Raw genomic sequence first — 55,142 nt, 5'->3', positions numbered from 1 at the left:
CCACGTCCCGCCGTCGCGGTCGCCGGGCCGCGTGGCGGCGAGGTGGTCGCGCAGGGCGGTGAGCGCCGGGTGCGGGTTGTCGCCGCGCCAGAGGAGCGAGTGCGGGTAGACCGGCGTCGGGTCGTGCACCTCGATGCGTCGCAGGTCGTCGGCGAGGGGCCAGCTGAGGCGGGTCCGCGCGCCCACGAAGGTCGCGAGCGTCGGGGAGGCGGCGAGCGTGTCCAGGAGCGGCTCGGTGCCGAAGTCGGGTCCCGTCGCCTCGATGGTGATCCCGAACGCGGCGGCGAGCGCCTCGTAATAGGCGGCCCACTCCGTACCGGCGATGATGCCGGGCATCCAGATCCTGTGCCCGGCAAGCTGCGCCGGGGTCACCGCGCCGGCCGCCGCGAACGGATGGGCGGGACCGGCGAGGAGCTGCACGGGCTCGTCGTACACCCGGGCGGCCTCGACCCCCTCGGGCAACTGCCGTGCGGGCAGGGTGAGGGCGCGGAAGGACGCGTCGATCGTGCCCGAGCGGACGGCGGTCAGGGCCGCTTCGGCGTCGAAGAGCGTCACGACGTCGAGCTCGATGCCGGGATGCGCCCGCCGGAAGCCGCTCAGCAGCCCCGCGGGCGCGAGCCGCCGCCCGATCACGTCGACGCGCAGCGCCCGGCGGCCGGGCCGCACGGAGGCCGCGGCCCGCTCCTCGGCCCGCAGAAGCTCACGGGCGTGCGGCAGGAAAGCCTGCCCGTCGACGGTGAGCCGGGCCCCGCGCGCGGTCCGCGTGAACAGGCGCACCCCGAGGTCCTTCTCCAGGGTGGCGACGCGCTTGGAGACGGCCTGCTGGGTGATGGCGAGAGCGGCGGCGGCCGCCTGGAACTGTCCGGCGTCCGCGACGGCGACGAAGGTGCGCACGGCATGGAGATCCACGCCGGTCATCCTAGGAGGCGCGGCGGAGGTACAACCCGCGGTTGTGGCCGCCCGCGCGCCGCGGTTGTTTGACCTGCGGACCTGTCGCCGGTTTGGATGCCGCAGGTCGAGTCGGGGCTGTACGGGCGCAGGGGCGAGGGGTGGCACGGGGCATGGTGGCCAGGAGGTCGCTCGGGCGGCGGTTCGGATGGCTGTGGGCGGCCTACACCGTCAGTGCGTTCGGCACGCGGCTCGCGTTCGACGCGTTCCCCTTGATCGCGATCCTGGCTCTGGACGCCGGCCCGACGCAGGTGTCGGCCCTCGCGGCGGCGGGGTTCGCGGTGGGCGCCGTGGTGGCGGTGCCGCTCGGACCGTGGGTGGAGTTCCGCCGCAAGCGGGCGGTCATGATCGCGATGGACCTGGTCCGGTGCGCGGCCCTGCTCAGCGTTCCCGCCGCGTACGCCTTCGGCCTGCTGGGCTTCGGTCAGCTCCTGCTCGTGGCGGTCGTGGTCGGCGCGGCCGACATCGCGTTCACCGCGGCGAGCGGCGCGTGCCTCAAGGCACTCGTACGGCCGCAGGACCTACTCGTCGCGAACGGCCGCCTGGAGTCCACGAGTTGGACCGCCCTGATGCTCGGACCGCCGCTGGGCGGAGCCGCCATCGGGCTCTTCGGCCCGGTGATGACCGTGGTGGCCGACGCGATCAGCTATCTGCTCTCGGCCCTGGGGGTCCGCGCGATCGGCGGCAAGGAGGCGCACCCCGTGCGCACCGGGCCGCAAACCCGGTTCCGGGCGGGCGATCTGCTCGACGGCTGGCGCTACATCCTGGCGGGCCCGGCGCTGCGCCCGCTCTTCTTCAACACGGTTCTGAACAACGGCCTGATCATGGCGACGTCGCCGCTCCTCGTCGTCCTGATGGTCGGCGAACTCGGCTTCGCGCCCTGGCAGTACGGCCTGGCCTTCGCCGCGCCCTGCGTCGGCGGCCTGATCGGCTCGCGGCTCGCCGGGCCGCTCGTCGAACGGTTCGGGCGCCACCGGGTCCTGCGCACCGCGGGGACGCTGCGGGCGTGCTGGCTCATCGGCCTCGCCTTCATCGGCCCCGGAGTCGCCGGGCTCGTCCTGGTCATCGTCGTCGAGTTCGGCCTCATCACGTGCTCGGGCGTGTTCAACCCGGTGTTCGCCACCTACCGGCTCGACCACACCCCCGCGGACCGTGTCGCGCGCACCCTGTCCGCGTGGTCGGTCACCAGCAAGCTCAGCATCGCGGCCATGACCGGACTGTGGGGCCTGCTGGCGGCCGTCACGGGGCCGCGCACCGCGGTCGGGATCGCCGGGGTGCTCATCCTGGCCACCCCCTTGCTGCTCCCGCGGCGCGACCACGAGCCGCACGACGACGTGCGGGACGCCGCCGTCCAGAGCCACACCTGACGGCCCCACTCGGCAGCCACGTCCGACGCCCCGCGCCCGGCACCTCACATCTTGCGCATCCGGCCGATCTCCGCCGTCTGCTGCGCGATCACGTCGTTGGCCATCTCCTCGACCTGGATGTTGTTGCCCTCGGAGAGCGCGTCCGTGGCCATGGTGATCGCGCCGTTGTGGTGAGTGATCATCAGCTTCAGGAAGAGCTCGTCGAACGCCTTGCCCTCCGCGGCCCGCAACTGCTTCAGCTGCCCGTCCGTGGCCATGCCCGGCATCGTCCCGTGCTCGTGCCCCTGCTTCTTCGCGCCGCCGTGGTTCTTCAACCAGCCCTTCATGGCGCCGATCTCCGGGCGCTGCGCGGCCGCGATGCGGTCGGCCAGCCGCTTGACCTTCGTGGACTCGGCGCGCTTCGGGGCGAGTTCGGTCATCGTCAGGGCCTGGCCGTGGTGCGTGATCATCATCTGGGTGTAGGAGAAGTCCGCCGAGTTGGGGGTGTCGTCGTCGGTTCTCTTCTTGGCCGCGTCCTCGGCGGACATCGTCGCCGCCGTCTCGCCCGGCTTGCCGGGAGCGATCACCGACGGGCCCGGCGCGGCCTTCTTCGCCGATTGCGAACCGGCGTCGGAGCCTCCTGAATCGCAGGCGCCGAGCGCCAGAACGGCGGCCGTGAGGAACACGGCGACGACGGGCGTACGACGGTTGAGCACGGCTGCCTCCTGTGACGGGCGGGGGAGTTGAGGACCGTCCTAGCACGCTTACGCGCGTGAATGATCAAAAACTTTCATTACAGGTGCGTTGCCATCTGTTGATCTGTGCATGAGGAGCACGATACTGCGGGGTGTCGTGAACCGTTCAACTGCGAACGGCGACTAGGGAGGACGCAGTGACCCTGTTGAACAACCCCCGAACACGGCGCAGACGCTTCGGTGTCGGCGCGGCCGCGCTCGGTCTGGTTGCCGCGCTGTTCAGCGCGGCGCCCGCCGGCGCGACGCCCGACCCGGGTGACTCGCCCGCCGCGCCCAAGAGCGTGTCGAAGAGTGACGCCGCCGACGCGAAGGCGGCGATCAAGAGCGGTGAGATACCCGCGCCCGACGAGATCGTGCACTCGGACAACATCAAACATCTCGCCAACATCCCCAAGGACGCGCTGCCGGGGTTCAACACCGACCTGGCCTTCCAGGGGAAGTACGCCTTCGCGGGCAACTACGACGGCTTCCGCATCTATGACATCAGCAACCCGAAGAAGCCGCGGACCGTGTCCCAGGTCCTGTGCCCGGGCTCGCAGAACGACATCTCCGTCTCGGGGAACCTGCTCTTCCTCTCCACCGACTCCTCGCGCAGCGACAACTCCTGCAACAGCACCACGCAGCCCGCGACCGAGAAGTCCTCGTGGGAGGGCATGAAGGTCTTCGACATCAGCGACAAGGCCAACCCGAAGTACGTCTCCGCCGTCGAGACCGCCTGCGGCTCGCACACGCACACCCTGGTGCCGGAGAAGAGGAACGTCTACGTGTACGTCTCCTCGTACTCCCCGAGCGCGACGTTCCCGGACTGCCAGCCGCCGCACGACGGCATCTCCGTCATCAAGGTGCCCCGCAAGGCCCCGCAGAAGGCGGCGGTCGTCAACTTCCCCGTGCTCTTCCCGGGTGAAGGCCCCGACGGCGGCGGCAACCCGGGCGGGCCCACCAACCCGGGCGTCTCCAAGACCACCGGCTGCCACGACATCACCGTGCTGCCCTCCAAGGACCTCGCGGCCGGTGCCTGCATGGGCGACGGAATCCTGTTCTCCATCAAGGACCCGGCGCACCCGAAGGTCGTCGACCGCGTCCAGGACAACAAGAACTTCGCGTTCTGGCACTCGGCGACCTTCAACCAGAAGGCCAACAAGGTCGTCTTCACCGACGAGCTGGGCGGCGGTGGCGGCGCCACCTGCGACGAGGCCACGGGTCCTGAGCGCGGCGCCAACGGCATCTACGACATCACCGGCAAGGGCAACCACCGCAAGCTCGTCTTCAAGAGCTACTACAAGATCCCGCGCCACCAGGCCGCGACCGAGAACTGCGTGGCCCACAACGGCTCGCTGATCCCGGTCAAGGGCAAGGACCTGATGGTCCAGGCGTGGTACCAGGGCGGCGTCTCCGTCTGGGACTTCACCAACTCCTCGAAGCCGAAGGAGATCGGCTACTTCGAGCGTGGCCCCCTGTCCACGGACGCGATCCAGGTGGGCGGTTCCTGGTCGGCGTACTACTACAACGGCTACATCTACTCGAACGACATCGCCAAGGGCTTCGACGTCCTGAAGATCGACGACAAGCGGACGGATCCCGCCGAGCGGGTCCGCGTCCGTGAGCTCAACGTCCAGACCCAGCCGGACTACTTCGACTGAGTCGGCCGGGTCCGCACGGCCTGATCGTGGTCGGCTCGCACATGTGTCCCGCCGGGTGGCTCATCGCCCGGCGGGACGCCGAGTTCCCAGGCCAGCCCGTACCGCTGGAACAGTTCGGCCCGCAGCGCGCCCGCCGGCATCGGCGCCCCGGGAAGCAGCACCGCGAAGACCGCGCCCATCAGCAGGGCGCGCAGCAGCGGATAGTCGGTGTCCACGTCGGGTGACCCATGGCGTACGACGGTCTCGCGGAGCAGTTCGGCCAGGTGCTGCTGCTCCGGGCAGCGCACGAACCCGTCCGCCTGGAGGATCCCCGCCATGTGCGTGCGCATGAGGAGGGGCTGGTCCCGGGCCAGGCCCAGGATCGCGTCGATGGCGCGGGCCAGGAGTTCGTCCCCGTCCGCCGGCCGCGGCTCCCGTTCGAGGGCGGCCTGAAGCGTGCGGTGCATCAGGCGGTGCACCGCCGACTGCAGGAGCTGGCGCTTGCCGGGGAAGTAGTACGACACCAGACCGCGGGCCGAGCCCGCGCGGTCCGCGATGTCGCCGAGAGTCGTCGCCTTGTAGCCCCGCTCGCCGACTAGGTCGACCGTGGCCTCCAGGAGCCGCTCCCTGGAACGCCTTCGCAACTCTTCATTGACCGATGCGCTACGCGGGGACATCCTGTAACTCCTGCGTTGACTGGCTTCGAGCCAGTATACTCAGGACGTCTCGGACCAAGGCTCCCAGTGGGTCCTTCTTGGTCCGATGTGCCTGGGGCAGGCAACACCGCGGGGGAGTGTTGCCTGCTCACAGGTGCCGATCGGCCGAACCGTCCTTACAGTGGGCCGGGGGGCCGAGGAGGCGTACTGCGATGGATCAAGAGCAGATTCTGTCCCGGATCGCGTCGATGGTCGACGACGAGCGGACGCTGCGGGAGTCCCTGGCGTCCGGAGCGATCGACGAGACGACGGAGCGCGCGAGGCTCGGCGCGATCGAACGTGAACTGGACCGCTGCTGGGATCTGCTGCGCCAGCGGCGCGCGAAGGCGGAGTTCGGCGAGGACCCGGACGAGGCACGGGTGCGTCCCGCCGCCGAGGTCGAGGGCTACCGCTCCTGAGCCGCTGCCCGGCTCCGCCGCCGACTGCGGCTATGCCCTGTCGACGAGGCCGAGCACGGGGAGCAGTCCGCCCGGCCGCCGGTCCACGGGCAGCGGGTCCACGAAGTGCACCGCGCAGCCGAGCGTGGCGGCGCCCGCGTCCGCGTGCCGGTCGTCGCCGATCATCAGGGCGTGTGCCGGATCGACGCCGATGTCCTCGCAGGCGCGCGCGAACAGGCGGGGGTCCGGCTTCTGGACCTCGTGCTCGTACGACAGGGCGTACGCGTCGACGTACGTGGCCAGGCCGTGGGCGTGGAAGACGGGGCGCAGGTCCCAGCCGATGTTGCTGACCACCGCTACGCGAATGCCCCGCTCGCGCAGCCCCGTGAGCACCTCGGCGGCGTCGGGGTAGGGACGCCAGGCCTCCGGGTTCATGTGGCGTTCGTACAGGGCGCCGTGCAGGCGCGGATCGGGCAGCGGGACCTCGCGCGACATGGCCGTGAACGCGGCACGGTGCTCCGCGGCGGTGCGGTCGCGCTGGGCCCACAGCTCGGCAAGGCGCTCGGGAACGGCGGTGGGACGAGCCCCGCCCGGCAGCGCGCCCGCTCGCTCCAGGGCGCCCGCCAGGCGCTCGGACTCGGCTTCGGGGAGCGGCAGTCGGGCCTCCTGGAGCACCGCGCGCAGCCAGGCCCCGGTGGACTCGATGCGGAAGAGGGTCCCGGAGAAGTCGAAGAGCGCGCCCTTGATCGTCATGCCGGGAATCCTGCGGGAGCGGCGGACGGGGGGTCAAGTGGCACGTGGTCTCGTCACGTGGTCTCGTCAGGCGGTCTCGTCACGCGGTGCGGCGTCGCCCGCCCCCTCGCCCGGCTGTTCGCCCGGCCGGTGGGTGTACGTCGCGATCGCGAGGGCCACCATCAGCGCGCCGAGGAGCCAGCCGCCGACGACGTCCGAAGGCCAGTGCACGCCGTTCCAGATCCGGGTCACGCCGACCCCGACCACGGAGACCGCGGCGATCGTCACGCCCGTGCGCCACACGGCGGGCCCGACGCCGTACAGACGCAGCAGCCACAGGAGCAGCCCGCAGGCGACCGTCGCCGTCAGGGCGTGTCCCGAGGGGAAGGCCGCGAAGTGCGCGGAGTCCACCGGGTCGGGCCACGCCGGGCGCGGCTTGTCGACCGCGGCCTTGAGGCCCTGCTGCACCAGGGTGCCCACCGCGCAGGTGGCGGCGATCCAGAGCCCGAGCCGGTACGCCCCGCGGAAGGCGAGCCACACCACGGCCACGGCGCACAGCGCGCGCATCGTCCACGGGTCCCACACCCAGTCGGTGAGGACGCGGCTCGCCTGGGTGAGATCGTCGTGCGCCACGGCCCAGCGGTGCGTGGTGCGCGCGATGTCGCCGTCGAGGGTGCGCAGCGGGCCCCACTCCAGCTCGACCAGGAGGACGAGCAGGGCGGACGGCACACACAGGAGCGCGGCGGTGAGCGCCGCGCGGGACTTCCGCGGACGGTGCGGACTGGGCGGCGAGTCGAGAGGTGCGGCGGGGTGCATGGAGAGATCCTCGCCGACAAACGGCGCCGGAAACCATCCCGGTGCGCTCGCGCGGGGCGAGCGATGGCGCCTTGCCCTGCCGGCGACAGACCACTACGGGCCTCGGCCTCCGCCCCTGGCCCGCTGTCCCGGACGACTGGCCCGGTGTGCTTGCCCCGGTCGACTGGCCCGGCGTGCTTGCCCGGACAACTGACCCGGTGTGCTTGCCCCGGATGACTGGCCCGGTGTGCTGCACCGGACGACTGGCCCAGGCCCGCTTACCCGGACGACTAGCCCAGCGCGCGCAGCCCCGGCACGAACGTCACCAGGAGCGGTACCACCGGCACCATGGCCGCGGCCGCCGTCAGTCGCAGCCGCCGTCCCGCGGTGAGGCGTGGCCGTGCGGACAGCAGTCGGTGCACCCGCTGCGGCACGTGTGCCTGCGGGGTCGGGCAGGGGCCGAAGACGCCCCGGTCCTCGTTCAGCTCGACGAGCGCGAGGGCGATCGTCAGGCGGCCGAAGCGCCGCGATGCCACGTCGTCGGCGGCCAGCTCGACCAGGCGGTGCATCTCGCCCCGGAACGCGGCGAACACCGGCACCTGCGGGAAGCCCACGGCCAGCGCGCCCGAGCAGTGCAGGAGCCAGTCGTGCCGTGCCTGCGCGTGCCCCTGCTCATGGGCGAGCACGGCATCGAGCTGACGGCCCTTCAGGCGGCGCAACGCGGCCGTGGTGATGACCAGTTGGGGCGCAGAGCCCGGCAGCCACCAGGCGTCGGGCCGCTCGCCCTCCAGGACGACGAGACGGTCGGCGCCCGGCTCCTCGCCGGGCAACAGCGGTGCGCGCAGCAGGAGTTCGGTACGCCGCTTGCCGCGCCGCGCCCGCGCCCTGACGATCTCCCGGGTCAGCATCGCGGCCGTCCACACGCCGCCCAGGGCCAGCACCACGGCGGTCGCGGGGGCCCAGGCGCCTCCCGCCCCGAGTGCGTACGCGTCGACCACGTCGTGCGGCGCGGGGGCGAAGACATGACCGCGCACGGCCTGCCACGCGGCGGCGGCGCTCAGGGTCATCGAGAGGGCACAGCACATGAGCACACCCGCGACGACGCACTGCCACGCCCACAGCGCGACCACCGGTTCGCGCTCCGGCCAGTCGGCGCGTGCGAGCAGGCGCGGGGCGACGACGGCGGTGAGGGCGCCCAGCAGCAACAGCGCAACGGGGAGCAACATGCGTCAAGACTATGAGGGTGGCGCTCCCGGAGGGTATGGACTATCGCCTCAAGTGACGCACGACACGGCTGATCGCGGGATATCACCCCTTACGGCCTCGCGGCTGCCATGCCGCGTCAGGAGCGTCGTGCTCGTGCTCGCGCTCTACAGCGTCAGAAGCATCGCGATCATGGCGATCCCCATGGACAGGCGGCACGCCATCGCGAGCTCCGTGCGGTCGGCCCACCCCGTGATCGGGCCGCCGCCACCCCCTCCCTCCGCCGCCGCGAGCGTCGGGACGGGCAGGAGACGGGCCCCTGACCAGAGCACGTACCCGGCGAAGTAGAGCAGGAGCGCTCCGGTGAGTGCCGGCGTGCCCCCGCCGCCGTGGCCCGCGTGGGCGCCGGGCGTCGCTGCCATGGCCACCGCCATGTAGACCATGGCGCAGGCCCCGACCAGGTGATGCAGGTGATGCCGGTGGTGTCGGTCGTGCCGGTGGTGACGATGCCGGTGCCGTCGCGCCGCCCAGAGCGCCCGCAGCGCCGCCGCGCCGAACACGGCCGCGTACGCCAGCCAGACCCACCGCGGCGGTGCCAGTACGGCCGCCGGCAGGGCCATCAGCGCCATTCCGAAGCCCATGAGCGCCTCGCCGCCGGCCGCCCGGCGCTGTTCCTCGATCCTGCTGCGCATCCGCAGCAGACAGTAGGACCCGGTCGCCGCGCACAGCGCGACGAGCAGCCAGCCGGCCTGCGCCGGTCCGTGCACCGCGCACCTCCCCGATTGACGGTGTCGTCGGGTCGATGCCCCCGCACAGGGCCTCGTATGCGAGCGCACGGGTGTACGCGGGGAGCGCGAAGGGGAGCGGACGGGGCCACCGTGACGTAAATCGGTTCCGAGTAAAACACTTGCTAAGGTTCTGGGTATGAGCAGTGCACCTACGAGCAGTACGCCGCCACCTTCGCCCCGCCTTTCAGAACCCTCCGAAGCCCCCGAAGCCCCCGAAGCCCCCGAGCCCTCGGGCCCCTCCCGCATCCGCCGACTCCCGCTCGCTGGCGTACTGCGTCCGGGCAAGCCGTCCGACATCTGGTTCAAGCCCGCGTCGAGCGTGGTCGTCGCCACCGCGATACCGAATCTGACGCTCCTCGCGATCGGCCGCCTCGACCTCGTCATGTACACGATGGCCGGATCGTTCTGTGCGCTCTACGCCCACAACCTCCCCTACGCCGCGCGGGCCCGCGCCCTCGCCGGGGTCGTCGTCGGCATGCTGGCAAGCGTCGGGGTCGCCATGGTCGCCGCCTCGCTCACCACCTCGGCGGTGGTACTCGTGGCGGTCGGTGCGCTGCTCGCCGCCGCGCAGAAGACGCTCTGCGACGCCACCCGCATCGGCCCGCCGGGCCACCTCATCTTCACGTTCATCAGCTCCGCCACCCTGTTCGCGCCGCAGGCCATCGGGCAGGTCCCCGGCCACCTCGCCCTCACCCTGGGCGCCGGAGCCGTGGCCTGGCTCGTCGGCATGGCCCCGGCCCTGGTGCGCCCGCACGGCCCCGAGCGCCGGGCCACCGCACGGGCCCTGCACGCGGCTGCCGCCTACGCCGAGGCCGCGGGCCCCGGCCGGGAGCGCGCCAGGCCGGGAGCCGCCGCGGCCGTCCACGCGGCCTGGCAGTCACTGCTCGCCACCGGCGCCCGCACGGCTGCGCGCCGCGCCCTGGAGCGCCTGGTGATCCGCGCCGAGGAAGCCCTGTCGGCGCCGTCGGCCGCCGACCCCGCCCAGCTGCGCGCCCTCGCGGACGGCCTGCGCGGCACGGGCGCGGTGCCACGCCCCGGCGGCGTACGACGCGAGGCGGACGATGAACTCCTGGGAGTGGAAGCCGTGTTGGCGGCGGCCCCGGCCAGGCAGCCCCTGTGGCGGCGCCTCGGCCCCGGATCGCCGCTGCTGCCCATCGCCCTGCGCACGGCCGTCGGCTGCGCGCTCGCCGGGTACGCGTCGCTGGCGCTCGGCGTCGGCCGCCCCTACTGGGCCCTCGTCACGGCGGCCTCGCTCTACCAGGCCAACGTCACGCTCACCTGGAACAGGGGAGTGCAGCGCGTGGTCGGCAACCTCGTCGGGGTGCTCGCCTTCGCCGCGATCGTCCCGCTGGCCCACCTCAGCCAGGCCGCACTGATCGTCTGCTGCCTGGCCCTCGCCTTCGGGGCGGAGGCACTGATGGCCCGCAACTACTGGATGGGCAGTGTGTGCGTCACGCCGATGGCGCTTCTGGTCACCGAGTTCGCGCGGTTCCAGCAGCCCGGAGAGCTGATCCTCGACCGGGTCGTGGACACGTTCGTGGGGGCGCTGCTCGGCATCGTCGCGGCGATGGCCGTCACCAACCGGCGCGCCGCCGACCACATCGAGCTGGCCATCGACGCCACCGACCGGGCCCGCGCCCGCGCCGAGCAGGCACTGGCGGCCCCGCTCCCCACCCCCGGCACCCTGCGCCCGGCGCGCCGCGGCCTGACCGCCGCCCTGGTCGACCTGCGCACCGCCCATGACGCGGCGGCGGGCGAATGGTGGCAGCGCGCCCTGCCGGAGGAGCGGGTGATGGCCGCCGAACAGGCAGGACACCGTACGCTCGCGGCGACGGTACGCGGCACGGAGCGCGGCGAGCGCGTACGGGTGTGACGGGCCGGGCGACGCGGAAGGGCGAGGACAGGGGCGCATGAGGAACGGGAACGAACGGGACACGGCGGCGGACGCCGTGGCCCGTGCGGGGGACGATGGCGCGGGCGGTGGCGCGAGCGGTGGTGTGAGCGGTGCGACGGGCGCCACGAGCAGTGCCGCGGGTGCGACCGGCGGTGCTCCGAGCGTGCCGCGCGACACCGTCGCCGCCGTCGTACGGCAGTGGCAGGCCGTGCGGCCGGACATCGACACGGGGCCGATGGAGGTCATCGGCCGCATCAACCGCTGCGCGGCCCTGCTGCAACAGGCGGAGGACGCCCCGCTGCGCCGCGTCGGCCTGACCCGCCCCGAGTTCGACCTGCTGGGCGCGCTGCGCCGCACCGGCCACGAACTGACGCCCGGCGAACTGGCCCGCGAGACCTTCTCCTCGGGGGCCGCCGTCACCAAGCGCCTCAAGCAGCTCCAGGAGCGCGGCCTGGTCGACCGCCGTGCCGACACCCGTGACCGCCGCGTCTCACACGTCGGCCTGACCGAGGCGGGCCGCGACCTGGTCGACTCGGTCCTGCCCGACCAACTGGCCTACGAGACCGTGGTTCTCGCGGGTCTCGACGACGACGCCCAGGGTCAACTCAGCGACTTGCTCGGCGGGTTGCTCCGGCAGTTGGAGGGGAGACTCGGACTCTCGCCGGGATTCCGTCAGTGATCCTCGGCGGACGCCGCCAGCAACTCCCGTGTCTCGGGCTCCACATGTTCCGCGTAGTACTCGTGCAGCGCCGTGCGGCCCAGGCGGGCGGCGAGGGGTCCGTCGCCCGCGGTGATCGCCGCGAGGACCTCCCGGTGGTGGGCTATGGAGCGCTTCATCCAGGCCGTCGTGTCCGTGACGCCCGCGATCTTCTTCTCGATGACCTCGACCACCGCCCCGTGCACGGCGCGTGCGCACAGGCCCAGGAGCGAGTTGCCGCTGGCCTCGGCGATCGCGCGGTGGAAGAGCGCGTCCGCCTCGCTGAACGCGTGCAGGGCCGCCGGACCGCTGCCGCTGAGGGATTCCATGCGGGTGATCTGCTCGCGCATTCGGGCGAGATCGTCCGCGCCGTGCAGACGCGCCGCAAGGCGGTTGCTCTCGGCGTCAAGGACCATGCGGAACTGCACCAGTTCGCCGAGCGTGGACACACTGGAGCGGGTGAGGCGGCCCAGGGCCTGGCTGAGGTTGTCGGGGGAGACGCCGAGTACCTCCGCGCCCAGCGGGTCGCCGGGGCGTGAGCGGATCAGGCCCGCCGACTGAAGGACGCGCAGCGCCTCGCGAACCGTGGAGCGGCCCACGCCGAAGCGGTTGACCAGCTCGCGCTCGGCGGGCAGCCGGGAGCCCGGCGGCAGATCACCGCTGAGGATGCGCTCCTCGATCTGCTCCGCCACCCGCTGATAGGCGCGGACCGGTGTGACCGGCCGGAACAGGTCGGCGTCGTCGGCGGCCATCGGCCCGCCCCCTCCACGGTACGTAGCTGATACGCGATGTCGGCGCGCACGTCGACGCGGACATCGGCGCGGACATCGGCGCGGTAAATCCAAGATCTGGTGGTTGACCCGGCCATGAACGTGGAGGCAGAGTACGGGAACTCAACTGGTCTGACCAGTCGACTGGCCTTGTGGCCGACCGACTTGGAGGTTCCATGCACACCAGCTCAAGCGAGCCCACGGCCGACGAGGCCGCCGTCGTCGCCTTCACCCAGGACCTGGTCCGCCTCCGCACCGTCAACGCGGCCGGAGCCACCGAGGTCGAGCGGCCCGCGGCCGAACTCGTCGCCCGGCTCTTCACCGAGTTCGGCTGGACGTACGACGTGGTGGAGGTCGCGCCGGGGCGGCCCAACACCGTCGCCGTCATCGAGGGCGGGGGAGGCGACGGGCCGACGCTGATGTTCGAGGGGCACATCGACGTCGTCACGGAAGGGGACCCGGCGGACTGGAGCGTCGATCCCTACGGCGCCGAGATCCGGGACGGCAGGCTGTGGGGCCGCGGCTCCGCCGACATGAAGTCCGGTGTCGCGGCGATGATCTACGGGGTGCGCGCCCTTCAGCTCGCCGGCCCCTTCCCGGGCCGCGTCGTCCTCGGCGTGCTGTGCGACGAGGAAGGGCTGATGCTCGGCGCGAAGGCGTTCGCCGCCACCGCGCTGGCGCGTGAGGTGGACGGGGTGATCGTCTGCGAGCCCGAGGGGTACGAGGTGTGCACCTCCGCCCGTGGCGGCATCCGGCTCAGGCTCGACCTCGACGGGGTGATGGCGCATGGAGCCATGCCGCAGGAGGCCAAAAGCCCGATCGTCGCCGGGGCGCGCATCGTCGAGGCGCTCGGCCACGCGCAGGACTGGGCCCAGGAGCGCTACGGCACCCACCCGCACGCCGGGAGCGTGACGGTCACGCCGACCGTCCTGCTCGGCGGGGACCCGGACCAGCTGAACGTCATCCCCGCCCATGGGGTCGTCGGCATCGACGTACGCACGATCCCCGGTACCGATCACGCCGAACTCATCGAGCGCATAAGGGAGTTCGCCGTCGAGGCGGCCGGGAGCGTGGGGGTGGGCGTAGGGCTCACCGTCGTCGACGACCGGCCCGCCATCGAGATCGCGCAGGACCATCCGGTGGTCGCCGCGCTCGTCGAAGGACACCGTCAGGTGCACGGCGGCCCACCGCCGTTCGGGGCCGTGCCCGGCACCACGGACGGGACCATCCTCACCCGCGACGCGGGTCTGCCGACCGTCGTCTACGGGCCCGGCGGAAAGTGGATCGCGCACCAGAAGGACGAGTTCGTCGAGGTGCGGGAGATCGTCGAGTACACGCGGGTGTACGCCGCGGCGGCGCACTCGTTCCTGAACGGCGCCACCGGAGGTACGCGATGACCAGCCCCGACGCCAGCCCCGCTACCTGCCCCGAAGGGTTGCCCGTCGGAGACGGCTGGGTGAGCGTGCCCGCAAGCCAACCCGTCCGCTTCCCGTACGACGGCACGGAGATCGGCGCGGCGCCGGTCGGCGACCAGGAGCTCGCGGGGCGGGCGGTCGAGCATGCCGCGGCGGTGCGGGTGCGGGTGGGCAGGCTGACGGCCGGGGTGCGGCGCCAGGTGCTGACCGGGATCGCTGCGTCCCTGGCCGAAGCGGCGGCGGACCTCGTGGACCTGCTCGTCCTGGAGACCGGGAAGCCGCGGGTCGACTGCGGGGTCGAGATGCGGCGGGCCGTGGCCACCTGGCAGTCCGCCGCGGACGAGGTGGCCCATCTGCACGGGGAGACCGTGCCGCTGGACCTCCAGCCCTCCGGGGAAGGCCTCTTCGGCTTCTGGACGCGCAAGCCCGTCGGCGTCGTGGTCGGCATCGCGGGCTTCAACTACCCGGTCCTGCTCGCCTCCCACAAGATCGCACCGGCGCTCGCGGCGGGCTGCCCGGTGATCGTCAAGCCCGCTCCCGCGACACCGCTCGCCACCCTGCGGCTGGTCCATCTCGTACGGGAGCAGCTCGTGGCGGCGGGCGCCCCGGCCGGAGCGGTACAACTGGTCACGGGGGACGCGGAGGTCGGCCGTACGCTCACCACGCATCCGGAGGTCGCGGCGGTCTCCTTCACCGGGTCCGCGGCGGTCGGCCACCACATCGCGCGGGACGCGGCACCCCGCAAGGTCGTCCTCGAACTCGGCTCCAACGCGGCGCTCGTGGTGGCCGCGGACGCCGATCTCGACGCGGCGGCCGACGCGGTGGTGCGCGGCGGGTTCTACGCCTCGGGTCAGGCCTGCATCTCCGTACAGCGGGTCATCGTGGTGGATTCGGTGGCGCGGGAGTTCGAGAAGCGGCTCGTGGAGCGGCTGCCGGACGTGGTGGTCGGCGACCCCCGGGACCCGACGACCCGCGTCTCGGCGCTCATCGACGAGACGGCGACGCGGCGGGTCCTCGACTGGGTCGAGCGGGCGCGGGCCGCGGGAGCGCGCGTGGTGGCCGGGGGAGTCCGTGACACGGGCGGCAGGGGTGACACGGGTGGCGCAGACGGGCGGTGCATCGCCCCGACGCTGCTCGCGGAGGTCCCCGACGGCGAACCCGCCTGGGACGAGGAGATCTTCGGCCCGGTCGTCTGCCTGCGCACGGTGCCGGATCTGGACACCGCGTACGACCTCGTCAACGCGAGCCGCTACGGCCTGCACGCGGCCGTCTACACCCGCGGCCTGCGAGCCGCCCTGGAGGCCGTGGACCGCCTGGAGGCCGGCGGCGTCGTGGTGAACGAAGTCCCCGGCTACCGCAGCGACATCGCCCCGTACGGAGGCGTCAAGGACTCGGGCATCGGCCGCGAGGGCCCCAGGTTCGCGATCGAGGAACTGACGGTGACACGGATGGTGGTCATCAGGCCCTAGGCCGGAGCGGAGGCGGCCCCGACGCCCCCTCAACGACGATCACCCGACCCTGCACCTTGAACCCTGGACCCTGCCAGAGAGGCACCACCATGGACTACGGCAACCTGTTCCGGCTCGACGGCCGCCGCATCGCGGTCGTGGGCGGCGCCAGCGGCATCGGCCGTGAAGCAGCACGCGCGCTGGTCGCCCAAGGCGCGCACGTCATCGTCGCCGACCGGGACACGGAAGGGGCGGCAAGGACGGTGGCGCTGGCGGCGGGGGAGGGCGAGGCGGCAGCCCAGGGCTTCGGTGGCGCCACCGCCCAGCCCCTGGACGTTCTCGACCCGGACGCGGTGCGCGCCGCCGTCGCCGCGTGGGGGCCGCTCGACGGGCTCGTCGTCACCGTCGGGGCCAACGTACGCAAGCGCATCGCCGACTACAGCCTCGACGAGTTCGACCGGGTCATCGCGCTGAACCTGCGCTCCTATCTCACCCTCATCCAGGCCGTCGCCCCCGGCATGGCCGAGCGAGGCCGCGGAAGCGTGGTCGGGTTCGCCTCCATGCGCGCCTTCCAGGTGGAGCCGGGGCAGGGGCCGTACGCCGCGTCCAAGGCGGGCCTCGTCCAACTGCTGCGGACCGCCGCCGCGGAATGGGGGCCGCAGGGCGTCCGGTTCAACGCGGTCGCGCCCGGCGTCGTCCGTACTCCGCTCACCGATCAGATCGCCGCCGACCCCGCGTGGTTCGATGCCTACGCCCAGGCCTCCGCGCTCAAGCGGTGGGCCCGCGCCGACGAACTCGCCGGCGCCGTCGCCTATCTCGTGTCGGACGCGTCCACGTTCGTCACCGGCACCGTGCTGAGCGTCGACGGCGGCTGGACCGCGGTCGACGGCCGTTACGACCCCTCTGTGTGACCGTGTGATCCTCCCCGCCCCTCCCCAAGGAGCCCCCTCATGCCCCCCACAGCCGAAGACAGCGGCGAGCCGGGCCCACCGGACCCCGCGGCCCCTCCCCACTCGCCGCTCGAGGGCCTCCCCACCCTCCAGGGCGTGGCCCGCCCCTCCCTCTGGCTGCTTCTCGTCCCCGTCCTGCTCTACGGCCTGGCCCCGCTCGTCGCCAACCGCATCGAGCCGCGCATCCTCGGCATCCCCTTCCTCCTCTTCTGGGTCATCGCCTCCACGGTGATCAGCCCCCTGGTCATCTGGCTCGCCGCCCGGCTCGACCCGGCGTACCGCACCAACGCCGTCGAGCCCATCCCGGCGGACGACCTCGCGGGCGCCCCCGAAGGCACCGACACCGAGGGAGACCGCCGATGAGCGGCAACGCAGCCGTCGCCACCACCATCTTCGGGCTCGCGATGATCGCCACCATCGGGATCGGCGTCTGGAGCGCCCGCGGCCGGTCCAAGGGCCTCGCCGAGTGGTCCGTCTCCAGCCGCGGACTCGGCGTCCTGTTCATCTGGCTGCTCATGGCGGGCGAGACGTACACGAGCTTCTCGTTCCTCGGCACCGCGGGCTGGTCGTACTCCTTCGGCGCACCGATCCTCTACCTGGTCGCCTACCTGACCGTCGGCTTCGCCGTCGCCTACGTCGTCGGCCCCGCCCTGTGGACGTACGCGTCCCGGCACGGCCTCATCTCCATCGCGGACATCGCCGAATTCCGCTTCCGCTCCCGCCCGGTGGGGATCCTCGTCGCCGTCGTCGCGACCGTCTTCATCGTCCCCTACATCCAGGTGCAGATTCAGGGCATGGGCGTCGTCGTGAACGCGATGACGTACGGCAGCGTCGATCTCAAGGTCGCCGCCGTCATCTCCTTCGTCGTGGCCGAGGTGTTCATCCTCGTGTCGGGGCTGCGCGGTTCGGCGTGGGTGAGCGCGCTCAAGGACGTGCTGGTGATCATCGCCGTCGTGTTCCTCGCCGTGTACATCCCGATGCACTACCTCGGCGGGTTCAGCGACTTCATGCAGCGCATGGTGACCGAGAAGCCCGAGTGGCTCACCTTCCCCGGGCACGAGTCCGGCGGGCGCAACGCCATGTGGTTCCTGAGCACGGTCGTCCTCAACGCCGTGACGATCACCATCTTCCCGACCACCGTCGCCGGTTACCTCAGCGCAAAGAGCCCCAACGCCCTGCGCCGCAACGCGCTGCTCCTGCCCTGGTACCAGCTGCTCCTCTTCGTCCCGATGGTGGTCGGCGCCACGGCGCTGTTCGTGATGCCGACGCTTGGCAACCCCGACCTCGCCCTCTTCAGCCTCGTCACCGACTCCCTGCCCTCACCCGTCGTCGCGCTCATCGGCGTGGCGGGTGCCCTCTCGGCGATCGTGCCGATGAGCGTCTTCATGCTCTCCATCGGCACGCTGTGGGGCCGCACGATCCTCGGCGGCGGCAACGGCGCCGATCCGCGGGCGCGCCGCCGTGTGCGGGGGAAGTCCGGGGACGCCGACGACATGCGCACCAAGCGGCTCTCCCAACTGGTCTGCGTCGTCGCGGGGTTGATCGCCCTGGCGGGCAGCCTCTTCTATCCGAACACCCTCGTGGAGCTCTCCGTCCTGTCGTACGAGGGTCTGGCGCAGCTCGTGCCGGTCGTGCTCCTCGCCTTGTTCTGGCGGCGGTTGACCGCGCGGGCCGCCGTCGCCGGGATGCTCACCGGGCTCGTGGTGATGACCGTGCTGTGGGCCACCGACAACGACCCGTACCACGGCGTGAACGGCGGCATCATCGCGCTCGCCGCGAACCTCGTCGTACTGCTGGCGGTCGTGCGGCTGGCGCCGGGCCCCGGTCCGGCCGTACCGGGGGAGCGCTCGCCGGAAGCCGCCGTGAAGGAGCCCCGATGACGGACAGGGACGACAGGGGAGACGTCTTCGAGGTGCCGGGCCTTCAGGAGCCCGTCGAGATCCGGATCGACCGGTGGGGCGTCCCGCATCTGTACGCCGCCTCCCAGGACGACCTCTTCCTGGCCCAGGGATTCAACGCCGCGCGTGACCGCCTCTTCCAGCTGGACCTGTGGCGGCGCCGCGGACTCGGCCTGCTCGCGGAGGTGTTGGGGGAGCGGTACGCCGAGCACGACCGGGCGGCACGGCTGTTCCTCTACCGCGGGGACATGGCCGAGGAGTGGCGTACGTACGGGCAGGACGCGGAGCGGGTGACCACGGCGTTCGTCGACGGCATCAACGCGTACGTGTCGCTGTGCCGCTCGGACGCGGCCCAACTGCCACCCGAATTCACCCTGTTGAAGTACGAACCGGCCTACTGGCTCCCCTCCGACGTGGCCCGCATCCGCAGTCACGGCTTGCAGTACAACCTCCGTGACGAGGTCGCCCGCGCCCTCACCCTGCGGGATCACGGCCCCGACGTGGAGGACCTGCGCCGCCGCCGCGAGCCCGCCCCGCACCAACTGCGCGTCCCCGAGGGCCTCGACCTGTCCGTCATCCCTTCCGACGTCCTGCGCGTGTACGAGATGGCCACCACGCCCCCGTGGGCGGCCGGCGCGGCGCCCCGCCAGGGCCTGGACGGCTCCAACAACTGGGTCATCGGCCCGTCCCGCACGGCCACGGGGCGCCCCCTCCTGGCCAACGACCCGCACCGCGGGATCGCCCTGCCCGCACTGCGCTACCTCGCGCACCTCTCGGCGCCGGGCATCGACGTCATCGGAGCGGGCGAACCGGCCCTGCCCGGCATCTCCATCGGCCACAACGGCCACGTCGCCTTCGGCCTGACGATCTTCCCGATCGACCAGGAGGACCTGTACGTCTACCGCACGAACCCGGCGAATCCTCATGAGTACTGGTACCAGGACCACTGGGAGCCGATGACGCGCGTCACGGAGTCGATCCCGGTGCAGGGCGGCGACGCGGTCACGTCCGACCTGTGGTTCACGCGCCACGGCCCGGTGATCCGCGAACTACCGGCCAAGAACGCCGCGTTCGCGGTCCGCGCGGCCTGGCTCGGCCCCGGTATGGCCCCCTACCTGGGCAGCATGGACTACATGCGGGCGCCGGGCCCCGACGCGTTCGTGGCGGCGATGCGGCGCTGGGGAGCCCCCGGCGAGAACCAGGTCTACGCGTCCCCCGACGGCACGATCGGCTGGCGTCCCGCGGGCCGCGTCCCCGTCCGCCCCGGCTGGGACGGCACGCTCCCGGTACCGGGCGACGGCCGCTACGAATGGGACGGCTTCCTGGACGTGGAGGAACTCCCCTCGGTCCGCGACCCGGCCCAGGGCTGGTTCGCCACGGCCAACCAGCTGAACCTGCCGCCCGCGTACCCGAACGCGGAGAAGACGGTGACGTACGACTGGTACGCACCGACCCGCCACGACCGCATCACGGAGGAACTCGGCAGGCACGCGTCCTGGACGGTCGAGGACTGCGCAAGCCTCCAAACGGACTACGTGAGCCTGCCGGGCCGCCGGGTACAGGCGCTGCTCGCGAGGCTGGAGGCCCAAGCCGCGGGGTCGGACGCTCCGTCGCCCGCCGCTCTCTGCCTCCTCCGTGACTGGGACGCCCGCCTCACCGTCGACTCCCCGGCCGCCGCCCTCTTCGAGGTCTGGTACCGGCGGCATCTGCGGCCCGCCCTCCTGGCGCGGGCCCTCGACGGGATCGTGGGTGAGGGGGAGCAGGAGCGGGCGCTGGCGCGGGTTCTGCCCGCCGAGGACGCGGCGGCGGATGCCCGGGTCGACCTGGAGCTTCTCGGCGGTGATCCGGATCCCGCGCTGCTGCTCAGCACGCTCGCCGCGGCCGTCGGCGAGCTCAGCGGGCTGCTGGGGGACGATCCGGCCGGCTGGGCCTGGGGCGCACTCCACCACGCCCACCCGCACCACCCCATCGCCGCCCTGCTGGAAGGGCCCGCCCCGCAGTGGGCCTCCGTGGGCCCGGTGCCGCGCGGCGGCAGCGGGGACACCGTGGGGGCCGCCGCCTACGGGCCCGGGTTCCGGCAGACCGCGGGGGCCACCTTCCGGATCGTCGTGGACGTCGGCTCCTGGGACGACTCCGTGGCGATGAACTCGCCGGGACAGTCCGGCGTTCCCGGCAGCCCGCACTACGACGACCTGTTCGCGAGCTGGGCCGCCGACGAGTCCTTCCCGTTGCTCTACTCCCGCGACGCGGTGGAGCAGCACACCCGGCGGACGATCACGCTACGACCGTCCGCCGGAACACATCAGGGGGCGGCCGAACCGAAGGGCAGGTAGTCCACCTCGTATCCGAAGTAGCGGGGACCGGCCAGCGCGAGGCCGCCCGGAGTGATCCAGCGCGGATCGCAGCGGGCGGCGAACGCGCTGACGCGCAGTCCGTAGCGCAGGCCCTCCGTGGTCACCGGGTCACCGGTGTCGCTGTCCAGGACGCAGATCAGGTCGGGCGTGGTCGCCACGGTCACCCCGTCGCGCGTGGCGAGCAAGTGCTCGTTCTGGAAGCCGAGTTCGAGCACCCGGCCCGCGTCGCCCCGCGCCCCTTCGACACGGGCGCGACCGCGTGCGAAACCGCCCTGCGTGTGACGGCTGACGTCGACCACCTTGCCCGTGAGGAGGGGAATGCCGCCCAGCATGCCCCGCGCCGCCGCCACCGGATCGCCGTGCGCGATCCGCGCCTCGCGCACCACCGCGCCGAGCCGCGAGGCCAGCGTCAGCGTCGCGGGAACCAGGCCGTCGGCGAGCTGATCGCCGCGCAGCACCGTGTCCGCGCAGCTGATCTGGCAGCCGAGCTCCACGCACACCGCGCGCGCGATCCGCTCGGCCGCGTGGTTGTCGACCGCCTCGACGACGACCGCGTTGCCCTTGTCGTCGGCCAGCGCCATCGGCGAGTTGGTGATCCCGGCAAGACCGGGCAGCACCATCTGCGCCTCGGGAAACGCCCGCCCCATCGCGTCCCCGTCCACGAGCGGCAGCCCGGCCCGCGCGGCACACGCGATCGGCAGCATCGAGTTGACCCCGCCGACCTCAAGCGCGGTGAGGTGCGTGGCCCGGCGCCCGATGTGCTTCTCCAGGGCGCGCAACGCCACCAGATCCTCCCGGCCGTTGGGCACCCGCTCCAGAAGGACGGTGGGCGCGCCCATGCCGGAGATGGGGACGACGGTCGCGCCGGCGTCGACCTCGTCGATGTCCACGACCCGCACCGGACCGTGCGCGCGGATCGCCTCGCGGGCGAGCAGCATGCCGATGTAGGGGTCACCGCCCCCGCCCGTGCCGAGGATGCCCGCGCCCCGGGCGATGTCGTCGAGGTTGTCGAGGGTGATCTCACGCATCGGAGATCGCCCCGGCCCCGGACCCCGTGACCTGGGGCAGTCGCCCCAGGTCGAGCTCGCCCACCGCCTTGACGCGGATGCGTGTCGCACCGCCGGGCAGATAGGCGAGCGGCACCTCCTCGATGTCGACTATGCGTACGCTGCCGGGACGTGCCCCGGCATCCAGCGCACGCCCCACGGCGTCCTCGCGGGCCCCGGCGAGCACCGCGTCCCTGCGCCCTTCGGGGACGTGGAAGACCCGGTCGACCTCGCCGCCGACCTGCGCGATCGCCGCGCCCACCGCGTTGGCCACGTCGAAGTGCCACGGCCTGCGCACATCGGCGAAGCCGGGCAGTTCGTCGGGGACCAGGACGGAGCCGCCGCCGACGGCGACCACCGGCAGCACCGCCGCGGACGTCCGCATCCGGTCGACGCCCTCGGCGAGCCGCTCGGCGACGCGGTCAAGGGCGCGCTCGGTGAACTCCCGCTCCAGATGCGCGACATGGGAGCTGTCCCCGATGTCGGCCCGGCCCGCGGCCACCGCGAGATCCGTAGCCGTCAGGCGCGTGCCGCCGAAGACGAGAGCCTCCTCCGTGAGCCGGTAGCCGACCGACCGCGGCCCTGCCTCACCGTCTGGCGACACCCAGGAGCCACCGCCGATACCGAGCGAAAGGACGTCTGGGATACGCAAGTTGGTGCGGATCCCGGCGGCCTGGCTCTCGCCCGCCGCCTCGCGCGGAAAGCCCCCGGCGAGGACGCCGATGTCGGCCGTCGTGCCGCCCACGTCGACGACCGCGCAGTCCCGGAGCCCGGAGAGGAACGCCGCGCCCCGCATCGAGTTGGTCGGCCCCGACGAGAAGGTGGCCACCGGGCAGGTGCGCGCGAAGTCGGGGTCCATCAGCGTCCCGTCGTTCTGCGACAGGAAGAACGGCGCCGTGATCGACATCTCCGCCAGCGCCTTGCCGAACGACTCGACGACGACCGTGGCCAGATCCCGGAGCGAGGCGTTGATGACCGTGGCGTTCTCGCGCGCGAGCAGTCCGACCCGGCCGAGCTCGTGCGAGAGCGAGAAGTGCACGCCCTCGCCGAGCTCGGCCCGCAGGATCTCGGCGGCGAGCCGCTCGTCCGCGTCCGCGACGGGCGAGAACACGGACGAGACGGCGACCGAGGTCAGCCCGCGCGCGGCGATGTCGGCGGCCGTGCGCTTCAGCTCCTCCGGGTCGAGGGGCGAGAGCGGCCGGCCGTCGAACTCCCGCCCGCCGTGGCAGAGATAGCCGTGCCCGCCGACGGCGGCCCGCTGCCGCGCGGGCCAGTCCGCCAGGGGCGGCAGGGCGGCGGTGGCGGGTAAGCCCAGACGTACGGTCGCCACGGGGGTGAGCCGGGCGCCCTCGACGAGCGCGTTGAGGAAGTGCGTGGTGCCGATCATCACGGCGGTGACGGATTCGACGGGCGGAGCGAGAGCGCGGATCGCGGCGGTGACCCCGGAGGTGATGTCGGGCGTGGTCGGTGACTTGACGGCCGCGAGCACGCGGTCGTCGTGTCCGAGGAGGGCTGCGTCGGTGTTGGTCCCACCGACATCGATGCCGATACGCATGGTGGTGGAGCCCTTCGTGTGGCGACAGGTGGGTGATGCGTAGTACGGACATGAAGCACGCCGTGATCAACCAGGTGGCGGGACGGCGGGGTTCTGGGGCGTCCGTCGGCGCATCTGACGGCGGCATCGACCTTCAGACGACGGACACGGCCTTGCGGAGCCGTCCATTTCGGCCCTTTCCCCTCCCGCGGCGAGGACTACAGCAAGAAGCCGGCACTCGCTCCGTCCGAGCACCGGCTTCTGTACGAACTCGCTGTGCGGCCCTGCCGGACCTGCGGCTCTAGGGGAACTGCGGCTTCTCGGGGGCCATCGAACGCCCCGCGACCTCCGCCGTCACCCGCGCGTGGATCTCCTCGGGCGAGAGATAGACGTCCGTCAGCTCGAAGTCCTTGAGCGTGGCGGGCCGTTGGGACTGGAACCCGGTCCGTACGAAGTCGTCGCCCGCGAGGGCGTTGAGCCCCCAGTTCGCGGCCGTGCGGAAACGCGCGGTGACGGTACGCAGCGCCCCCAAGTGGTAGCCACGCGCGACGATTTGGGCCGGAAGACCGGTCAGTTGCACGCCCATCGGCTTCGACACGGCCTGAATGCCGCCGAGGTCGACGACCAGGCCCATGTCCTTGTGCCGGTAGGGGGTCAGCGGCGCGCCCCGCAGCGCCGCGGTGACGTTCTTCGCGGCGGCCCAGCCCTGCCGCATCGCGTGCTGAGCGGTCGGCGGGCAGGTCGCGTCGCCGCCCTTGACGAGGTCGGGGACGGCCGCCGCGTCGCCGAGCGCGAACACGCCGTCCAGGCCCGGCACCGTCAGCTCCGGGGCGACGACCAGGCGGCCCCGGTTGGTCTCGGCGCCCAGCGTGGCGATGAGCGGGCTCGGCGCGACACCGGCGGTCCAGATGAGGGTGTGGCAGGGCAGCGTGCGCCCGTCGGTCAGCGTGACGGTGTCCTCGGTGGCCTTGTCGACCGTGACCCCCAGCGACACGTGGATCCCGCGCCGCCGCACTATGGCGAGCGCCTTCTCGCCGAGCCGGTCGCCCAGCTCAGGCATCAACTTCGGTGCCACGTCCACCAGATGCCACTTGATCTGCGACGCGTCGAGCCCCGGGTAGCGCTTGACGGCGGCGCTCGTCAGACGGTGCAGATAGGCCGCCGTCTCCGTTCCCGCGTACCCGCCGCCGACGACCACGAACTGCAGCCGGGCCTCCCGCTCGGCCCGGTCCGAGCTCGCCGCGGCCAGGTCGAGCTGCGAGATCACGTGGTCGCGGATCCAGGCGGCCTCGGCCAGCGTCTTCACGCCCACGGCGTAGCGGTCGACACCGGGGATGTCGAACTGCCGGGTCACACTGCCCGGGGTCAGGACGAGGTAGTCGTAGCGCTCCACGACCTCCTCGCCGTTGATCTTCCGTACGATCACGGCCTTCGCGTGCGGGTCCACCCCGATGGCACCGCCCGGCACGATCGCGGTACGGCGCAGCATGCGGCGCAGCGGCACCGCGACCGACTGCGGGGTCAGCACGCCCGACGCGACATGGGGGAGCAGGGGCAGGTAGAGCTGATGGTCCTGCGGGCTGACGAGCCGCAGTTCGGCGTCCTGCGCCTTGAGCGTCCGCTCCAGCTTGTGCGCGCACTCCATACCGGCGAAACCGCCGCCGATGATCAGAATCCGGGGACGTTGCATAAGAGATCGCTCCAGGGTTGGGCGAGGGGTCCGGTCAATCCTCCGACGAGGGGCGGGCCCGCGCACGTCGGGTGCGCCGGCCGGGGTCCCGGGTACCCCCGAACCGCCGGACGACTACTCCCGAACCACCGGATGACCACTTCTGGACCCTCGGACCCTGGACTCTCGGACCCTCGGACCCCGGACCAGCCTCAAGCTTCAGGCCTGCGGCTTCAGATGCCGGGCCGATACCGCAGGGGATGGTCCGCCGGCACCTCGACGATGACGATCTTGACGCCGTCCGGGTCCGCGATCCACATCTCGATGAGACCCCACGGCTCCTTCACCGGCTCCCGCACCACCTCCACGCCCCGCGCCACGAGGTCCGCGTGCGCCTCCCGCGCGTCCGCCACCTGGAGCCACAGCTGAAGGCCGGGCGCGGGCGGGGTCTGCGCGCGGCCGGAGACCTCGAGGAAGCCGCCGCCCAGGAAGTAGACCGTGCCGCGCTCGGGTCCCGTACCGAACTCGCGGTGGATCGAGAGGCCCAGCGCCTCGCCGTAGAACGACCGTGAGCGCTCGGGGTCGGTGGGTCGGAGAAGGGTCCTGCTGCTCAGTACATGCACCATGCAGCCGCACCTTAGTGGGGGGATAGGCTCGACGGTGCCCTGCCCACGCCGCGCCCGACAGCGGTGGGCCAGAGAGATCGGAGAACCCGTCCCATGGACACCGCCCCGCGCCCCGGCACGAGCGACCTCACCTTCCGCGACGCCACCGAAGCGGACGTCGACGCGCTCGTCTCGCTCATCGAGTCGGCGTACCGCGGTGACGCAAGCCGGGCGGGCTGGACCACGGAGGCGGACATCCTCCAGGGGCAGCGGACCGACCCGCAGGGTGTCGTCGACGTCATCGAGTCGCCCGCGAGCAAGCTGCTCGCCGTCGAGCGCGGCGGCGAGATCGTCGCCTGCTGCCAGCTCGAACACCGCGGCGAGCACGCCTACTTCGGGATGTTCGCGGTCAGCCCGGCGCTCCAGGGCGCCGGCCTCGGCAAGGTGATCATGGCGGAGGCCGAGCGGACCGCCCACGAGGCGTGGGGCGTGGGGGAGATGCACATGACCGTGATCTCCGTACGCGACGACCTCATCGCCTGGTACGAGCGGCGCGGCTACCGCCGTACGGGAAAGACGACTCCCTTCCCGTACGGCGACGAGCGGTTCGGCATTCCGCAGCGGGACGACCTGGAGTTCGAGCTGCTGGTCAAGCCCCTCGCCTGACGGCGGACGCGCGCCGGGTCAGGCCGTGAAGCGGCCCGTCCGCTTGATCTCCGGATAGTCCGTGGTCGCGCCGTCGAGCTGCAGCGCGCGCACGAGCCGCAGATCGTCCTGCGAGTTCACGACCCAGCCGATGATCCGCAGGTCGGCCTTCTTGGCGCGCTGGACGATCTCAAGGGTCAGGCGCCTGATGTTCAGGACGAGGGTCGTGGCGCCGACCGCCGTGGCGCGCTCCACGACGTCGGTGCCGAAGCGGCTCGCGACAAGGGCGGTGCGCACGCCGGGGACCAGGCGCGCGATCTCGGCGATCGCCTCGTCGTGGAAGGAGATCACCTCGACGCGGCCGACCAGATCCCGGCGGTGTATCACCTCGGCGAGGGCGCGGGCGGCGGCCACGTCCTTGATCTCGGCCTGGAGCGGCGCCCGCACGGCGTCCAGGACCTCTTCGAAGACGGGGATGCGCTCGCCGCGACCCGCGTCGAGCTCCCGCAGCTCGGCCAGGGTCTTCTCGGCGATCGGTCCCTTGCCGTCGGTCGTACGGGCCACGTCGGCATCGTGCATGACGACGAGGGCGCCGTCCTTGCTCAGATGCAGATCGAGCTCGATGAGATCGAGGCCCGCGGCTTGCGCGGCGATGAAGGACCGAAGGGTGTTCTCGGGTTCGACACCCATGACCCCGCGGTGACCGATGGTGAGGAAGTTCAAGGTTCACTCGCTTCCGTCGACGGCGGCTCGGTGGGCCACGCGGCGAGGACAGGGGGTGCCACGCGGCAAGGTCGCAGCCTAACGGCCCGCCTCCGCGAAGGAACCGCCCGTACGACGGTGCCACGAGGAATCGGAGTCGTCCGCTCTGCTCCCCACGATGCCGAGGAGGAGCCCGGTGATGACGGCGGCGACAAGGACGGCACGGGTGGTCACAGGTGCATTGCTCCATACGGCGGGGTCGGCTGACCCCGCCCGTCCTACCGGCTGGGGGCCCCGCGCCGCGAGCCACGTCACCCGTGGGTGGGCGAGTCCTCGGGGAGTTGACCGGGGCGCGTGGAATTGGCCGATTCCGTGCGCCCGGCGGACGTCGGCGCCGCCATTTCCGTGAGAGCGGCCATCTCCGTGAGGTCGGCGAGCATCGCCTCCGCCAGTTCGATCTCCGCCTCTAGGCGCCGTCCGCTCCAGCGCAGCGCGATCTGCGGGTGCGTCCACGCCTGCTCGCCGGCCGCGCGGGCGAGCGCGTCATGGACCTCCTTCAGCTCGCCGCGCGTATGCGCGATGTGCTCGCACACCAGGGCCCGCAGATGGCCGGGCGCCGCGAGGTGCCCGAGCCAGACCCGCAGGAGCAGCGGATGCTTCAGGACGGGCGGACCCGCGTCATCGGCTCCCCCCGCCCATCCGACGAGCGCGGCACGGCCCTCGGCGGTGATGGCGTACGACCGCTTCGCGCGGGGCTCCTCGGGGCCCGAGCGCCGGGACGTGGCGTACCCCAGCGCTTCGAGGCGGCGCAGTTCGGCGTAGATCTGGCTGATGGCGGGCGACCAGTAGAAGTGCCGGAGCGAGGCGTCCGCCCACTTCTTCAGTTCGTACCCGGTGCGCTCCCCGGGGAAGGAGAGCAGGCCGAGCACGGCCCACGCGGTCGGCGGCAGCTCGGAGGGCCGCTGCGGTGGGGCCTGTGGGGTGGGGCGGGGGGCTGCCATATGACTGATTGAAGTGAACGTCACACCGACCGCGCAAGATGTGTGCGGTGCGAAGGGCGTGCGGGGGTATAGGGCCTTCATGAGTGATCTTCCGAGGCCGCACATCCGCAGACTGTTCGGCGCCACGGACCGGCTCGCGTTCCACCGCGTGGCGGCCCGCTCCTGGCCGGCGGCGCAGCCCGTCCTGCCACGGCTCAGCCGGAGCGCCGACCACGGGCTGCTGTGGTTCGGCATCGCGGCGGGGATGTGGGCGTTCGGCGGTGCGCGGGGCAGGCGTGCGGCGGTGCGCGGCGTCGCCTCGCTCGCGCTGGCGTCGGCCACGGTCAACACCCTGGGCAAGAGCGCGGTGCGCCGCTCACGGCCGGTCCTCGACGCGGTGCCGGTGATACGGCACCTTTCCCACCAGCCGATCACCAGCTCCTTCCCCTCGGGGCACGCGGCGTCGGCGGCGGCCTTCGCCACGGGCGTGGCGCTGGAGGCGAAGGGGCTCGGCGCCGCCGTGGCCCCGGTCGCGGCGTCGGTGGCCTTCTCCCGCGTCTACACCGGTGTGCACTACCCCAGCGACGTCCTGGTCGGCGCGGCCCTGGGCGTGGGCGCCGCCTACGCGGTGCGCGGCATGGTGCCCTCCAGGGCGCAGATGCCGCCGCCCGCGCGGCCCCGCACGGACGCGCCCGCGCTGCCGGACGGCGAGGGCCTGATCGTGGTGGTGAACCCCTCCTCCGGGGCCCAGCCGCAACTCATGGACCCCGTCCGGCAGTTGAAGACGGCCCTGCCCCGTGCCGAGGTGATTCTGTACGAGGAGGAAGCGGGCCCGCTGCCCAAGGTCCTGGAGGAAGCGGCCAGGGACGCAGCCCGGCGCGGCGGAGTCTTCGGCGTGTGCGGCGGAGACGGCACGGTGAACGCCGCCGTGACACCCGCCCTGCGCTTCGACGTGCCGCTGATGGTGCTGCCGGGCGGTACGTTCAACCACTTCGCCGCGGACCTGGGCGTCGACACGGTCACGGACGCCTGCATCGCCCTCGTCGAGGGCAGTGCCGTACGGGCGGACGTCGGCCGGATCAAGCCCCTGACCGGGACCGCACCCGAGGGCGGGACGCACGCCGACCCGGTCTACTTCCTGAACACCTTCAGCCTCGGCGCCTACCCCGACCTCGTCCGCATCAGGGAGGAGTGGTCCCCGAAGATCGGCGGTCCGCCCGCGTCGCTGCTCGGCGTCGCCCAGATCCTGCACACCGGGCGACCGCTGCGCGCGGTGGTGAACGGCAAGGCCCGCTCGATGTGGCTGCTCTTCGCGGGCAACGGCGCCTACCGCAGCGCCGGCATCGCCCCGGTGCGCAGGCACGACCTGGCCGACGGGGTGCTCGACGTCCGTATCGCGCACGGCGGGCACTTCGCGCGCACCCGCCTCCTCGTCGCGGCGCTGGCCGGCCAACTGGCCAAGACCCGTGTGTACGCGTCCGCCAAGGCCCAGCGCCTGGTCATCTCCGGCCTGCCGGAGGGCACCCAGATGGCGTACGACGGTGAACTCGCCCCCGCGCCCGCCGCGCTGCTCCTGGACAAGCTCCCCGAAGCGCTCACCGTGTACCGCCCCAGCTCCGACTGACCGCGGCGCGGGCGCGGGCCGGGGCGCCGCGGGCATTACGCCATGCGGCGCATTCGGCGTGCGCGCCCGGCCCGTCGCCAGTGTGCTGGCAGTCATGGGCTACGACATAGACAGCCCGCGTGAAGCGGGCACCACACGACGTGACGTACTGAGCGTCGCCGCGGTCCTCATGGCCGGCGGCGCCTTCACCGTGGCGGGACCCGCGCCGCACGCCGCCGCCGAATCGGACGGCGGCTGCGGCGCCGGAGGCTACGACGAAGAGTTCGAGGAGGCCCTCGCCGAGGCGGACGAGGCGATCCCCGACGACCGCGCCCTCGCCCCCGAAGGGCCTCCCGGCAGGTACGCCCTGCCGCTCCGCAGACGCTTCCGCGTCACCGCCCGGTACGGAGTACGGGGCAACTGGGTCGCCGGGCACCACACCGGCATCGACCTCGCCGTCCCCCAGGGCACCCCGGTGCACGCCGTCGGCGCGGGCACCGTGGTCCTTGCGCGCTGGTCGGGCGCGTACGGCAAGGCGGTGACGGTGCGGCTGCGGGACGGGCACTACGCCGTCTACGGGCACCTCTCCCGCATCTCGGTGCGCCAGGGGGCCCGCATCGGCACCGGCGACCGGCTCGGCAGCAGCGGGGCCACGGGACGCGCCACCGGACCCCACCTCCACCTGGAGATCCGGGCCAGGCGCGGCTACGGCTCCGACGTCAATCCGGTCGCCTACCTCGCGAGGCGCGGCGCCCGGCTGTTGTGAGGCGTAGCGACCCTCCAGGACCCGGTGACGCAAAACTTACTGTCGAGTAAGGTCGGCCTCCTCATCCCCGCCCGAGGAGGCCGCATGTCGCTGGTGCCCCGTTCCCCCCTGCTCCTGGCCGGTCTGCTGGCCGGGGCGGGGGTCGCCCACCTCGCCGCCCCGAAGCCGTTCGACGCCACCGTGCCGCGTGTCCTGCCGGGATCACCCCGCACCTGGACGTACGCGAGCGCCGCGGTCGAGTTCGCGCTGGCGGCGGGCGTGGCGCTGCCCCGCACCCGGCGCACCGCGGCGCTGGCCACGGCGGCCTTCTTCGTGGGCGTGTTCCCCGCCAACGTGCAGATGGCCGTGGACTGGCGCCACCGCCCCGCCCCGCTCAGGGCCGCGGCGATCGGCCGCCTCCCGCTCCAGGTCCCGCTCGTGCTGTGGGCCAGGAACGTGGCGGGGAACGCCACCAGGCCCTAGCCCACGCTGCTGCGGCCCGCGACCGCGGCGGAGGTCGTCGAGGTGTGGGCCAGGCGCGCGATCCGGGTGGGCACGTCGACCGTGTACGTGTCCACCGTCATGGCCCGCCCGGAGACCTTCAGGACCATGAACCCCACGTCGGAGAAGTTCTGCCAGGCGGCGGGGTGCCCGAAGTGGGCCCTTCCGTCACCGGACTTGGCGGCGGCCCCGCAGACGATCTGCCGGGTGCCCGCCGTGCGGGGTGTGGGCTCAAGGACCTGGAGGGTGTGGTCGTGCCCCGACAGGATCAGGTCGGCCCGGCCGCACACCACCTGCTCGTACAGCTCTTTGAGGTGGATCCCGCTCGTGTAGTGGCCGATGACGAATCCGTCGTACGAACCGGCGCTGCCGTGCTTCCCGTTGTTCAGGTAGGGGTGGTGGCCAAGAACCACCTTCCAGCGCGCCCGGGACGCGGCGAGCGCGGCGTCCAGCCACTGCCGCTGGGCGCGCATGTAGGGGCCGTCCCACCGGTAGTGGGGCGAGGTCTGGGCGACGGTCGAGGCGACGGGGTTGGTGTCCAGGGCGAAGAACTCCACCACGGGGTCGCCCGTGCTGCCCGGGTCCTCGGCGGACGGCAGCGTGACGTTGTAGTAGCGGCTCGGCATGTACCAGCGCGGCGACGAGGACGCGTAGGAGACCTCGCGGTCCCCGCGCGAGGGGTCGCCGCCGCTGCCCGGGATCAGGCCCGAACAGTCGTGGTTGCCGAGGACCATGAGCCAGGGGACGTCGATGCCGGTGTTGGGTGTCTCGAACTTCGTGCGGAACTCGGAGTCGTGGTCGGACTCGGGCCCGTTCTCGTAGATGTTGTCGCCCAGGCCGACCGCCAGCGCGATCCCCTCGTCGCGGCACACCCGCCGGGCGGCCTCGGTCACGGCCAGCTGCTCCTCACCGCCGGTGCCCGCGTCGCCGGTGACCAGGACGGCGAACTCCCCTTTCTGGTTCGGCACGTGGGGGAACGGGAACTTCGCCGCTGCCTGCGCCGCCGAGGCCTGCCGCGCCCCGAACGGCAGGGCGGCGAGCGCGGCTCCGGCCGCGGCGCCACCGAGCAGCGTGCGCCGGTGCAGCGTGCGGCCCCGCGGCCCCCAGGTGGCGGCGAGGTCCCGGGCGAGCGGCGGGTCGGCTTGCAGCCACTGCTTCTCGGTCAAGTCCGCCCGGGGCGGTATCAGTTCGTCATCGCACATCCGAGCGTTCTCCCATACCGGCGCGGACAGGGGAAGACGATCAGGCGAATTGCCGGTGGAGCTCTTTCGTCCCCGTCACGGCGGGCGCCGTATCGTCACCGGCGTGGCCCGGCCGACGGTGGCCGGGTCCCGCTCGCCATGGCCAAGGAGGCCGCCCCGCATGCACGATGAGCCCCGCCCCGCGTCCCCCCTCGCCGGAACGAAGGTCGTCGACCTCTCCAAGATCCTCGCGGGACCGTACGTCACCATGTCCCTCGCCGACCTGGGCGCGGACGTCATCAAGGTCGAGCACCCCCAGGGCGGCGACCCCACCCGCGCCTGGGGCCCGCCCTTCAACGGCCCCGACGCCACTTACTACTTGGCGGCCAACCGCAACAAGCGCTCGGTGACCCTCGACCTCAAGTCCCCCGAGGGCCAGGAGGCCGTCCACCGGATGCTCGCCGACGCCGACGTCGGGGTGGAGAACTTCCGCCCCGGCAGCTCCCTGGCCGACGTCTTCGACCACCGCGCCCTCAGCGAGCGCTACCCGCGCCTGGTCGTGCTGCACATCTCGGCGTTCGGCGACACGGGTCCGCTGCGCGACGAGCCCGGCTACGACATGGTCGCCCAGGCGAGCGCGGGCCTGATGTCCCTCACGGGCGAGCCCGACGGGCCGCCCGTCAAGGCCGGTTACGCGATGGGCGACCTGGGCGCCGCCCTCTTCGGTCTCGTCGGCGTCACCTCGGCCCTCGTCGAGCGCGAGCGCACGGGACGCGGCCAGTACGTGACGACCTCCCTGTACGAGTCCCAGCTCGCCCTGCACATCAACTGGGCCACCGGCTACTTCGCCACCGGGGAACGGCCCACCCGGCTGGGTTCAGGCCACCCCAGCCTCGTCCCTTACCAGGCCTACGCCGCCTCGGACGGGCACTTCGTGATCGCCGTCGGCAGCGACGGCCTCTTCCGCCGCCTGAGCGAGACCCTCGGCCACCCCGAGTGGGCCGACGACCCGCGCTTCGCCACCAACCGCGCCCGCGTCACCCACCGGGTGGCCCTCAACGCCAAGCTGGAAGCGGTCCTCGTCGACGACACCGTGGCCCACTGGTGCGCGCTGCTGGGACCGCGAGGCGTCCCCGTCGCCGCCATCCGCGCCCTCGACGAGGTCTACGACTGCCCGCAGACCGAGGCCCTCGGCATGGTCCAGAAGGTCGACCACCCCGAAGTGGGCCCGCTCCAGCAGGTCGCCTTCCCCGTCAGCTTCCGCGGCGTGCGCCCCGTCGTACGCACCGCCCCGCCCACGCTCGGCCTGCACAGCAGGGACGTACTCGCCGAACTCGGCTACGACGAGGCGGACATCGACCGCCTGCTGGACCACCCGTCGCACGCCGCACACCGTCCCCACGCGCAAGGAACCTGAAGGCGGCGCCCTCAGGTGCTGAGCTTGCGCAACGCGGCGCCCACCAGCGTCCGGACGCCCGGCAGCAGCACCGAGAGGTCCGGGGCGAACAGGGGGCTGTGGTTGCCCGGCACCGCGGTGATCTTCTCGCCGAGCTCCTGACCGGCCGCGGCCTGCCAGTCGTCCTGCGGCGTCGAGGGCACGAACCAGAAGTCGTAGGGCACTCCGGTGGGCACGAGGAGGGAGAAGTCCTCGCTGCCCATCGCGGGCCCGAAGTCGAACACGCTGCCCGCGCCGAAGAGTTCGCGGTGCACGGCCGCGATCTCCGCGTCGAGCGCCGCGTCGTTGACCGTGGCGGGGAACCCGACGCTCCGCGTCACCTCGGGCGGCGTGGGGCACCCGGCGGCCTGGCACTCGCCTTCGACGATGCGGCGGACGGCGGCCAGGACCCGCTCGCGCACCTTCTCGTCCTGCGTACGGAGGTTGAGGCCGAGCCGGGCCTCCGAGGGGATGATGTTGGGCCGCTGGCCCGCGTGGAACTGACCCGTGGTGAGCACCACTGCTTCGGAGGCGGACACCTCACGGGACACGATGCTCTGCAGCCGCGTGACGATGTAGGCGGCGGTCAGCACCGGGTCGACGGTGGCCTCGGGGCGCGAACCGTGGCCACCGACCCCGTGCACCACGATGTGCAGGTCGTCGGCGGCCGACATGATCAGCCCCGGGGTGTGGGCGACGAAGCCCGCGGGACCAGGGGCGACATGCTGGCCGAAGACCGCGTCGGGGCGGGGAAAGCGTTCCTGCAGCCCGTCGGTGACCATGGCCCTCGCGCCACCGCCCGCTTCCTCGGCGGGCTGCCCGATCACCACGAGGGTGCCCGACCAGGTCTCCCGCCCTGCCGCGAGCGCATCGGCGGCGAAGGCCAGCCAGGTCACGTGCATGTCGTGGCCGCAGGCGTGCATGACGCCGTCGACGGTGGAGGCGTACGCGAGCCCCGTGGTCTCGGTGACCGGCAGCGCGTCCATGTCGCCGCGCAGCCACACCACGGGCCCGTCACCGTTCTCCAGGACGCCCACGACGCCCGTGCCGCCCACGCCGGTGGTCACCGCGTACCCGGCACTCCGCAGCCGGTCGGCCAGGAGCCCTGCCGTGCGGTGCTCCTTGAAGGAGAGCTCTGGGTGGCGATGCAGGTCCTGGTAGAGACTCTCGATGTCACCCGTCCTCAGCCCTGACGTCACGTCCAGGGCCAGGTCCGCTGCGGTGGCTGCCATGGGTATGCGGCTCCTTCCGATCGGGGTACGCGTTCACCCTCGCACAGGCCGTGCGGCCCGGCAGTGGCCGTCCCGGAAGGTGCCTCAACCGGCAAAGTGCGAAAATTGCCCCATACCACTCAGAGGAGTGTGGTCAGCGTGTCCCGGAACCGCCGCCTGATCCTGGCCTCGCCCTCCGAGGTCTGGAACCTGCTGTCCGACGGCCGGCGGTACGGGGAGTGGGTGACGGGAACCCAGGAGGTCCTGTCCGCCGACCCGCACTGGCCCGCGGTGGGCGCCCGCCTGCGGGTGCGCGTAGGCGTCGGCAGGCTATCCCTGGACGACACGGTCACCGTCCGCATCAGCGAACCACGCAGCCGCCTGCAGCTGGAGGCGAAGGCAGGCCCCTTCGGCGCGGCCCGCATCGCCATGACCTTGATCCCCTGGGCCGAACACACCCTCTTCCTCCTCGAATGGCACCCCCTGCGAGGCCCCGGCACCCGGATGCACGGACTGCCCGTGGACTACGCGGTCGCGGTCCGCAACGGCATGATGCTGACGAAGCTGGCCCGGATCGCGGTGGAGGAGCACGGCCGCAACGTCTGAGACACCTCCGAGGGGCTACCTCGACGGCAGGGACTTCCAGAAGTCGTAGCGGTGGTTCTTGGCGAAGTCCACCGGGTGGATGCCGCCGGGGCCCGAGGCGAGGGCCTGGGTGTTCGGTTCGGTGGGGGTGGTGGGCTTCCAGGGTGCCTTGCCGGTGCGGGCGAAGTCCGTCCAGATGCGGATCATCGCGTCGGACAGGCCCCGCTGGGCGGGGTCGAGCTTCTCGTAGTCGTCCATCTCGAAGAGGTACGGCAGCTCGAACACGTGTCCCGCGCCGGCCGGGAAACCGGGCTTCGGGTACGCCGGGTCCGCGTACCAGGGGGTCTTCGTCTCGGCGAACTCGTAGGAGTACGTGGGGGAGTGGGCCGCGAGCGCGCGGCCGGTGTCGACGGCGGGCCCGGCGAAGTGGGCGTCGGTCAGGGCGGCGGCGAGCGCCAGCGCGGGGGTGTCGTCATAGGCGCTGACGGGGTAGCGATCGGCGATGGCCGCGGCCTTCTCCTTACCGAACTCGTCCTCCAGGCGGGTTCGGTAGTCGGTCGCGTCGATCGTCGCGTTCGGATCGCCGGTGGTCTGCTTCTTGGCGAGCTCCATGCCGTAGACCATCGCCCGCTCCTCGTCGCGGTTGATGCCCTGGAGGACCGGGACCTTGTTGAACTTGCCGGTGGCGAACGCCTCCTTGGGGGTGCGCGGCAGCAACTCGCCGCCGTAGACGGGGGTGTAGCGCGGGCCCTGCCCGAAGGGATGGATCAGATGCTTGACGGGCGCCTTGCGCCAGTCCTGCACGCCGGGCTGCTTCCCGATGTCGGCCGCCGTCCCCTCGCCCTGCCGCAGCGCGGCCTCCCGGCCGGTCCTGCCGTCGGTGCCCGCGCAGGGGCCGCTCTGTGAGACGACCCGGTCGAAGAGGCCCGCGGAGGAGGGGGCGACCATGTGGGCGCAGGTGCTGTAGGAGCCCGCGGACTCGCCGGCGAGGGTGACGTTGCCGGGGTCGCCGCCGAAGGCGGAGGCGTTGTGCCGCACCCAGCGCAGGGCGGCCTGCTGGTCGAGGAAGCCGTAGTTGCCGGACTCGCCGCGCCGGGCGCCCTTCTCCAGGTCGGGATGGGCGAGGTAACCCAGCGCCCCGAGGCGGTAGTTGACGGTCACGACGATCATATCGCCCTGCGCGGCGAGCCGCTGGGCCCCGTACATGGCGCCCTCGCCGTCGGTGTGGTCACCGCCGTGCAGGAAGACCATGACGGGACGGGGCTTGGCGGGGTTGACGCGCGGGGTGGTGACGTTGAGGAAGAGGCAGTCCTCGTCGTCGGACGCGGGCCCCGCGGGTGCGACGAGACCGGCCTGCGGGCAGGCGGAGCGCGGCCGGTCGGCGTCCTTGGTCCCCCGCCACTTCTTGGCGGGCGCGGTGGGCGCCCAGCGCCGCTCGCCCGTGGGCGGGGCGGCGTAGGGGATGCCTTCGAAGGTGCGCACGGTGTCGGTGACCGTGCCGCGTACGGCGCCCTTGTCGGTCCGCACCACGGAGGGGCCGGAGTCGCCGCGGGCGGCGCCGGTGGCGGCGGCGGTGGCCGGGCCGGCCAGGGATGCGACGGCTCCGGTGGCGAGAGCGGCGGCGATGGCTGCGTGTGCTGTTCGCTTCAACATGTAGACGAGCGTATGGATTGGGTGATCCGGCGAGCAGCCGGGCAGCCACCCGTCGCGGGCTGGTGCCAGCGCCACCCCCACCTTCGTAGGGAGATGGGTGGGCCGAACGGCTCAGAGGGCGAAGACCCGCCGGGCGTTGCCGGACAGGAACAGCTCGGTGGCCTCCTCGTCCAGGTCCAGTTCGGCAAGGTGCTCCAGCGCCTTGGCCGGGGTGATCATGGGGTAGTTCGAGCCGAACAGCACCTTCCCGCGGCCCCGGCCGCGCAGGTGGTCGACGAGTTCGCGCGGGTAGCGGCGCGTGGTGTAGGCGCTGGTGTCGATGAAGACGTTGGCGTGCTTGTCGGCCACCGCGATCATCTCCGTGGTCCACGGATAGCCGATGTGCCCGCACACGATGGTCAGTTCGGGGAAGTCGAGCGCGACCTGGTCGATGTACGGGATGGGCCGCCCGGTCTCGGAGGGCCGCAGCGGGCCGGTGTGCCCGACCTGGGTGCAGAACGGAATGCCCAGCTCGACGCAGGCGGCGTACAAGGGGTAGTAGAGCCGGTCGGTGGGCGGCAGTTGCCACAGCCACGGCACGACCCGCAGGGCCACGAAGCCGAGTTCCTCCACCGCGCGGCGCAGCTCCCGCACGGCCCGGACCGGCCGGGTGAGGTCGACGCCCGCGACCCCGCGCAGCCGCCCCTGGGACCGGGCGACGAACTCGGCCACCTCGTCATTGCTGATCAGCGGCCCCTGCGGCCCGTACCAGGCCGCCGACAGGCCGATCTCGACGTCGGCGGCGGCCATCGCGGCCACGGTGACCTCGACCGGCAGCTGCTCGTCGAGCGACTCCATGCCCGTCCACCGGCGCAGCGACTCGAACATCTCGTGGTTGGAGTGCCGGAGCGTGGGGTGCTGCATCCACGCGTCGATGATCGCCACTTGCTGCCTGCCCTCTCTCGGAGTGGACGCCGGCGTCAGCGGACGACGTCGAAGACATTCTTCTGCAGACCGTTGGCGTATGCCTCGTGTTCGACGAGCCGCAGCTTCTGGGCGTCCTTGTCCGTCTCGCTGAACAGCCGCTTGCCCGCGCCGAGCAGCAGCGGGAAGACGAGCAGGTGGTAGCGGTCGATGAGCCCGGCGTCGGAGAGGCTCCGGTTCAGGGCGGCGCTGCCGTGCATGATGATCGGTCCGCCCTCGGTCTTCTTCAGCGCGGCCACCTCGTCCAGAGAGCGCAGGATCGTGGTCTCGCCCCAGTCCGACACCAGGTCGCCCTCGGTGAGGCTGGTGGAGACGACGTACTTGGGCATCACCTTGTAGTCCGCGAACTCCTCCATGCCCGGCCAGACGGCGCTGAACGCCTCGTAGCTGACCCGGCCCAGCATCATCGCCGCGGCCTCCTGCTGCTCGCGGCCCTTGATCTCGAACGCCTCGGGGAGGAACTCCACGTCCTTGAAGGTCCAGCCGGAGTTCCGGTAGCCGGGCTCGCCGCCCGGGGCCTCCACGACGCCGTCGAGCGAAACGAAAGCGGTGCTGATCAGCGTACGCATCTCAAGATCTCCTGGCTGGTTGGCTGGTTGGCTGGTTGGTTCGTTGGGTCTCGGCTGTGGCCTTGGTGCCGTTTCATCTTCGCGGGGTTACTGACCGCGGCGCGTGCGGAAACTCATCGGCGGCGGTCAGGAGGGACTCCGCGACGGACGTGCGGGCGTACAGGACGGAGCGGCCCGCTCGGTGGGCGCTGACCAGGCCCGCGGCCCGCAGCGCCGTCAGGTTCTGGGAGACGCCGGCCGGGGAGAGGCCCGTGCGGGCGGCCAGTTCGGTGGTGGAGGCCGGACTTTCCAGCTCGGTCAGAAGCAGGGTCCGGGTGCGGCCGAGGACGGCGGCCAGGGCGCCCGTCCCGGTGGCGGGGCGCGCCGCCCACATGGTGCCGATCCCGCGTGCGGGGTAGGCGAGTTGCGGCGGGTCCGGCGGGGTCACCCGGGTGAACGGCTCCGGTCCGGTGAAGACCGAAGGGATGAGCAGGAGCCCCTGGCCCGCTGTCACGCGGGTGAGGTCCTTGGGCCTGCGCAGGAGCCGCAGCGTCTCGTCATCCCAGCGCACCGAGGCGTGCAGGCCGCCCAGGAGGTGCGCCGCGCCGCGCTCGGCGACCTGCCGGGCGCGGTGGGCGACATCGGCGTCCAGGACGGCCCGGATGCGGGCCCAGTAAGGGGCGAGCGCCAGCTCCCAGTAGGCCTGGATCTCCTCCGCGACCCGGGGGAGGCGCGCGTGCGGCTGAGCGTGCAGAGCGCGTGACCGGGGGCCGAGGCCGCCCTGCTGGAGCTCGAGGCGATCGAGGTCGTGGCGTACCCGGTCGGCAGGGGTGGCCACGATGCCGTCGAGCTCGGCGGCCAGGGCCGGGGCGGGTCCGGAGGGCGTCGGGTTGAGGAAGTCAGGGACGTAGCCGGACGGCGGGACCAGCTCGGCGAGCCATCCCCGGTCGAGCCCGACGGCTGCGAGGCGCGGCCGTACCTGCTCGATCCAGGGCCGGTGCACGGGATGCGCGACGGCCGAGGTCAGCAGCCGCACGCTGGGGCCGACCTCCCACATGGGCGAGACGGCGAAGCGCATCTGCGCCAGATCTCTGGCCGAGAACGACAGCCCCGCCACGACGCACCCTCCCGGCCGGGATTCGCTCATACCTGAATCAATGGCAGTGATCCTACGGCGTACACATCATTCCGGCATGACGACAGACATGACGACAGACATGACTTCAGGCATGACTTCAGGCATGACGACAGAGACGATCACCGCTGCCGCGTCCGGCACTTGGCTCCTCGGCGACCTGCCGGTCAACCGGATCGGCCTCGGCGCGATGCGACTGCCGCAGACCGGCGAAGCACTCGTCCCCCATGCCGTCCCCCGCGACCGCGACCAGGCGATCGGGGTCCTGCGCCGCGCGATCGAGCTCGGCGTGAACCACGTCGACACCGCCGCGTTCTACTTCTCGCCCCTGCGCTCCGCCAACGAACTGATCAACCGAGCCCTGGCCCCGTACCCCCACGACCTGGTCATCACCACCAAGGTCGGCCCCGGCCGGGACCCCTCGGGCCAATGGCAGCCGCACGCGGCCCCCGAGCAGCTGCGTGGCCAGGTGGAGGAGAACCTGCGTCAGCTCGGCCGCGACCACCTGGACGTGGTGAACCTGCGCATCGTCGGGACGGACTCGATCGCCGAACGCTTCGGCGCCCTGGCCGAGTTGCGCGCCGCCGGGCTCATCCGGCACCTGGGCCTGTCGAACGTCACCCCCGCGCAGCTCACCGAGGCGCGGGCCATCGCGCCGGTGGTGTGCGTACAGAATCTGTACGGTATCGGGGTGCGGCCCGACCAGGACGCGTTCGTCGCGTCCTGCCGTCAACAGGGCGTCGCCTTCGTGCCGTTCTACGCGATCGCCGGCGCGGGCCGCCAGGCCGGGGCGAGCGGCAGCGACCACCCGCAGATCGTGGAGATCGCCCGGACGCACGGGGTGAGCCCCGCCCAGATCCGGATCGCCTGGACACTGGGGCGCGGCCCGCACGTGCTCGCCATCCCGGGCACGGGCGACCCCGACCACCTCGCGGCGAACGTGGCCGCCGGCGCACTCGGGCTCACCGATGAGGATCTGACCCTGCTCGACACCCTGCACCATGCGGGCAGTTGACGAGACGCCCGGCATCCGACGAGGTCAACCGGCGGCCACGCCCGCGCGGCCGGACTCCGGAGGGGCATGGTCATCTCGGGGATCGGAAAGGCGTTGTCCGCTCCTGCCTGCTCGTTCTACTCTGACGCCGAGGCCCGCCCCCAGCCCCCGGAACGGCCCGACCGCACACCGCTCACGCTCCGCGTCGAGCGGTGGACATGTCGGTGACCCAGGCCGCCGGTTCCGTACCTCCTTGCAGCGGACGCACGGAAACCGGCCCGTCCCGCCGACCGGTGCATCAGGGGCCTCTCCCGCGGCTTCCGAGCGTCGGCCGGTGTGGACACCTGCTCCTGGGCGGCAGGGGGAGCCTGCCCCCAGGAGCGCCGCGGCCGCCGCCGCCGAATTCGGCGGCGGCCGCAGGCTCCGGCAGCACCGTCCACTGTCCGGAGCAACCCCCTCCATACCCGACTTCCCTGGCCCGACACCCCTGAGACCGCACCTATCGCGGCCGGTCCCGGGGCCCGTGCGACGGACGGATCGCCTTCCCGCTGCCACTTGTGGGGTGAGCAGCGGATACGGTGCTCTGGTGATTGATGGGGAGGGGACGGTGCCAGGGACCGCGCTGCTGATTGCGGCCGCGCCGGTCGGCAAGGCCCGTATGGTGGATGCGGCCTCCGTGCTGCCCGTACTCGCGGCGGTCACACCGGCGGTGCTCGCCGGGACCGCGACCGCGAGTGTCGTGGAGCTCGCGGACCCGCTCGACCCGCAGACCGTGCTCACCCGGCTGCGGGCCGCGGCGATGGCGCCGGGTCCCTTGACGGTGTACCTGGTCGGGCAGTTGCAGCTCGACCGCCGCCAGCAGCTGCAACATGTCGCCCTCGCGCGGACCACCGCGGCGACGGTGCGCTACACCGGATTCCCCTGGCACTGGATCGGCCAGGAGCTGCGGTTGCGCCCGCCGGGCAGCACGACCGTCATCGCCGATCTGCATGCCGACGCGGACAGTTGGCAGCAACTGGCCCAGCGTCCGCTGGACGTGGGGGCGGGCGTGGCGCTGTACGGGCGGATCGCCCCGGCGCCCGGTCGCCGTGCCGCCGTCGCGGTGCCCACGTACATGAAGGCGCTGGCGACGGTCCTGCGCAGCGGACACCGGCCGCCGCTGCCGGACCTGCATCAACACGTCGTGGCCCAGGCGCTGGAGGAGGGCGCGATCGACATCGTGCTGGCCGCCGACCCTGCTGCCGCTCTCCACGCGGACACCTTCGGGGGCATGCGCGACGGGGTGCTCGTGCCCGCCCAGCAGGGCGCGCATCAGGCCGCCCGGCATCAAGTCCCCACCCCCGGCTCACCGCCTTCGTCGGCGCCTCGGACCGCCGGCGCGGACCCGCACGCGGCGATCACCAAGGCCGTGGAGGCGGGACGGCACGGCGAGGCCGCGGCCATGGCGGCGGCGTGGGAGCAGGAGGCGCTGCGTACGCACGGGCCGTCCTCGCCCGAGGTGGTGCACTGGATGGAGGTCCGCGGGCATCTGGCGATCTTCGCCAAGGAGCCGGTCCGCAGCTGCGAGATCTGGCTCGCCGTGGTCTCCACCAGACTCACGGCAGGCCAAGCCCCGGACGGCCCCGATGTCGAGGCGGCGGCGGACCTGGCCCACCACCAGTGGGAGCAGGTCCGCGACCCGGACACCGTGCGCGAACTCGGCCCGGCCATGGTCGCGTTGCGGCGCCGCGTGCCGGGCCGCCAGCGCGGCACGGTGCATCTCGTACAGCAGCGGCTCGTGCAGTTCCACACGCAGGTCGGCTGAGGGCCGGCCCCGAGGGACCGGCCCTGCGCGCACGTCGCGTACGACGCTGACCTCGCGTACGACTACGAAGCCGTGGCCGCATCCTCGTCGTGGCCCGGTGCGCCGAACCACTGCGTCAGCGGGCCGAGCAGGTCCCGCTGATCCTCACCGGCCCACACCACGTGGCCGTCCGGCCGCAACAGCACGGCGGGCACGTCCAGTTCCTCGCTGACGTCGACGACGTGATCGATCCGGTCGGCCCACCCGGCGACCGAAAGGCGCCCGGTCTGGTCGAGCAGCAGCCCGCGGCCTTCGTGCATCAGCTCGTAGAGACGGCTCTGCTTGAGTGCCACGTCCCGCATCCGCAGGCCGAGCATTTCGTGGCCGTCGCCGAGGTCGTAGCGGACGTCGACCGCGGTGATCATGCCGGTCACGTACCGGTTGACCTCCTCGAAGTCCATCAGCCTGGAGAACAGCTCCCGCAGCGCCGTCGGTCCCCGGTCGGTGCCGAGCAGCGTGATCTGCGCGCGGGTGTTGTCCAGGACGCGGGCGCCCACCGGGTGCCGTTCGGCTTCGTAGGTGTCGAGGAGCCCTTCCGGCGCCCAGCCGTCGACCGCCGCGGCCAGCTTCCAGCCGAGGTTGAACGCGTCCTGCACACCGAGGTTGAGCCCCTGCCCGCCGGTCGGCGGGTGGATGTGCGCGGCGTCACCGGCGAGGAACACCCTGCCGACCCGGTAGCGCTCGGCCTGCCGGGTGGCGTCGCCGAACCGGGAGAGCCAGCGCGGCGAGTGCACACCGAAGTCGGTGCCCGCGACCGCCTGGAGCCGTTGCTTGAAGTCGTCGAGGGTCGGCTCGGTCGCACGGTCCTCGGCCACCCCGTCGGCGGGCACGACGACGCGGCACACCCCGTCCTCGCCGAGGGTGACACCGAAGCGCAGCTGTGTCTTGCGGACCTCCGCGACGACGGCGGCGAGGGTCGCGGGATCCTCGGTCACCTCCATCTCGCCGAGGAGCGTCTCGACGGTCGCGGGCTCGCCGGGGAAGTCGACGCCGAGCAGTTTGCGTACGGCACTGCGTCCGCCGTCGCACCCGACGAGGTAGCGCGAGCGCAGGAGTTGCCCGTCCGCCAGCTCGACGCTCACCCCGTCCTCGTCCTGGCTCACGCCGACGACTTCGTGGCCGCGCCGGATCTCGGTGCCGAGCTCGACGGCACGCTCGTTCAGGAGCCGCTCGGTGACCGGCTGCGGGGTGGCGACGCCGTACGGGTGAGCCGTGTCCAGCCGGTCGGGCCACGGCTTCATGATGCCGCCGAAGAGACCGCCGACCTGGAACTTGTCATTGACCGCGAGGAACCGGTCGAGAAGCCCGCGCTGGTCCATCACCTCGACGCTGCGCGCGTGCAGGCCCTGCCCGCGGGACTGCGGGGTCGGCTCCGCCAACTTCTCCAGCACGACCGTGTGCACCCCGTGCAGACGCAGCTCGCTCGCGAGCATCAAGCCGGTCGGTCCGCCACCGACCACGATGACATCAATCATTGGGACCCCCCTGCACGAAGTGCAACGCAATGCCGTCGACGACCCGCTGGAACGGCGGCAACGTCATATCCACTTCGTGACTCTCTTTTCCGTGGTTTCTGACCTTCGAGCGACGATTGTGCGACATGACCTGGGCCTTGCCGCAAGGCCCCCACTGAGCTATATGTTGAGAGTGGCAAGGAGTGGGTATTCCTCTTGCTCGTCAGTGGGGGTCACCGGCTGTCATGGGTGGCCAAGCACATTGACCACCCGGCCATTGGGGTCCCGTACGAAGAACCGGCGTACTCCCCATTCCTCGTTCCGCAAGGAATGCACGATCTCCGCGCCGCTCTCGCACACCGTTGCGTAGACCGCGTCCACGTCGTCCACTTCCACGCTCATGTCGGGCACGACGGGCGCGGTCAGGTCGTGGCTCATGAAGGTGACCTGGGCCGTGGGGTTGGAGGGGGAGCCGAGTGTCATGACCCAGCCCAGATTCATGACCTCCTCGAACCCCAGGAGGCCGTAGAAGTCCCGGCTCTCCTCCATGGAGTCCGATCGGATGTCGGGCATGGCCCTGCGGATGGACATGGGTGGCTCCTGTCGGCAGCTGGGATCGCACGTGCCCTTGATTCTCTGTCGGAGTCACCCTTGGGAGCAGCCGGACACGGAACTCCGACGGCGGGGGAGGCGTTGACGGAACGACGCGTGGAACGCGCGCGGACGAGCGAACTGGTAGCAGAGGTGGCACGGATGGCGATGTGGGACCGGATCAAGGACCAGGCCAAGGGACTGCAGCAGTCCCAGGGGACGCGGAGCTCCGGCGGTCACGGACGGTCGGGGTCGGGGTCCTCAGGGGGGTCGAAGGCCCAGCTCGTGGGCGTGCTCAAGACCCAGCTCGCCTCCCTCAAGACGGAGCTCAAGAGCGGTGCGTACCGCGACGCGAGCATGGCCATGTGCGCCCTGGTCGCTGCGGCCGACGGCTCGGTCGACCCGGCCGAGCGGCAGCACGTGGAGTCGCTGATCCTGCAGAACGACGTCTTGAAGAACTTCCCGCCCGAGCAGCTCCGGACGCGGTTCAACAAGCACGCGGACCAGCTGACGGTCAACTTCCAGCAGGGCAAGACCGAGGCCATGCAGGAGATCGCCAAGGCGGCGAAGAAGCCCATGGAGGCCAAGGCGGTCGTGCAGACCGGCTTCGTCGTCGCCGGCGCGGACGGGTACATCGCCCCGGCCGAGGAGCAGGTCCTGCGGGAGGCGTGCGCGGCGCTCGGTGTCTCGCCGCAGGAGTTCGGCCTCTGATCACAGGCGCACACCGACCCACTGGCCGGGGCCCGCACCTCATGGTGCGGGCCCCGGCTCCGTTCTGACGGCGGACGCAAGAGCCCGCGTGGAACCCCTTGCGACTTCAGCACCTGACGACTAGTCATATGGCTAATCGGCATACGGGCGACCGCGCCGCAGCGGCTCAACCCCCTGGAGGGCACGTGCAGTTCTCCGTCATCTTCGAAGCTCAGCTCGCCGACCCCACCGTCGAACGCGAGCACCAGCTCATCCGTGACAGCGTCGAACAGGCGGTCCTGGCCGAGGAGATGGGCTTCGACCGCGTCTGGGCGGTCGAGCACCACTCCCTCAAGTGGTACGCCCACATGAGCGCGCCCGAGATCTTCCTGACCTGGGTCGCCGCGCGCACCAGCACCATCCGCATCGGGCACGGCGTCGTCTGCATGCCGTTCCGGTTCAACCACCCGGCACGGGTCGCCGAGCGCGCCGCCATGCTCGACCTGCTGTCCGGCGGGCGGCTCGACCTCGGGGCGGGGCGCGGCGGGACGCTCCAGGAGACCTCACTCTGCGGCGTCGACAAGGAACGTACGACGCAGGAGGTCGAGGAGGCGCTCCAGATCATCGGGAAGGCCTGGCAGAGCGAGGAGCTGGAGCACCATGGCGCGCTGCTCGACATCGACCCGCACCCGATCCTGCCCCGGCCCCGCCAGACCCCGCACCCCCCGCTCTTCCTCGCCTGCAGCAGGACCGAGACCCTGACGCAGGCCGCCGAACTCGGCATCGGCGCACTGGTGATGGGCTTCGCGGGGCCGGAGTCGATCGCCGGGATGCGCACCGCGTACGACGCCGCGATCGCGGGCCGCGGTGCTACCCGCTTCGTGTCCAGCGTCGTCAACGACCACTTCTCCGTGCTCTGTCCGACCATCGTGCTCGACGACCGGGACGCGGCCCGGCGCGTGGGCATCCGCGGGCAGCGGTTCTTCGCGCAGTCCATCGGGCACTGGTACGGCGGCGCGGGCATCCCCGACGAGGCCGTGGTCGAGGGGGCCGACGAGGCGGCCGCGATGCGCGAGGCCGCCGAGCAGGTCGTCGCGCGGCTGCACGAGCACGACATCCCCGTGCGGCCCACCTCCACGGCCACCTTCAACGCCGATCACGCCTACGGCACGGCCGACGACGCCATCGCCTACGTGGAGCGGCTCCGCGACGCAGGGGCCGACGAGATCATGTGCCTCATCCAGATGGGCACCGTCCCGCAGGAGGCCTGCATGGAGACCCTGCGGCAGTGGGGCGAGAAGGTCATCCCGTACTTCCGCGCCCAGGAGGCGGGATGACGGCGGCCGACGAGACGTACGGAGACCGGCTCGCCCCGGAGGCGCGCCCGCTCGTCGACGCCCTCAGCGCCGCCTTCCCCGACCTCGGCGGCGCCGTCACCGACGCGGCCGAGGCCCGCCGCATCCTCGCGGCGGCCCCCTCCCCGGGCACGGCGGGAGAGGCCGTGGGAGGGGTTGTGGGAGGGGCCGAGGACCGGGTCGTCCCCGGCCCCGCAGGAGCTCCCGACCTGCCGGTGCGGATCTACCGGCCCGAGGGGGCCGACCGGCTCGACGGAACCGACCGGCCCGACCGGCTCGACGGAATCGACCGGCCCGAGGAGGCAGACCGCCCCCGCCCCACCGTCGTCTTCTTCCACGGCGGCGGCTACACCCTCTGCGGCCTCGACACCCACGACGCCACCGCCCGTACCCTCTGCGCCGAGTCCGGCGCCGTCGTCGTCTCCGTCGCCTACCGCCTCGCCCCCGAGCACCGTTTCCCCGCGGCCACCGAGGACGCGTACGCGGCCCTGTGCTGGGCCGCGGGCCAGGCGCGGGCAGGGGCGCTCGGCGGGGATCCCGGCGCCGTGGTGACGGCGGGGGACAGCAGCGGAGGTGGCCTCGCCGCCGTCGCCGCCCTGATGGCGCGGGACCGGGGCGGGCCCGCCGTGGCGCTCCAGGTGCTGATCTATCCGGTGCTCGACGCGGGGCAGGACAGCGGCTCGTATACGTCGAACGCGACCGGCTACTTCCTCACCGCCGCGCACCTGCGGTGGTTCTGGGAGCAGTACCTCGGGCCGGACGGCGAAGGCACGCACCCCTACGCCTCGCCCCTGGGCGCGGACCTCGCCGCGCTGCCGCCCGCGCACATCGTCACCGCGGGCTGCGATCCGCTGTGCGACGAGGCCAAGGCGTACGCGCTCAAGCTGCGTCTGGCGGGGGTGCCGGTGACGCAGGGGCACCACCCGGGGATGTTCCACGGCTTCCTGGGCTTCACGCGGCTCCTGGAGGATGCGCGGGCAGCGGTGGCGGATGTGGCAGAAGCGGTCGCCTCGACGGTGTCCGACAGGAAAAACAGCGGTGATGTTGGGGGTAGCACAGGATAATTTCCCGAGCCTCCTCTTGTGGTGGAGAGCCTCGCCCGCATACGGTGTTCTGACGCGAGGTTCTCCCGTGGAGGTTGACAAGTGACGGAAATTCTTGTGCAGAGGGTTACGGAGGGGGCAGTTCCTCCCGCGAGCGGAGGTGCCCCCATGGGTAGGGTCGTGGAGCACCCGGCTTGGCCGATGCTCAAGGACGCCGTGCAGGAGATCCGCCCGTGGCAGTCCGCGGACGGCTCGATCGACTTCGAGGCGGACGGCGCACCGGCGAAGTCCGTGGCCGAACTCGCCGTCGACCGCGTGATATCCGCGATCGACCAGCTTGCCCCGCTCCTGCCGCACGACGCCGCGTACCACCAGGCGCTCGGCTCGGACCTGCGGCGCTGGGCTGACGGCGGCTTCCAGGTGCCGGACTTCCTCGACTCGCTGCTCGCCTTCCAGCCCGCGGCGCACCGCGAGGACGGCCTCCAGCACCTCGTGGTCTTCCCGATGTACACGCAGAACGGCAACCCGGACCGCAATCTCGAAGCGGTCGTCCTGCGCATGGTCTGGCCCGACTGGCTGGCCGAGCTCGAGCGCACGCGCTACGACAACCCGCTGTTCTGCGGCATCACCTTCGAGGACTTCACCGCCGGGTACGACACGAACTCGGCCGTGCTCTTCCCGGAGACGATCGCCGTGCGCGAGGCCCCCGAGCGCTTCAGCTGGGGCGGCATCTTCTGCGACCGCGAGGCGGCCCGCTTCCGCCGCGTCACCGAGGCATCCGTGGACATCCTCGGGCTCGAACTGCCCGACGACATCCGCGAGATGATCGGCGACCAGGACCGCTGCCAGCAGGCCTTTGTCCTGTGGGACATGGTCCACGACCGCACCCACAGCCACGGCGACCTGCCCTTCGACCCCTTCATGATCAAGCAGCGGCAGCCGTTCTGGATGTACGGGCTCGAGGAGCTGCGCTGCGACCTCACCGCCTTCAAGGAGGCCGTGAAGCTGGAGACCGAGGGCGTCCCGCAGGCGCGTGACGTGCAGTACGCCGTCCTGTTCGACCGGATGTTCCGCTTCCCGGTCACGGGCGACCGCGTCAAGAACTACGACGGACTCGGCGGCCAGCTGCTCTTCGCGTACCTCCACAAGCACGACGTCGTCCGCTGGACCGACAACAAGCTCAAGATCGACTGGGAGCGCGCGCCGCAGGTCACCAACCAGCTGTGCTCCGAGATCGAGGAGCTCTACCGCGCGGGCATCGACCGCCCCAAGCTCGTCCACTGGTTCGCCGCGTACGACCTGGTCGCCCAGTACCTCGCCCCGCACCCCGGATCGCGCTGGGCCAAGGGCCCCGACGCCCTGGACGTGCAGCTTCCGCCCCGTAAACTCGTCGACGACGTGCTTCCCGACGAGTTTCCGCTCAGCATGTTCTATGAGGCGCTCTCCAAAAAGCTCAAGCACGTGATCGCCTCCACCAAGGGGATCACCGCGGCGCGCGCCGAGCAGGTCGCCGCATGAGCGACCGCACCAAGGAGGCGAGGACGATGTCCGCACTCGATGGAGCCGTGGTAGCGGTCGCGGGAGCAGGCGGCCCGGCAGGCCGTGCCACGCTGCTGAGGCTCGCCGAGGCCGGGGCCACGGTCGTGGCGTCCGACGCCGACGCGGCACGCCTCGCGGAGGCCGTGGACGCCGCGCGGTACGCGCACGGCGGGGCCACCGTGATAGGCGACACGGTCGATCTCCTCGACCTCGACGCGACCAAGGGGTGGGCCGCCCGCACGGAGAAGGAATTCGGGCGGATCGACGGCCTGGTCCACCTCGTCGGCGGCTGGCGCGGCAGCGCCACCTTCGCCGAGACCGACCTCGCCGACTGGGACCTGCTCGAAAAGCTCCTGATCCGCACCGTCCAGCACACCTCGCTGGCCTTCCAGGACGGCCTGCAGCGCAGCGACCGCGGCCGCTATCTCCTGATCAGCGCGGCCGGCGCCTCCAAGCCCACGGCGGGCAACGCGGCGTACTCCGCGTCGAAGGCCGCCGCCGAGGCCTGGACCCTCGCCCTCGGCGACGCCTTCCGCAAGGCGGGGGGCGAGCAGGCCCTGTCGTCGGCGGCTGCCATCCTGGTGGTCAAGGCGCTGGTGCACGACGCGATGCGCGCGGAGCGGCCCAACGCGAAGTTCGCGGGCTTCACGGACGTCAAGGAGCTGGCCGAGGCCATCGCCGGAGTCTGGGAGCGCCCCGCCGGAGAAGTGAACGGAAACCGCCTGTGGCTGACCGAGAAGCCGTGACCGCTCGCGACACCCGTGACAGAGAAGCCGTGAACACTCCGAAGAACCCGCCGAAGACCGACGCACGCCGCCATCACGACCCGGACGTACGGGGCTTCGCCAGCGACAACTACGCGGGCGCCCACCCGGAGGTCCTCGCCGCCATCGCCCTCGCCAACGGCGGTCACCAGATCGCGTACGGCGAGGACGACTACACGGCCAACCTCCAGCAGGTCATCCGCGGCCACTTCGGCCCCACGGCCGAGGCGTTCCCGGTGTTCAACGGCACGGGGGCCAATGTCGTCGCGCTCCAGGCGATCACCGACCGCTGGGGCGCGGTGATCTGCGCCGAGTCCGCGCACATCCACGTGGACGAGGGCGGCGCCCCCGAGCGCATGGGCGGCCTCAAGCTGCTCACGGTCCCCACGCCCGACGGCAAGCTGACCCCCGAGCTGATCGACAAGCAGGCGTTCGGCTGGGACGACGAGCACCGGGCGATGCCGCAGGTCGTCTCGATCGCGCAGAACACCGAACTGGGCACGCTCTACACGCCCGACGAGATCCGCGCCATCTGCGACCACGCGCACAAGCTGGGCATGAAGGTGCACCTCGACGGCTCGCGCATATCGAACGCCGCCGCGTCACTCGACGTCCCCATGCGGACGTTCACGAACGCGGTCGGCGTGGACATCCTGTCCCTGGGCGGCACGAAGAACGGCGCGCTCTTCGGGGAGGCCGTGGTCGTCCTGAACCAGGACGCCGTCAAGCACATGAAGCACCTGCGCAAGCTGTCCATGCAGCTCGCCTCCAAGATGCGCTTCGTGTCGGTGCAGTTGGAGGCGCTGCTCGCCAAGGACCTCTGGCTGCGCAACGCCCGGCACGCCAACGAGATGGCGCAGCGCCTCGCCGAAGGGGTGCGCGCCGTCCACGGCGTGGAGATCCTCTACCCGGTGCAGGCCAACGCGGTCTTCGCGCGGCTGCCGCACGACGTGAGCGAGCGGCTCCAGAAGCAGTACCGCTTCTACTTCTGGGACGAGGCGGCGGGCGACGTCCGCTGGATGTGCGCGTTCGACACGCGCGAGGAGGACGTGGACGGGTTCCTGGCCGCGCTCAAGGAAGAGATGGCGCGCTGACCGCATAGCGATAACTGCATAGATATGCGACCGACCGTAAAACAATTGACGTACGGTCGGTCGCATTCCTATGCTCCCGTGCCATGCAGCTGATCCAGGAAAACCCTGACCTGTCGGCGTACTTGGCCGCCGACGACGTGATCGACCACCACCATCCGCTGGTCCGCGAGACGGCGGCAGGTCTTGCAAAGTCATCCGCCGATACGTACGCGTACGCCCGCGCCGCCTTCGAGTTCGTGCGCGACGCCGTCCCGCACTCGCAGGACTCGGGCCGCACGGAGGTCACCTGGCGCGCTTCCGACGTCCTTCGGGAGCGCACCGGCATCTGCACCGCCAAGTCCCACGCCTTGGCCGCCCTGCTGCGCGCCGAGGACATCCCGACGGCGTTCTGCTATCAGCGGCTGCGCGACGACAACACCAGTGGCTACTCCCTGCACGGCCTCGTCGCCGTACGCCTCGACGGCGCCTGGCACCGCCAGGACCCGCGCGGGAACATCCCGGCCGGAGTCGACGCGCAGTTCCGCCTCGGCGAGGAGCGGCTGGCCTGGCCCGTCGATCCTGAGTCCAATGAAGTGGACTATCCGGTCCTGTATGCTGAACCGAGCCCGGTGGCGCTCCGCGTGCTCAAAGAAGCCCGCGACCGGCAGCACCTCTGGCAGATCTACCCCTCAGAACTGTGACGCACGAACTGTGAGGCACGACGGACCATGACCATCGACCTGACCGTCTCCGACGAGGTACGCGCCCTCGCGCCCGGCTTCACCCACGTCACCATCGAGGCCTACGGGCTCGTCAACACCCCCAGCACCGACGAGACGTCGGCCCTCCTCGACGAGGCCGCCCGCCGCCTCGCCCAGCGGCTCGAAGGCCGCGCCCCGCACGAGGACCCGCACATGGTGGCCTGGCGCGCGGCTTACACCGCCTTCGGCGCGAAGCCTTCGCGTACGCGCAACTCCGCCGAGGCGCTGGCCAAGCGCGCCCTCGCCGACGGAGGCCTGCCGAGGATCAACACCCTCGTCGACGTCTACAACGCGATCAGCGTCGCCCACCTGATCCCGGTCGGCGGCGAGGACCTGGACCACATCAAGGGAGGCATGCGTCTGCTGCGGGCCACCGGGACCGAGGACTTCGTCACCATGGCCGGGGGCGAGCAGAGCGTCGAGCACCCGGACGCGGGCGAGGTCGTCTGGTGCGACGACGAGGGCGTCACCTGCCGGCGCTGGAACTGGCGCCAGGGTCCGCGCACCCGTCTCACCGAGGAGTCGGTCAACGCCATCTTCCTGCTCGAGGGGATGGGGCCTGACTCCGGCGTCGAGGCCGCGGGCGCCGAACTGGCCGAGCTGCTCGGGAAGTTCAGCTCCGGCGCGCGACTCACCGTCCACGCGCCGGAGTAATCGATTCAGCTCGCCTCGGCGGCCTTCACCTCGGCCGGAGTCGGCGCGGTGCCGCCGAGGTGCGCCGGCATCCACCACGTGTCGTCCGGGCCCTTGGGGCGTACGGGATAGGCGCGCTGCGCCGCTTCGAGGAGTTCCTGGCAGCGGTCGCGAAGCCGCCGGGTGATCGCGCCCGCGAACTGGTCCTTGGGAGCCTCGACCGGCTCACCGACCCGGATCGTGATCGGGATGTGGCTGCGCTTGAAGTTGCGCGGCTGCCCCTTGGTCCACAGCCGCTGCGTGCCCCACAGCGCCATCGGGATCAGCGGGACCCCGGCCTCCTGCGCCAGGCGCGCGGCGCCCGACTTGAAGGACTTCAGCGTGAACGACGGAGAGATCGTCGCCTCGGGGAAGACGCCGATGATCTCCCCGGAGCGCAGCGAGTCGAGTGCGTGCTGGTAGGCCGACTCACCCTGCGTGCGGTCGACGGGGATGTGCTTCATCCCGCGCATCAACGGCCCGGAGACCTTGTGCCGGAACACCGACTCCTTGGCCATGAAGCGCACGAGCCGCTTCTGCGGCAGAGCCGCGAGGCCGTCGAAGATGAAGTCGAGGTAACTGATGTGATTGCTGACGAGTACCGCACCGCCGGTGCGAGGGATGTTCTCCGACCCCTTGCAGTCGATCTTCAGGTCCCATGCCTTGAACAGCGTTCTCGCGGCACCGATGACCGGACGGTAGACAAGCTCTGCCATGGGTGGGGAGGGCCCTTCGTGTCTGCCTTGGGAGGGGGCTCCCGGCGGGAAGTTACGCAGCCGTAGGTTTTTCGGCGTTGCGCAGATCGTGCCCCAAGAACGGACGGCTGGCCACCCATCGTGCCCGGGGAGCGCGAGATTCTCGTCACGTTGGGAATGCCTGCGGGCGCGCCGGCGCTGAAGACGGGGACGGTTGGACCATGACGCGGGGGCGGGAGGCTGACGTGCGGATACGTGACACGGGGGACGGGCCGGACGCGTGGGCACCGGGTGCGTGGGAGGGGCACGAATTGGGGGAGCGCGCCACACTCGTGCAGTTCTCCAGCGCCTTCTGCCAGCCTTGTCGGGCCACGCGCCGGGTGCTGGCGGAGGTGGCCGAAATGGTCCCCGGTGTCTCCCATGTGGAGATCGACGCCGAGGCCGAACTCGATCTCGTACGGGAACTGCGCATCCTCAGGACACCGACGGTGCTGGTGCTCGACGCGGACGGACACGTCGTCCGGCGCGCGACCGGGCAGCCGCGCAAGGCCGATGTGATCGCCGCCCTCGGCAAGGCCGTGTGAGACGAGGAGTGCGGGGGAGGAGATCGTGATGACACAGGTCCAGGGCGCCGCCGGCGGTCTTTCATATCGCGGAACGGACTTGACTGCACCCGGCATCTATCGCCAGCCTGCTCCCATGCCTCCGGAGCTCCTTCTCTACGAGCGCGTCCACGTGGACCTCGCCCGTCATGCAAGTGCGCGCTGTCCGGGCTGCTGAGCAGCCACGGAACCGCTCGTACCTCCTGCAGAAGGACAATTCCATGACGGCCACGCCCGATCTCCGCACTCCCCAGCTCGCCTCCCCCGACCTCCTGCGCTCCGTCTTCCGGCAGCACGCGGCAGGAGTCGCCGTGATCACCGCTCAGGGCCCCGCCGGGCCCGTCGGGTTCACCGCCACCTCGCTCGTCTCGGTCTCCGCCGAGCCCCCGATGCTCTCGTTCGGCATCGGTACGGGTGCGTCCAGCTGGCCCGCGGTCTCGGAGGCCGAACACGTCGGCGTCCACATACTCGGCGAGCATCAGCTCGACCTCGCCACGACTTTCGCGCGCAGCGGCGCCGACCGCTTCGGCGCGGACACGCGCTGGTACGAGGGGCCCGAGGGCGTGCCCGTCCTCGACGGCACACTGGCGTGGCTGGTCTGCAGGGTCGCGGCGCGGGTGCCCGCAGGTGATCACCGGATCGTCCTCGCGGAGGCGGTGCTGGGCGACCCCGCGGGCGCCGGCCGGCCGCTGCTCTACCACCAGGGTCGCTTCAACGCTCTGCGCGACTGAGAGTTCCCGGACGGCCTTCCCGGCGCCCGATTACAGAGCGTTGGGAAGGTCACAGTTCAAAGCGCTTGCTTAGTGGGAATGTACTGGGTGTACTGGCGAGTAATATTCTGGTCGGAGCGCGGGCCGCCCCGACCGGGATCCGCCCCTTCAGGCGCCTATGCTGCCTGCAAGAAGGCAGTGGCCAGAGCAAGGCAGCAGCCCAGTAAAGACGATGCAGTAGGAGAGCCGGCGTGAGCTTGAGGATCGTTGTCACCGTGAAGTACGTGCCTGACGCCACCGGCGACCGGCATTTCGCCGATGACCTGACCGTCGACCGGGATGACGTCGATGGCCTGCTGTCGGAGCTGGACGAGTACGCGGTCGAGCAGGCGTTGCAGATCGCGGACGAGGCCGATGACGCGGAGATCACCGTGTTGACGGTGGGTCCGGAGGACGCCAAGGACGCGTTGCGCAAGGCGTTGTCGATGGGTGCGGACAAGGCGATCCACGTCGAGGACGACGATCTGCACGGCACGGACGCGCTGGGCACGTCGCTGGTGCTGGCCAAGGCGATCGAGAAGGCCGGCTACGACCTGGTGATCTCGGGTATGGCCTCGACCGACGGCACGATGGGTGTGGTGCCCGCGCTGCTGGCCGAGCGCCTGGGTGTCCCGCAGGTCACCCTGCTCTCGGAGGTCTCCGTCGCCGATGGTGTGGTCAAGGGTCGCCGGGATGGGGATGCGGCCTCCGAGCAGCTTGAGGCGTCGTTGCCGGCGGTGGTGTCGGTGACCGACCAGTCGGGCGAGGCCCGTTACCCCTCCTTCAAGGGGATCATGGCGGCGAAGAAGAAGCCGGTGGAGGCGTGGGATCTCTCCGACCTGGACCTGGAGGCCGGGCAGGTGGGTCTTGA

General features: G+C 71.8%; 54 protein-coding genes (1 of these 54 running past the window's edge). 30 read left to right on the top strand and 24 right to left on the bottom strand.

The window, feature by feature from the left end:
* Window positions 1–909, bottom strand: partial view of a LysR family transcriptional regulator gene (locus ACFUPX_RS25465; protein ID WP_383326968.1) — the 5' portion only. 21 nt of this gene lie to the left of the window's left edge; 909 of the gene's 930 nt are visible here — the first part of the coding sequence; it begins with the start codon at window positions 907–909; the stop codon falls past the left edge of the window.
* Between the two features lie 152 nt (window positions 910–1,061).
* Between ACFUPX_RS25465 and ACFUPX_RS25460 the strand changes: the two genes are divergently transcribed.
* Window positions 1,062–2,315 (top strand): MFS transporter, encoded by a 1,254-nt coding sequence (locus ACFUPX_RS25460; RefSeq protein ID WP_383326965.1) that lies wholly within the window; start codon window positions 1,062–1,064, stop codon window positions 2,313–2,315.
* Between the two features lie 44 nt (window positions 2,316–2,359).
* On the opposite strand, the gene ACFUPX_RS25455 is transcribed toward ACFUPX_RS25460, so the two are convergent.
* Window positions 2,360–3,010: a DUF305 domain-containing protein gene (locus ACFUPX_RS25455; RefSeq protein ID WP_383326962.1), complete on the bottom strand. Its 651-nt coding sequence runs from the start codon at window positions 3,008–3,010 to the stop codon at window positions 2,360–2,362.
* A gap of 176 nt (window positions 3,011–3,186) precedes the next feature.
* Here ACFUPX_RS25455 and ACFUPX_RS25450 point away from each other — a divergent pair, with 176 nt between their 5' ends.
* Window positions 3,187–4,689: an LVIVD repeat-containing protein gene (locus ACFUPX_RS25450; RefSeq protein WP_383326958.1), complete on the top strand. Its 1,503-nt coding sequence runs from the start codon at window positions 3,187–3,189 to the stop codon at window positions 4,687–4,689.
* On the opposite strand, the gene ACFUPX_RS25445 is transcribed toward ACFUPX_RS25450, so the two are convergent.
* Window positions 4,677–5,345: a TetR/AcrR family transcriptional regulator gene (locus ACFUPX_RS25445; RefSeq protein ID WP_383326955.1), complete on the bottom strand. Its 669-nt coding sequence runs from the start codon at window positions 5,343–5,345 to the stop codon at window positions 4,677–4,679. The two genes, ACFUPX_RS25450 and ACFUPX_RS25445, sit on opposite strands and share 13 nt — an antisense overlap.
* A gap of 191 nt (window positions 5,346–5,536) precedes the next feature.
* Here ACFUPX_RS25445 and ACFUPX_RS25440 point away from each other — a divergent pair, with 191 nt between their 5' ends.
* Window positions 5,537–5,782, top strand: coding sequence for a DUF2630 family protein (locus ACFUPX_RS25440; RefSeq protein WP_383326951.1), 246 nt, complete (start codon window positions 5,537–5,539; stop codon window positions 5,780–5,782).
* A 30-nt stretch (window positions 5,783–5,812) separates the two neighbouring features.
* Here ACFUPX_RS25440 and ACFUPX_RS25435 read toward each other — a convergent pair whose 3' ends face one another.
* The 4 genes from ACFUPX_RS25435 to ACFUPX_RS25420 all read right to left on the bottom strand — a co-directional run bounded on the left by ACFUPX_RS25435 (window position 5,813) and on the right by ACFUPX_RS25420 (window position 9,258).
* The gene (locus ACFUPX_RS25435) at window positions 5,813–6,514 is read right to left on the bottom strand and encodes an HAD family hydrolase (RefSeq protein ID WP_383326948.1); all 702 of its coding nucleotides are present in this window, start codon (window positions 6,512–6,514) and stop codon (window positions 5,813–5,815) included.
* 66 nt (window positions 6,515–6,580) lie between these two features.
* Window positions 6,581–7,309, bottom strand: coding sequence for a phosphatase PAP2 family protein (locus ACFUPX_RS25430; RefSeq protein WP_383326945.1), 729 nt, complete (start codon window positions 7,307–7,309; stop codon window positions 6,581–6,583).
* A 269-nt stretch (window positions 7,310–7,578) separates the two neighbouring features.
* Window positions 7,579–8,514, bottom strand: a complete 936-nt coding sequence (locus ACFUPX_RS25425; protein WP_383326943.1) for a M56 family metallopeptidase — start codon at window positions 8,512–8,514, stop codon at window positions 7,579–7,581.
* Between the two features lie 144 nt (window positions 8,515–8,658).
* Complete coding sequence (locus ACFUPX_RS25420) at window positions 8,659–9,258, bottom strand: DUF5134 domain-containing protein (protein WP_383326940.1); 600 nt, start codon at window positions 9,256–9,258, stop codon at window positions 8,659–8,661.
* 157 nt (window positions 9,259–9,415) lie between these two features.
* Here ACFUPX_RS25420 and ACFUPX_RS25415 point away from each other — a divergent pair, with 157 nt between their 5' ends.
* Together ACFUPX_RS25415 and ACFUPX_RS25410 are read left to right on the top strand one after the other, a co-directional pair.
* The gene (locus tag ACFUPX_RS25415) at window positions 9,416–11,152 is read left to right on the top strand and encodes an FUSC family protein (RefSeq protein WP_383326937.1); all 1,737 of its coding nucleotides are present in this window, start codon (window positions 9,416–9,418) and stop codon (window positions 11,150–11,152) included.
* A 37-nt stretch (window positions 11,153–11,189) separates the two neighbouring features.
* Window positions 11,190–11,852, top strand: a complete 663-nt coding sequence (locus ACFUPX_RS25410; RefSeq protein WP_383326934.1) for a MarR family winged helix-turn-helix transcriptional regulator — start codon at window positions 11,190–11,192, stop codon at window positions 11,850–11,852.
* Here the strand turns inward: ACFUPX_RS25410 and ACFUPX_RS25405 are convergent.
* On the bottom strand, window positions 11,846–12,622 hold the full coding sequence (locus tag ACFUPX_RS25405) for a FadR/GntR family transcriptional regulator (protein ID WP_383326931.1): 777 nt from the start codon (window positions 12,620–12,622) through the stop codon (window positions 11,846–11,848). The two genes, ACFUPX_RS25410 and ACFUPX_RS25405, sit on opposite strands and share 7 nt — an antisense overlap.
* A gap of 194 nt (window positions 12,623–12,816) precedes the next feature.
* On the opposite strand from ACFUPX_RS25405, the gene ACFUPX_RS25400 reads away from it, so the two are divergent.
* From ACFUPX_RS25400 to ACFUPX_RS25375, 6 genes are all read left to right on the top strand, one after another.
* The gene (locus ACFUPX_RS25400) at window positions 12,817–14,037 is read left to right on the top strand and encodes a M20 family metallopeptidase (RefSeq protein ID WP_383326928.1); all 1,221 of its coding nucleotides are present in this window, start codon (window positions 12,817–12,819) and stop codon (window positions 14,035–14,037) included.
* Window positions 14,038–14,096: 59 nt separating this feature from the next.
* A complete protein-coding gene (locus ACFUPX_RS25395; protein WP_383326925.1) occupies window positions 14,097–15,524 on the top strand; it encodes an aldehyde dehydrogenase family protein in 1,428 nt (475 codons plus the stop codon).
* A gap of 89 nt (window positions 15,525–15,613) precedes the next feature.
* Complete coding sequence (locus ACFUPX_RS25390) at window positions 15,614–16,414, top strand: SDR family NAD(P)-dependent oxidoreductase (RefSeq protein ID WP_383326922.1); 801 nt, start codon at window positions 15,614–15,616, stop codon at window positions 16,412–16,414.
* Between the two features lie 39 nt (window positions 16,415–16,453).
* Window positions 16,454–16,816, top strand: coding sequence for a DUF3311 domain-containing protein (locus tag ACFUPX_RS25385; protein WP_383326919.1), 363 nt, complete (start codon window positions 16,454–16,456; stop codon window positions 16,814–16,816).
* On the top strand, window positions 16,813–18,333 hold the full coding sequence (locus ACFUPX_RS25380; protein WP_383326916.1) for a sodium:solute symporter: 1,521 nt from the start codon (window positions 16,813–16,815) through the stop codon (window positions 18,331–18,333). Before ACFUPX_RS25385 ends, ACFUPX_RS25380 begins: the two co-directional genes overlap by 4 nt.
* On the top strand, window positions 18,330–20,684 hold the full coding sequence (locus tag ACFUPX_RS25375; RefSeq protein ID WP_383326913.1) for a penicillin acylase family protein: 2,355 nt from the start codon (window positions 18,330–18,332) through the stop codon (window positions 20,682–20,684). The genes ACFUPX_RS25380 and ACFUPX_RS25375 overlap by 4 nt, the downstream gene beginning before the upstream one ends.
* On the opposite strand, the gene ACFUPX_RS25370 is transcribed toward ACFUPX_RS25375, so the two are convergent.
* The 4 genes from ACFUPX_RS25370 to ACFUPX_RS25355 all read right to left on the bottom strand — a co-directional run bounded on the left by ACFUPX_RS25370 (window position 20,654) and on the right by ACFUPX_RS25355 (window position 25,580).
* The gene (locus tag ACFUPX_RS25370) at window positions 20,654–21,733 is read right to left on the bottom strand and encodes a DUF917 domain-containing protein (RefSeq protein WP_383326910.1); all 1,080 of its coding nucleotides are present in this window, start codon (window positions 21,731–21,733) and stop codon (window positions 20,654–20,656) included. The genes ACFUPX_RS25375 and ACFUPX_RS25370 overlap by 31 nt on opposite strands.
* Entirely contained in the window at window positions 21,726–23,306 is a 1,581-nt protein-coding gene (locus tag ACFUPX_RS25365; protein ID WP_383326907.1) for a hydantoinase/oxoprolinase N-terminal domain-containing protein, read from the bottom strand. The genes ACFUPX_RS25370 and ACFUPX_RS25365 overlap by 8 nt, the downstream gene beginning before the upstream one ends.
* 280 nt (window positions 23,307–23,586) lie before the next feature.
* Window positions 23,587–24,975 carry an NAD(P)/FAD-dependent oxidoreductase gene (locus ACFUPX_RS25360; protein ID WP_383326904.1) on the bottom strand — a complete coding sequence of 463 codons (1,389 nt, stop codon included), beginning with the start codon at window positions 24,973–24,975 and terminating at the stop codon, window positions 23,587–23,589.
* Between the two features lie 212 nt (window positions 24,976–25,187).
* A complete protein-coding gene (locus tag ACFUPX_RS25355; RefSeq protein ID WP_383326901.1) occupies window positions 25,188–25,580 on the bottom strand; it encodes a VOC family protein in 393 nt (130 codons plus the stop codon).
* Between the two features lie 93 nt (window positions 25,581–25,673).
* On the opposite strand from ACFUPX_RS25355, the gene ACFUPX_RS25350 reads away from it, so the two are divergent.
* The gene (locus ACFUPX_RS25350) at window positions 25,674–26,225 is read left to right on the top strand and encodes a GNAT family N-acetyltransferase (RefSeq protein WP_383326898.1); all 552 of its coding nucleotides are present in this window, start codon (window positions 25,674–25,676) and stop codon (window positions 26,223–26,225) included.
* A gap of 18 nt (window positions 26,226–26,243) precedes the next feature.
* On the opposite strand, the gene ACFUPX_RS25345 is transcribed toward ACFUPX_RS25350, so the two are convergent.
* From ACFUPX_RS25345 to ACFUPX_RS25335, 3 genes are all read right to left on the bottom strand, one after another.
* Window positions 26,244–26,927: a glycerophosphodiester phosphodiesterase gene (locus ACFUPX_RS25345; protein WP_383326895.1), complete on the bottom strand. Its 684-nt coding sequence runs from the start codon at window positions 26,925–26,927 to the stop codon at window positions 26,244–26,246.
* 78 nt (window positions 26,928–27,005) lie between these two features.
* The gene (locus ACFUPX_RS25340; RefSeq protein ID WP_383326893.1) at window positions 27,006–27,140 is read right to left on the bottom strand and encodes a hypothetical protein; all 135 of its coding nucleotides are present in this window, start codon (window positions 27,138–27,140) and stop codon (window positions 27,006–27,008) included.
* A gap of 77 nt (window positions 27,141–27,217) precedes the next feature.
* Window positions 27,218–27,907 carry a PadR family transcriptional regulator gene (locus tag ACFUPX_RS25335; RefSeq protein WP_383326890.1) on the bottom strand — a complete coding sequence of 230 codons (690 nt, stop codon included), beginning with the start codon at window positions 27,905–27,907 and terminating at the stop codon, window positions 27,218–27,220.
* A 79-nt stretch (window positions 27,908–27,986) separates the two neighbouring features.
* Here ACFUPX_RS25335 and ACFUPX_RS25330 point away from each other — a divergent pair, with 79 nt between their 5' ends.
* From ACFUPX_RS25330 to ACFUPX_RS25320, 3 genes are all read left to right on the top strand, one after another.
* Window positions 27,987–29,510 carry a bifunctional phosphatase PAP2/diacylglycerol kinase family protein gene (locus tag ACFUPX_RS25330; protein WP_383326887.1) on the top strand — a complete coding sequence of 508 codons (1,524 nt, stop codon included), beginning with the start codon at window positions 27,987–27,989 and terminating at the stop codon, window positions 29,508–29,510.
* Window positions 29,511–29,604: 94 nt separating this feature from the next.
* Window positions 29,605–30,255 (top strand): M23 family metallopeptidase, encoded by a 651-nt coding sequence (locus ACFUPX_RS25325; RefSeq protein ID WP_383326884.1) that lies wholly within the window; start codon window positions 29,605–29,607, stop codon window positions 30,253–30,255.
* Window positions 30,256–30,339: 84 nt separating this feature from the next.
* On the top strand, window positions 30,340–30,717 hold the full coding sequence (locus tag ACFUPX_RS25320) for a hypothetical protein (RefSeq protein ID WP_383326881.1): 378 nt from the start codon (window positions 30,340–30,342) through the stop codon (window positions 30,715–30,717).
* Here ACFUPX_RS25320 and ACFUPX_RS25315 read toward each other — a convergent pair.
* The gene (locus ACFUPX_RS25315; RefSeq protein WP_383326878.1) at window positions 30,714–31,937 is read right to left on the bottom strand and encodes a metallophosphoesterase; all 1,224 of its coding nucleotides are present in this window, start codon (window positions 31,935–31,937) and stop codon (window positions 30,714–30,716) included. The two genes, ACFUPX_RS25320 and ACFUPX_RS25315, sit on opposite strands and share 4 nt — an antisense overlap.
* Window positions 31,938–32,097: 160 nt before the next feature.
* Between ACFUPX_RS25315 and ACFUPX_RS25310 the strand changes: the two genes are divergently transcribed.
* Window positions 32,098–33,333 carry a CaiB/BaiF CoA transferase family protein gene (locus tag ACFUPX_RS25310; protein WP_383326875.1) on the top strand — a complete coding sequence of 412 codons (1,236 nt, stop codon included), beginning with the start codon at window positions 32,098–32,100 and terminating at the stop codon, window positions 33,331–33,333.
* An 11-nt stretch (window positions 33,334–33,344) separates the two neighbouring features.
* Here ACFUPX_RS25310 and ACFUPX_RS25305 read toward each other — a convergent pair whose 3' ends face one another.
* On the bottom strand, window positions 33,345–34,583 hold the full coding sequence (locus ACFUPX_RS25305; protein WP_383326872.1) for an amidohydrolase: 1,239 nt from the start codon (window positions 34,581–34,583) through the stop codon (window positions 33,345–33,347).
* Window positions 34,584–34,721: 138 nt separating this feature from the next.
* Between ACFUPX_RS25305 and ACFUPX_RS25300 the strand changes: the two genes are divergently transcribed.
* Window positions 34,722–35,168: an SRPBCC family protein gene (locus ACFUPX_RS25300; RefSeq protein ID WP_383326869.1), complete on the top strand. Its 447-nt coding sequence runs from the start codon at window positions 34,722–34,724 to the stop codon at window positions 35,166–35,168.
* Window positions 35,169–35,183: 15 nt separating this feature from the next.
* Here the strand turns inward: ACFUPX_RS25300 and ACFUPX_RS25295 are convergent, their stop codons facing one another.
* The 4 genes from ACFUPX_RS25295 to ACFUPX_RS25280 all read right to left on the bottom strand — a co-directional run bounded on the left by ACFUPX_RS25295 (window position 35,184) and on the right by ACFUPX_RS25280 (window position 39,458).
* A complete protein-coding gene (locus ACFUPX_RS25295; protein WP_383326866.1) occupies window positions 35,184–36,800 on the bottom strand; it encodes a carboxylesterase/lipase family protein in 1,617 nt (538 codons plus the stop codon).
* A 111-nt stretch (window positions 36,801–36,911) separates the two neighbouring features.
* Entirely contained in the window at window positions 36,912–37,724 is an 813-nt protein-coding gene (locus ACFUPX_RS25290; RefSeq protein WP_383326863.1) for an amidohydrolase family protein, read from the bottom strand.
* 35 nt (window positions 37,725–37,759) lie between these two features.
* On the bottom strand, window positions 37,760–38,332 hold the full coding sequence (locus ACFUPX_RS25285) for a dihydrofolate reductase family protein (protein ID WP_383326860.1): 573 nt from the start codon (window positions 38,330–38,332) through the stop codon (window positions 37,760–37,762).
* A 73-nt stretch (window positions 38,333–38,405) separates the two neighbouring features.
* Window positions 38,406–39,458 (bottom strand): helix-turn-helix domain-containing protein, encoded by a 1,053-nt coding sequence (locus ACFUPX_RS25280; protein ID WP_383326857.1) that lies wholly within the window; start codon window positions 39,456–39,458, stop codon window positions 38,406–38,408.
* Window positions 39,459–39,552: 94 nt separating this feature from the next.
* Between ACFUPX_RS25280 and ACFUPX_RS25275 the strand changes: the two genes are divergently transcribed.
* Together ACFUPX_RS25275 and ACFUPX_RS25270 are read left to right on the top strand one after the other, a co-directional pair.
* Window positions 39,553–40,461: an aldo/keto reductase gene (locus ACFUPX_RS25275; RefSeq protein WP_383326854.1), complete on the top strand. Its 909-nt coding sequence runs from the start codon at window positions 39,553–39,555 to the stop codon at window positions 40,459–40,461.
* 586 nt (window positions 40,462–41,047) lie between these two features.
* Complete coding sequence (locus ACFUPX_RS25270; RefSeq protein ID WP_383327042.1) at window positions 41,048–42,244, top strand: hypothetical protein; 1,197 nt, start codon at window positions 41,048–41,050, stop codon at window positions 42,242–42,244.
* 62 nt (window positions 42,245–42,306) lie between these two features.
* Here ACFUPX_RS25270 and rox read toward each other — a convergent pair whose 3' ends face one another.
* Both rox and ACFUPX_RS25260 read right to left on the bottom strand, forming a co-directional pair.
* Window positions 42,307–43,758, bottom strand: a complete 1,452-nt coding sequence (gene rox / locus ACFUPX_RS25265; RefSeq protein WP_383326851.1) for a rifampin monooxygenase — start codon at window positions 43,756–43,758, stop codon at window positions 42,307–42,309.
* Between the two features lie 222 nt (window positions 43,759–43,980).
* Complete coding sequence (locus ACFUPX_RS25260) at window positions 43,981–44,328, bottom strand: VOC family protein (RefSeq protein ID WP_383326848.1); 348 nt, start codon at window positions 44,326–44,328, stop codon at window positions 43,981–43,983.
* A 162-nt stretch (window positions 44,329–44,490) separates the two neighbouring features.
* Here ACFUPX_RS25260 and ACFUPX_RS25255 point away from each other — a divergent pair, with 162 nt between their 5' ends.
* The 8 genes from ACFUPX_RS25255 to ACFUPX_RS25220 all read left to right on the top strand — a co-directional run bounded on the left by ACFUPX_RS25255 (window position 44,491) and on the right by ACFUPX_RS25220 (window position 52,207).
* On the top strand, window positions 44,491–45,039 hold the full coding sequence (locus ACFUPX_RS25255) for a tellurite resistance TerB family protein (protein WP_383327039.1): 549 nt from the start codon (window positions 44,491–44,493) through the stop codon (window positions 45,037–45,039).
* Between the two features lie 185 nt (window positions 45,040–45,224).
* Window positions 45,225–46,355, top strand: coding sequence for an LLM class flavin-dependent oxidoreductase (locus ACFUPX_RS25250; RefSeq protein ID WP_383326845.1), 1,131 nt, complete (start codon window positions 45,225–45,227; stop codon window positions 46,353–46,355).
* A complete protein-coding gene (locus ACFUPX_RS25245; RefSeq protein ID WP_383326842.1) occupies window positions 46,352–47,437 on the top strand; it encodes an alpha/beta hydrolase in 1,086 nt (361 codons plus the stop codon). The genes ACFUPX_RS25250 and ACFUPX_RS25245 overlap by 4 nt, the downstream gene beginning before the upstream one ends.
* A gap of 81 nt (window positions 47,438–47,518) precedes the next feature.
* The gene (locus tag ACFUPX_RS25240) at window positions 47,519–48,934 is read left to right on the top strand and encodes a DUF6421 family protein (RefSeq protein WP_383326839.1); all 1,416 of its coding nucleotides are present in this window, start codon (window positions 47,519–47,521) and stop codon (window positions 48,932–48,934) included.
* The gene (locus tag ACFUPX_RS25235; RefSeq protein ID WP_383326836.1) at window positions 48,931–49,701 is read left to right on the top strand and encodes an SDR family NAD(P)-dependent oxidoreductase; all 771 of its coding nucleotides are present in this window, start codon (window positions 48,931–48,933) and stop codon (window positions 49,699–49,701) included. Before ACFUPX_RS25240 ends, ACFUPX_RS25235 begins: the two co-directional genes overlap by 4 nt.
* Before the next feature lie 29 nt (window positions 49,702–49,730).
* A complete protein-coding gene (locus ACFUPX_RS25230) occupies window positions 49,731–50,813 on the top strand; it encodes a threonine aldolase family protein (RefSeq protein ID WP_383326833.1) in 1,083 nt (360 codons plus the stop codon).
* A gap of 83 nt (window positions 50,814–50,896) precedes the next feature.
* On the top strand, window positions 50,897–51,493 hold the full coding sequence (locus ACFUPX_RS25225) for a transglutaminase family protein (protein WP_383326830.1): 597 nt from the start codon (window positions 50,897–50,899) through the stop codon (window positions 51,491–51,493).
* 27 nt (window positions 51,494–51,520) lie between these two features.
* The gene (locus ACFUPX_RS25220) at window positions 51,521–52,207 is read left to right on the top strand and encodes a B3/4 domain-containing protein (RefSeq protein ID WP_383326827.1); all 687 of its coding nucleotides are present in this window, start codon (window positions 51,521–51,523) and stop codon (window positions 52,205–52,207) included.
* A 5-nt stretch (window positions 52,208–52,212) separates the two neighbouring features.
* On the opposite strand, the gene ACFUPX_RS25215 is transcribed toward ACFUPX_RS25220, so the two are convergent.
* Complete coding sequence (locus ACFUPX_RS25215; protein WP_383326824.1) at window positions 52,213–52,941, bottom strand: lysophospholipid acyltransferase family protein; 729 nt, start codon at window positions 52,939–52,941, stop codon at window positions 52,213–52,215.
* Between the two features lie 200 nt (window positions 52,942–53,141).
* Here ACFUPX_RS25215 and ACFUPX_RS25210 point away from each other — a divergent pair, with 200 nt between their 5' ends.
* From ACFUPX_RS25210 to ACFUPX_RS25200, 3 genes are all read left to right on the top strand, one after another.
* A complete protein-coding gene (locus ACFUPX_RS25210; RefSeq protein WP_383326821.1) occupies window positions 53,142–53,504 on the top strand; it encodes a thioredoxin family protein in 363 nt (120 codons plus the stop codon).
* A gap of 239 nt (window positions 53,505–53,743) precedes the next feature.
* A complete protein-coding gene (locus tag ACFUPX_RS25205; RefSeq protein ID WP_383326818.1) occupies window positions 53,744–54,253 on the top strand; it encodes a flavin reductase family protein in 510 nt (169 codons plus the stop codon).
* A gap of 230 nt (window positions 54,254–54,483) precedes the next feature.
* Window positions 54,484–55,142, top strand: a 659-nt coding sequence (locus ACFUPX_RS25200) for an electron transfer flavoprotein subunit beta/FixA family protein (protein WP_383326815.1), incomplete at its 3' end; no start/stop codon positions are given.

Origin of the sequence: Streptomyces sp. NPDC057302 (assembly GCF_042667685.1) — a bacterium.
In the GTDB taxonomy this organism is placed as follows: domain Bacteria; phylum Actinomycetota; class Actinomycetes; order Streptomycetales; family Streptomycetaceae; genus Streptomyces.
This window is presented reverse-complemented; position numbering and strand designations above follow the sequence as displayed.

Excerpts from the sequence above, each read along its gene's own strand:
- ACFUPX_RS25460 (WP_383326965.1), top strand. The coding sequence starts at position 1,062 with ATGGTGGCCAGGAGGTCGCTCGGGCGGCGGTTCGGATGGCTGTGGGCG.
- ACFUPX_RS25445 (WP_383326955.1), bottom strand. The coding sequence starts at position 5,345 with ATGTCCCCGCGTAGCGCATCGGTCAATGAAGAGTTGCGAAGGCGTTCC.
- ACFUPX_RS25440 (WP_383326951.1), top strand. The coding sequence starts at position 5,537 with ATGGATCAAGAGCAGATTCTGTCCCGGATCGCGTCGATGGTCGACGAC.
- ACFUPX_RS25435 (WP_383326948.1), bottom strand. The coding sequence starts at position 6,514 with ATGACGATCAAGGGCGCGCTCTTCGACTTCTCCGGGACCCTCTTCCGC.
- ACFUPX_RS25430 (WP_383326945.1), bottom strand. The coding sequence starts at position 7,309 with ATGCACCCCGCCGCACCTCTCGACTCGCCGCCCAGTCCGCACCGTCCG.
- ACFUPX_RS25425 (WP_383326943.1), bottom strand. The coding sequence starts at position 8,514 with ATGTTGCTCCCCGTTGCGCTGTTGCTGCTGGGCGCCCTCACCGCCGTC.
- ACFUPX_RS25415 (WP_383326937.1), top strand. The coding sequence starts at position 9,416 with ATGAGCAGTGCACCTACGAGCAGTACGCCGCCACCTTCGCCCCGCCTT.
- ACFUPX_RS25410 (WP_383326934.1), top strand. The coding sequence starts at position 11,190 with ATGAGGAACGGGAACGAACGGGACACGGCGGCGGACGCCGTGGCCCGT.
- ACFUPX_RS25405 (WP_383326931.1), bottom strand. The coding sequence starts at position 12,622 with ATGGCCGCCGACGACGCCGACCTGTTCCGGCCGGTCACACCGGTCCGC.
- ACFUPX_RS25400 (WP_383326928.1), top strand. The coding sequence starts at position 12,817 with ATGCACACCAGCTCAAGCGAGCCCACGGCCGACGAGGCCGCCGTCGTC.
- ACFUPX_RS25390 (WP_383326922.1), top strand. The coding sequence starts at position 15,614 with ATGGACTACGGCAACCTGTTCCGGCTCGACGGCCGCCGCATCGCGGTC.
- ACFUPX_RS25385 (WP_383326919.1), top strand. The coding sequence starts at position 16,454 with ATGCCCCCCACAGCCGAAGACAGCGGCGAGCCGGGCCCACCGGACCCC.
- ACFUPX_RS25380 (WP_383326916.1), top strand. The coding sequence starts at position 16,813 with ATGAGCGGCAACGCAGCCGTCGCCACCACCATCTTCGGGCTCGCGATG.
- ACFUPX_RS25375 (WP_383326913.1), top strand. The coding sequence starts at position 18,330 with ATGACGGACAGGGACGACAGGGGAGACGTCTTCGAGGTGCCGGGCCTT.
- ACFUPX_RS25370 (WP_383326910.1), bottom strand. The coding sequence starts at position 21,733 with ATGCGTGAGATCACCCTCGACAACCTCGACGACATCGCCCGGGGCGCG.
- ACFUPX_RS25365 (WP_383326907.1), bottom strand. The coding sequence starts at position 23,306 with ATGCGTATCGGCATCGATGTCGGTGGGACCAACACCGACGCAGCCCTC.
- ACFUPX_RS25360 (WP_383326904.1), bottom strand. The coding sequence starts at position 24,975 with ATGCAACGTCCCCGGATTCTGATCATCGGCGGCGGTTTCGCCGGTATG.
- ACFUPX_RS25355 (WP_383326901.1), bottom strand. The coding sequence starts at position 25,580 with ATGGTGCATGTACTGAGCAGCAGGACCCTTCTCCGACCCACCGACCCC.
- ACFUPX_RS25350 (WP_383326898.1), top strand. The coding sequence starts at position 25,674 with ATGGACACCGCCCCGCGCCCCGGCACGAGCGACCTCACCTTCCGCGAC.
- ACFUPX_RS25335 (WP_383326890.1), bottom strand. The coding sequence starts at position 27,907 with ATGGCAGCCCCCCGCCCCACCCCACAGGCCCCACCGCAGCGGCCCTCC.
- ACFUPX_RS25330 (WP_383326887.1), top strand. The coding sequence starts at position 27,987 with ATGAGTGATCTTCCGAGGCCGCACATCCGCAGACTGTTCGGCGCCACG.
- ACFUPX_RS25325 (WP_383326884.1), top strand. The coding sequence starts at position 29,605 with ATGGGCTACGACATAGACAGCCCGCGTGAAGCGGGCACCACACGACGT.
- ACFUPX_RS25320 (WP_383326881.1), top strand. The coding sequence starts at position 30,340 with ATGTCGCTGGTGCCCCGTTCCCCCCTGCTCCTGGCCGGTCTGCTGGCC.
- ACFUPX_RS25315 (WP_383326878.1), bottom strand. The coding sequence starts at position 31,937 with ATGTGCGATGACGAACTGATACCGCCCCGGGCGGACTTGACCGAGAAG.
- ACFUPX_RS25310 (WP_383326875.1), top strand. The coding sequence starts at position 32,098 with ATGCACGATGAGCCCCGCCCCGCGTCCCCCCTCGCCGGAACGAAGGTC.
- ACFUPX_RS25305 (WP_383326872.1), bottom strand. The coding sequence starts at position 34,583 with ATGGCAGCCACCGCAGCGGACCTGGCCCTGGACGTGACGTCAGGGCTG.
- ACFUPX_RS25295 (WP_383326866.1), bottom strand. The coding sequence starts at position 36,800 with ATGTTGAAGCGAACAGCACACGCAGCCATCGCCGCCGCTCTCGCCACC.
- ACFUPX_RS25285 (WP_383326860.1), bottom strand. The coding sequence starts at position 38,332 with ATGCGTACGCTGATCAGCACCGCTTTCGTTTCGCTCGACGGCGTCGTG.
- ACFUPX_RS25280 (WP_383326857.1), bottom strand. The coding sequence starts at position 39,458 with ATGAGCGAATCCCGGCCGGGAGGGTGCGTCGTGGCGGGGCTGTCGTTC.
- ACFUPX_RS25275 (WP_383326854.1), top strand. The coding sequence starts at position 39,553 with ATGACGACAGAGACGATCACCGCTGCCGCGTCCGGCACTTGGCTCCTC.
- rox (WP_383326851.1), bottom strand. The coding sequence starts at position 43,758 with ATGATTGATGTCATCGTGGTCGGTGGCGGACCGACCGGCTTGATGCTC.
- ACFUPX_RS25260 (WP_383326848.1), bottom strand. The coding sequence starts at position 44,328 with ATGTCCATCCGCAGGGCCATGCCCGACATCCGATCGGACTCCATGGAG.
- ACFUPX_RS25255 (WP_383327039.1), top strand. The coding sequence starts at position 44,491 with ATGGCGATGTGGGACCGGATCAAGGACCAGGCCAAGGGACTGCAGCAG.
- ACFUPX_RS25245 (WP_383326842.1), top strand. The coding sequence starts at position 46,352 with ATGACGGCGGCCGACGAGACGTACGGAGACCGGCTCGCCCCGGAGGCG.
- ACFUPX_RS25235 (WP_383326836.1), top strand. The coding sequence starts at position 48,931 with ATGAGCGACCGCACCAAGGAGGCGAGGACGATGTCCGCACTCGATGGA.
- ACFUPX_RS25225 (WP_383326830.1), top strand. The coding sequence starts at position 50,897 with ATGCAGCTGATCCAGGAAAACCCTGACCTGTCGGCGTACTTGGCCGCC.
- ACFUPX_RS25220 (WP_383326827.1), top strand. The coding sequence starts at position 51,521 with ATGACCATCGACCTGACCGTCTCCGACGAGGTACGCGCCCTCGCGCCC.
- ACFUPX_RS25215 (WP_383326824.1), bottom strand. The coding sequence starts at position 52,941 with ATGGCAGAGCTTGTCTACCGTCCGGTCATCGGTGCCGCGAGAACGCTG.
- ACFUPX_RS25210 (WP_383326821.1), top strand. The coding sequence starts at position 53,142 with ATGACGCGGGGGCGGGAGGCTGACGTGCGGATACGTGACACGGGGGAC.
- ACFUPX_RS25205 (WP_383326818.1), top strand. The coding sequence starts at position 53,744 with ATGACGGCCACGCCCGATCTCCGCACTCCCCAGCTCGCCTCCCCCGAC.